Origin of the sequence: Kribbella sp. NPDC048915 (assembly GCF_040649595.1) — a bacterium.
GTDB lineage: Bacteria > Actinomycetota > Actinomycetes > Propionibacteriales > Kribbellaceae > Kribbella.
The window spans coordinates 77,559-132,170 of the sequence record NZ_JBEZFT010000010.1; the positions used below are offsets into that span (position 1 = coordinate 77,559).

57 protein-coding genes, 2 tRNA genes and 4 pseudogenes (1 of these 63 cut by a window edge) are annotated in these 54,612 nt (G+C 69.1%); 27 read left to right on the forward strand and 36 right to left on the reverse strand.

Features of this window, described 5'->3' with window-relative positions; all coding sequences use genetic code 11:
* Positions 1-523: 523 nt before the first annotated feature.
* The 8 genes from AB0B82_RS08320 to AB0B82_RS08355 form a co-directional block, all read right to left on the reverse strand.
* Entirely contained in the window at positions 524-1,504 is a 981-nt protein-coding gene (locus AB0B82_RS08320) for a type IV toxin-antitoxin system AbiEi family antitoxin domain-containing protein (RefSeq protein WP_360164036.1), read from the reverse strand.
* A 206-nt stretch (positions 1,505-1,710) separates the two neighbouring features.
* Positions 1,711-3,054: an 8-oxoguanine deaminase gene (locus AB0B82_RS08325; protein ID WP_360164038.1), complete on the reverse strand. Its 1,344-nt coding sequence runs from the start codon at positions 3,052-3,054 to the stop codon at positions 1,711-1,713.
* Between the two features lie 2 nt (positions 3,055-3,056).
* Positions 3,057-3,962: a factor-independent urate hydroxylase gene (gene pucL, locus AB0B82_RS08330; protein WP_360164040.1), complete on the reverse strand. Its 906-nt coding sequence runs from the start codon at positions 3,960-3,962 to the stop codon at positions 3,057-3,059.
* Positions 3,963-3,968: 6 nt separating this feature from the next.
* The gene (uraH, locus tag AB0B82_RS08335) at positions 3,969-4,286 is read right to left on the reverse strand and encodes a hydroxyisourate hydrolase (protein WP_360164042.1); all 318 of its coding nucleotides are present in this window, start codon (positions 4,284-4,286) and stop codon (positions 3,969-3,971) included.
* Positions 4,283-4,777: a 2-oxo-4-hydroxy-4-carboxy-5-ureidoimidazoline decarboxylase gene (uraD, locus tag AB0B82_RS08340; protein ID WP_360164044.1), complete on the reverse strand. Its 495-nt coding sequence runs from the start codon at positions 4,775-4,777 to the stop codon at positions 4,283-4,285. The genes uraH and uraD overlap by 4 nt, the downstream gene beginning before the upstream one ends.
* Positions 4,778-4,950: 173 nt before the next feature.
* Entirely contained in the window at positions 4,951-5,310 is a 360-nt protein-coding gene (locus tag AB0B82_RS08345; RefSeq protein WP_360164046.1) for a helix-turn-helix domain-containing protein, read from the reverse strand.
* Positions 5,303-5,542: a thiamine-binding protein gene (locus tag AB0B82_RS08350; protein ID WP_360164048.1), complete on the reverse strand. Its 240-nt coding sequence runs from the start codon at positions 5,540-5,542 to the stop codon at positions 5,303-5,305. The genes AB0B82_RS08345 and AB0B82_RS08350 overlap by 8 nt, the downstream gene beginning before the upstream one ends.
* A gap of 9 nt (positions 5,543-5,551) precedes the next feature.
* Positions 5,552-6,745, reverse strand: a complete 1,194-nt coding sequence (locus AB0B82_RS08355; RefSeq protein ID WP_360164050.1) for an aldolase/citrate lyase family protein — start codon at positions 6,743-6,745, stop codon at positions 5,552-5,554.
* Positions 6,746-6,849: 104 nt separating this feature from the next.
* Between AB0B82_RS08355 and AB0B82_RS08360 the strand changes: the two genes are divergently transcribed.
* Positions 6,850-7,611: an IclR family transcriptional regulator gene (locus AB0B82_RS08360; RefSeq protein ID WP_360164052.1), complete on the forward strand. Its 762-nt coding sequence runs from the start codon at positions 6,850-6,852 to the stop codon at positions 7,609-7,611.
* Here the strand turns inward: AB0B82_RS08360 and AB0B82_RS08365 are convergent.
* The 3 genes from AB0B82_RS08365 to fgd are packed head-to-tail and all read right to left on the reverse strand — an operon-like array spanning position 7,608 to position 9,584.
* On the reverse strand, positions 7,608-7,985 hold the full coding sequence (locus AB0B82_RS08365; RefSeq protein ID WP_360164054.1) for a VOC family protein: 378 nt from the start codon (positions 7,983-7,985) through the stop codon (positions 7,608-7,610). The two genes, AB0B82_RS08360 and AB0B82_RS08365, sit on opposite strands and share 4 nt — an antisense overlap.
* A gap of 8 nt (positions 7,986-7,993) precedes the next feature.
* Entirely contained in the window at positions 7,994-8,569 is a 576-nt protein-coding gene (locus AB0B82_RS08370; RefSeq protein WP_360164056.1) for a GNAT family N-acetyltransferase, read from the reverse strand.
* A gap of 10 nt (positions 8,570-8,579) precedes the next feature.
* Positions 8,580-9,584 carry a glucose-6-phosphate dehydrogenase (coenzyme-F420) gene (gene fgd, locus AB0B82_RS08375; RefSeq protein ID WP_360164058.1) on the reverse strand — a complete coding sequence of 335 codons (1,005 nt, stop codon included), beginning with the start codon at positions 9,582-9,584 and terminating at the stop codon, positions 8,580-8,582.
* A gap of 293 nt (positions 9,585-9,877) precedes the next feature.
* Between fgd and AB0B82_RS08380 the strand changes: the two genes are divergently transcribed.
* Complete coding sequence (locus tag AB0B82_RS08380; RefSeq protein ID WP_360164060.1) at positions 9,878-10,825, forward strand: carbon-nitrogen hydrolase family protein; 948 nt, start codon at positions 9,878-9,880, stop codon at positions 10,823-10,825.
* Between the two features lie 36 nt (positions 10,826-10,861).
* The gene (locus AB0B82_RS08385; RefSeq protein ID WP_360164062.1) at positions 10,862-11,029 is read left to right on the forward strand and encodes a hypothetical protein; all 168 of its coding nucleotides are present in this window, start codon (positions 10,862-10,864) and stop codon (positions 11,027-11,029) included.
* 110 nt (positions 11,030-11,139) lie between these two features.
* On the opposite strand, the gene AB0B82_RS08390 is transcribed toward AB0B82_RS08385, so the two are convergent.
* Complete coding sequence (locus AB0B82_RS08390) at positions 11,140-11,979, reverse strand: DUF72 domain-containing protein (protein WP_360164064.1); 840 nt, start codon at positions 11,977-11,979, stop codon at positions 11,140-11,142.
* Positions 11,980-11,999: 20 nt separating this feature from the next.
* Here AB0B82_RS08390 and AB0B82_RS08395 point away from each other — a divergent pair, with 20 nt between their 5' ends.
* On the forward strand, positions 12,000-12,935 hold the full coding sequence (locus AB0B82_RS08395) for a phosphotransferase (RefSeq protein ID WP_360164066.1): 936 nt from the start codon (positions 12,000-12,002) through the stop codon (positions 12,933-12,935).
* A gap of 30 nt (positions 12,936-12,965) precedes the next feature.
* Here the strand turns inward: AB0B82_RS08395 and AB0B82_RS08400 are convergent, their stop codons facing one another.
* Together AB0B82_RS08400 and AB0B82_RS08405 are read right to left on the reverse strand one after the other, a co-directional pair.
* A complete protein-coding gene (locus tag AB0B82_RS08400) occupies positions 12,966-13,340 on the reverse strand; it encodes a hypothetical protein (RefSeq protein WP_360164068.1) in 375 nt (124 codons plus the stop codon).
* Positions 13,341-13,389: 49 nt separating this feature from the next.
* Positions 13,390-13,806 (reverse strand): hypothetical protein, encoded by a 417-nt coding sequence (locus tag AB0B82_RS08405; RefSeq protein ID WP_360164070.1) that lies wholly within the window; start codon positions 13,804-13,806, stop codon positions 13,390-13,392.
* A gap of 92 nt (positions 13,807-13,898) precedes the next feature.
* Between AB0B82_RS08405 and AB0B82_RS08410 the strand changes: the two are divergent.
* A pseudogene (locus tag AB0B82_RS08410) lies at positions 13,899-14,024 on the forward strand (ClpX C4-type zinc finger protein); the annotation flags it as partial.
* Positions 14,025-14,283: 259 nt separating this feature from the next.
* On the opposite strand, the gene AB0B82_RS08415 reads toward AB0B82_RS08410, so the two are convergent.
* The 3 genes from AB0B82_RS08415 to AB0B82_RS08425 form a co-directional block, all read right to left on the reverse strand.
* Positions 14,284-14,445, reverse strand: a complete 162-nt coding sequence (locus AB0B82_RS08415; protein WP_360164072.1) for a hypothetical protein — start codon at positions 14,443-14,445, stop codon at positions 14,284-14,286.
* A 61-nt stretch (positions 14,446-14,506) separates the two neighbouring features.
* Positions 14,507-15,283, reverse strand: a complete 777-nt coding sequence (locus tag AB0B82_RS08420) for a phosphotransferase (protein WP_360164074.1) — start codon at positions 15,281-15,283, stop codon at positions 14,507-14,509.
* Between the two features lie 55 nt (positions 15,284-15,338).
* Positions 15,339-15,773 (reverse strand): VOC family protein, encoded by a 435-nt coding sequence (locus tag AB0B82_RS08425; protein WP_360164076.1) that lies wholly within the window; start codon positions 15,771-15,773, stop codon positions 15,339-15,341.
* Positions 15,774-16,091: 318 nt separating this feature from the next.
* Between AB0B82_RS08425 and AB0B82_RS08430 the strand changes: the two genes are divergently transcribed.
* Positions 16,092-17,198, forward strand: a complete 1,107-nt coding sequence (locus AB0B82_RS08430) for a class I SAM-dependent methyltransferase (protein WP_360164078.1) — start codon at positions 16,092-16,094, stop codon at positions 17,196-17,198.
* Positions 17,199-17,258: 60 nt separating this feature from the next.
* Positions 17,259-18,359 carry a hypothetical protein gene (locus AB0B82_RS08435; protein WP_360164080.1) on the forward strand — a complete coding sequence of 367 codons (1,101 nt, stop codon included), beginning with the start codon at positions 17,259-17,261 and terminating at the stop codon, positions 18,357-18,359.
* A 38-nt stretch (positions 18,360-18,397) separates the two neighbouring features.
* Here the strand turns inward: AB0B82_RS08435 and AB0B82_RS08440 are convergent, their stop codons facing one another.
* From AB0B82_RS08440 to AB0B82_RS08450, 3 genes and pseudogenes are all read right to left on the reverse strand, one after another.
* Entirely contained in the window at positions 18,398-19,051 is a 654-nt protein-coding gene (locus AB0B82_RS08440) for a 3-oxoacid CoA-transferase subunit B (protein ID WP_360164082.1), read from the reverse strand.
* A pseudogene (locus AB0B82_RS08445) lies at positions 19,048-19,733 on the reverse strand (3-oxoacid CoA-transferase subunit A). The gene AB0B82_RS08440 and the pseudogene AB0B82_RS08445 overlap by 4 nt, the downstream one beginning before the upstream one ends.
* Positions 19,730-20,938, reverse strand: a complete 1,209-nt coding sequence (locus AB0B82_RS08450; RefSeq protein ID WP_360164084.1) for a thiolase family protein — start codon at positions 20,936-20,938, stop codon at positions 19,730-19,732. The pseudogene AB0B82_RS08445 and the gene AB0B82_RS08450 overlap by 4 nt, the downstream one beginning before the upstream one ends.
* A gap of 84 nt (positions 20,939-21,022) precedes the next feature.
* Here AB0B82_RS08450 and AB0B82_RS08455 point away from each other — a divergent pair, with 84 nt between their 5' ends.
* Positions 21,023-21,922, forward strand: coding sequence for a LysR substrate-binding domain-containing protein (locus tag AB0B82_RS08455; RefSeq protein WP_360164086.1), 900 nt, complete (start codon positions 21,023-21,025; stop codon positions 21,920-21,922).
* Positions 21,923-21,979: 57 nt separating this feature from the next.
* On the opposite strand, the gene AB0B82_RS08460 is transcribed toward AB0B82_RS08455, so the two are convergent.
* The 3 genes from AB0B82_RS08460 to AB0B82_RS08470 are packed head-to-tail and all read right to left on the reverse strand — an operon-like array spanning position 21,980 to position 24,661.
* The gene (locus AB0B82_RS08460; protein ID WP_360164088.1) at positions 21,980-22,609 is read right to left on the reverse strand and encodes an MSMEG_1061 family FMN-dependent PPOX-type flavoprotein; all 630 of its coding nucleotides are present in this window, start codon (positions 22,607-22,609) and stop codon (positions 21,980-21,982) included.
* A 49-nt stretch (positions 22,610-22,658) separates the two neighbouring features.
* Positions 22,659-23,645 carry a PDR/VanB family oxidoreductase gene (locus AB0B82_RS08465; protein ID WP_360164090.1) on the reverse strand — a complete coding sequence of 329 codons (987 nt, stop codon included), beginning with the start codon at positions 23,643-23,645 and terminating at the stop codon, positions 22,659-22,661.
* The gene (locus AB0B82_RS08470; RefSeq protein ID WP_360164092.1) at positions 23,642-24,661 is read right to left on the reverse strand and encodes an alkene reductase; all 1,020 of its coding nucleotides are present in this window, start codon (positions 24,659-24,661) and stop codon (positions 23,642-23,644) included. Before AB0B82_RS08470 ends, AB0B82_RS08465 begins: the two co-directional genes overlap by 4 nt.
* Between AB0B82_RS08470 and AB0B82_RS08475 the strand changes: the two are divergent.
* Both AB0B82_RS08475 and AB0B82_RS08480 read left to right on the forward strand, forming a co-directional pair.
* Positions 24,558-24,893 (forward strand): annotated as a pseudogene (locus AB0B82_RS08475) (dihydrofolate reductase family protein); the annotation flags it as partial. The gene AB0B82_RS08470 and the pseudogene AB0B82_RS08475 overlap by 104 nt on opposite strands.
* A gap of 246 nt (positions 24,894-25,139) precedes the next feature.
* Entirely contained in the window at positions 25,140-25,532 is a 393-nt protein-coding gene (locus tag AB0B82_RS08480) for an NUDIX domain-containing protein (protein WP_360164094.1), read from the forward strand.
* A gap of 122 nt (positions 25,533-25,654) precedes the next feature.
* Here the strand turns inward: AB0B82_RS08480 and AB0B82_RS08485 are convergent.
* Positions 25,655-25,727, reverse strand: a tRNA-Arg gene (locus tag AB0B82_RS08485).
* Between the two features lie 341 nt (positions 25,728-26,068).
* On the opposite strand from AB0B82_RS08485, the gene AB0B82_RS08490 reads away from it, so the two are divergent.
* The 4 genes from AB0B82_RS08490 to AB0B82_RS08505 all read left to right on the forward strand — a co-directional run bounded on the left by AB0B82_RS08490 (position 26,069) and on the right by AB0B82_RS08505 (position 32,121).
* Positions 26,069-26,623, forward strand: a complete 555-nt coding sequence (locus AB0B82_RS08490) for a hypothetical protein (protein ID WP_360164096.1) — start codon at positions 26,069-26,071, stop codon at positions 26,621-26,623.
* A gap of 1,284 nt (positions 26,624-27,907) precedes the next feature.
* Entirely contained in the window at positions 27,908-28,498 is a 591-nt protein-coding gene (locus tag AB0B82_RS08495) for a hypothetical protein (RefSeq protein WP_360164098.1), read from the forward strand.
* Positions 28,495-29,928: a hypothetical protein gene (locus AB0B82_RS08500; protein WP_360164100.1), complete on the forward strand. Its 1,434-nt coding sequence runs from the start codon at positions 28,495-28,497 to the stop codon at positions 29,926-29,928. The genes AB0B82_RS08495 and AB0B82_RS08500 overlap by 4 nt, the downstream gene beginning before the upstream one ends.
* A gap of 324 nt (positions 29,929-30,252) precedes the next feature.
* The gene (locus tag AB0B82_RS08505; RefSeq protein ID WP_360164102.1) at positions 30,253-32,121 is read left to right on the forward strand and encodes a phosphoenolpyruvate carboxykinase (GTP); all 1,869 of its coding nucleotides are present in this window, start codon (positions 30,253-30,255) and stop codon (positions 32,119-32,121) included.
* A gap of 84 nt (positions 32,122-32,205) precedes the next feature.
* Here AB0B82_RS08505 and AB0B82_RS08510 read toward each other — a convergent pair whose 3' ends face one another.
* A complete protein-coding gene (locus AB0B82_RS08510) occupies positions 32,206-32,886 on the reverse strand; it encodes a phosphoribosyltransferase family protein (protein WP_360164104.1) in 681 nt (226 codons plus the stop codon).
* A 29-nt stretch (positions 32,887-32,915) separates the two neighbouring features.
* Between AB0B82_RS08510 and AB0B82_RS08515 the strand changes: the two genes are divergently transcribed.
* The 6 genes from AB0B82_RS08515 (at position 32,916) to AB0B82_RS08540 (ending at position 38,560) form a co-directional block, all read left to right on the forward strand.
* Positions 32,916-33,806, forward strand: a complete 891-nt coding sequence (locus AB0B82_RS08515) for an LLM class flavin-dependent oxidoreductase (RefSeq protein ID WP_360164105.1) — start codon at positions 32,916-32,918, stop codon at positions 33,804-33,806.
* An 82-nt stretch (positions 33,807-33,888) separates the two neighbouring features.
* Positions 33,889-33,978, forward strand: a tRNA-Ser gene (locus tag AB0B82_RS08520).
* Between the two features lie 454 nt (positions 33,979-34,432).
* On the forward strand, positions 34,433-36,043 hold the full coding sequence (locus AB0B82_RS08525) for an LCP family protein (RefSeq protein ID WP_360164107.1): 1,611 nt from the start codon (positions 34,433-34,435) through the stop codon (positions 36,041-36,043).
* Positions 36,044-36,137: 94 nt separating this feature from the next.
* Positions 36,138-37,103 carry a hypothetical protein gene (locus AB0B82_RS08530; protein WP_360164109.1) on the forward strand — a complete coding sequence of 322 codons (966 nt, stop codon included), beginning with the start codon at positions 36,138-36,140 and terminating at the stop codon, positions 37,101-37,103.
* Between the two features lie 34 nt (positions 37,104-37,137).
* Positions 37,138-37,596, forward strand: a complete 459-nt coding sequence (locus tag AB0B82_RS08535; protein WP_360164111.1) for a hypothetical protein — start codon at positions 37,138-37,140, stop codon at positions 37,594-37,596.
* Between the two features lie 4 nt (positions 37,597-37,600).
* Positions 37,601-38,560, forward strand: a complete 960-nt coding sequence (locus AB0B82_RS08540) for an alpha/beta fold hydrolase (RefSeq protein WP_360164112.1) — start codon at positions 37,601-37,603, stop codon at positions 38,558-38,560.
* Between the two features lie 6 nt (positions 38,561-38,566).
* Here the strand turns inward: AB0B82_RS08540 and AB0B82_RS08545 are convergent, their stop codons facing one another.
* The 4 genes from AB0B82_RS08545 to AB0B82_RS08560 all read right to left on the reverse strand — a co-directional run bounded on the left by AB0B82_RS08545 (position 38,567) and on the right by AB0B82_RS08560 (position 40,674).
* On the reverse strand, positions 38,567-38,971 hold the full coding sequence (locus AB0B82_RS08545; RefSeq protein ID WP_360164114.1) for a GNAT family N-acetyltransferase: 405 nt from the start codon (positions 38,969-38,971) through the stop codon (positions 38,567-38,569).
* On the reverse strand, positions 38,968-39,435 hold the full coding sequence (locus tag AB0B82_RS08550; RefSeq protein ID WP_360164116.1) for a class I SAM-dependent methyltransferase: 468 nt from the start codon (positions 39,433-39,435) through the stop codon (positions 38,968-38,970). The genes AB0B82_RS08545 and AB0B82_RS08550 overlap by 4 nt, the downstream gene beginning before the upstream one ends.
* 10 nt (positions 39,436-39,445) lie before the next feature.
* Positions 39,446-39,634 carry a hypothetical protein gene (locus tag AB0B82_RS08555; RefSeq protein ID WP_360164118.1) on the reverse strand — a complete coding sequence of 63 codons (189 nt, stop codon included), beginning with the start codon at positions 39,632-39,634 and terminating at the stop codon, positions 39,446-39,448.
* 176 nt (positions 39,635-39,810) lie between these two features.
* Complete coding sequence (locus AB0B82_RS08560) at positions 39,811-40,674, reverse strand: HIRAN domain-containing protein (RefSeq protein ID WP_360164120.1); 864 nt, start codon at positions 40,672-40,674, stop codon at positions 39,811-39,813.
* Positions 40,675-40,903: 229 nt separating this feature from the next.
* On the opposite strand from AB0B82_RS08560, the gene ilvA reads away from it, so the two are divergent.
* Positions 40,904-42,175, forward strand: coding sequence for a threonine ammonia-lyase IlvA (ilvA, locus tag AB0B82_RS08565; protein ID WP_360164122.1), 1,272 nt, complete (start codon positions 40,904-40,906; stop codon positions 42,173-42,175).
* Between the two features lie 5 nt (positions 42,176-42,180).
* On the opposite strand, the gene AB0B82_RS08570 is transcribed toward ilvA, so the two are convergent.
* The 6 genes from AB0B82_RS08570 to AB0B82_RS08595 form a co-directional block, all read right to left on the reverse strand.
* On the reverse strand, positions 42,181-42,828 hold the full coding sequence (locus AB0B82_RS08570) for a hypothetical protein (protein ID WP_360164123.1): 648 nt from the start codon (positions 42,826-42,828) through the stop codon (positions 42,181-42,183).
* Positions 42,829-42,928: 100 nt separating this feature from the next.
* Positions 42,929-43,171, reverse strand: coding sequence for a helix-turn-helix domain-containing protein (locus AB0B82_RS08575; RefSeq protein ID WP_360164125.1), 243 nt, complete (start codon positions 43,169-43,171; stop codon positions 42,929-42,931).
* 5 nt (positions 43,172-43,176) lie between these two features.
* On the reverse strand, positions 43,177-44,601 hold the full coding sequence (locus tag AB0B82_RS08580) for a rhamnulokinase family protein (RefSeq protein WP_360164127.1): 1,425 nt from the start codon (positions 44,599-44,601) through the stop codon (positions 43,177-43,179).
* 8 nt (positions 44,602-44,609) lie between these two features.
* Entirely contained in the window at positions 44,610-46,649 is a 2,040-nt protein-coding gene (locus AB0B82_RS08585) for a bifunctional aldolase/short-chain dehydrogenase (protein WP_360164129.1), read from the reverse strand.
* On the reverse strand, positions 46,646-47,809 hold the full coding sequence (gene rhaI, locus AB0B82_RS08590; RefSeq protein ID WP_360164131.1) for an L-rhamnose isomerase: 1,164 nt from the start codon (positions 47,807-47,809) through the stop codon (positions 46,646-46,648). The genes AB0B82_RS08585 and rhaI overlap by 4 nt, the downstream gene beginning before the upstream one ends.
* Positions 47,806-48,153 carry an L-rhamnose mutarotase gene (locus AB0B82_RS08595; RefSeq protein WP_360164133.1) on the reverse strand — a complete coding sequence of 116 codons (348 nt, stop codon included), beginning with the start codon at positions 48,151-48,153 and terminating at the stop codon, positions 47,806-47,808. Before AB0B82_RS08595 ends, rhaI begins: the two co-directional genes overlap by 4 nt.
* A gap of 320 nt (positions 48,154-48,473) precedes the next feature.
* Here AB0B82_RS08595 and AB0B82_RS08600 point away from each other — a divergent pair, with 320 nt between their 5' ends.
* Positions 48,474-49,547, forward strand: coding sequence for a LacI family DNA-binding transcriptional regulator (locus AB0B82_RS08600; RefSeq protein WP_360164135.1), 1,074 nt, complete (start codon positions 48,474-48,476; stop codon positions 49,545-49,547).
* A 29-nt stretch (positions 49,548-49,576) separates the two neighbouring features.
* Here AB0B82_RS08600 and AB0B82_RS08605 read toward each other — a convergent pair whose 3' ends face one another.
* The gene (locus AB0B82_RS08605) at positions 49,577-50,221 is read right to left on the reverse strand and encodes a TetR/AcrR family transcriptional regulator (protein ID WP_360164137.1); all 645 of its coding nucleotides are present in this window, start codon (positions 50,219-50,221) and stop codon (positions 49,577-49,579) included.
* Positions 50,222-50,294: 73 nt separating this feature from the next.
* On the opposite strand from AB0B82_RS08605, the gene AB0B82_RS08610 reads away from it, so the two are divergent.
* The 5 genes and pseudogenes from AB0B82_RS08610 to AB0B82_RS08630 all read left to right on the forward strand — a co-directional run.
* Positions 50,295-51,113 (forward strand): alpha/beta hydrolase, encoded by an 819-nt coding sequence (locus tag AB0B82_RS08610; protein WP_360164139.1) that lies wholly within the window; start codon positions 50,295-50,297, stop codon positions 51,111-51,113.
* Between the two features lie 8 nt (positions 51,114-51,121).
* Positions 51,122-52,066 (forward strand): aldo/keto reductase, encoded by a 945-nt coding sequence (locus AB0B82_RS08615; RefSeq protein WP_360164141.1) that lies wholly within the window; start codon positions 51,122-51,124, stop codon positions 52,064-52,066.
* Positions 52,067-52,193: 127 nt separating this feature from the next.
* Positions 52,194-53,717, forward strand: coding sequence for a hypothetical protein (locus AB0B82_RS08620; protein WP_360164143.1), 1,524 nt, complete (start codon positions 52,194-52,196; stop codon positions 53,715-53,717).
* Between the two features lie 55 nt (positions 53,718-53,772).
* A complete protein-coding gene (locus tag AB0B82_RS08625; protein WP_360164145.1) occupies positions 53,773-54,324 on the forward strand; it encodes a DUF4240 domain-containing protein in 552 nt (183 codons plus the stop codon).
* Positions 54,325-54,523: 199 nt separating this feature from the next.
* Positions 54,524-54,612 (forward strand): annotated as a pseudogene (locus AB0B82_RS08630) (integrase core domain-containing protein) (its annotated part continues 132 nt past the right edge of the window); the annotation flags it as partial.

The following is a 54,612-nucleotide window of genomic DNA, read 5'->3' on the forward strand; positions in this document are numbered from 1 at the left end:
GCCTGCCCTGGCTGCCCTCGCTGCGGTCGCGGGCGGTGGCTGTCGGTGCGCGTAGCGTTCCCGCCGGGCACCTTCCACACGCATAGGTGACCCTGCACAAGCTGCTGGGACCTTGCACAGGCAATACCGTGTGGATGGTCGCCGCCGGTTGTGGAGAATCGCCGTCGATTGTCGACGATTGTTGGCAGTCGGCGACGATTGTTGGCAGTCGGCGACGGTTGTCGACGGTCGACGGCGGTCGACGTCTGCCGCTTACGGCGCACGCCGCGTTCCCGCCGGCCTCCTTCGACACGCTCGGGCAATCGTCCAACGGCCACCTTCCACACTCTCGAGTGACCTCTACCAGGCTCGGTGGACCATCCACACGCAATACCGTGTCGATGGTCCCGGTGAGGTGTGCGGGGTCGCGGCGGGGTGGGTGGCTGGAGTGGGCGGCGCGCAGTTATCGGAACGTTGAACGGCTCGTTGCGAAGGGGACCGGGAAGACCGCCGCGTGGGCGGGTGCGGGATGCGCGTTCTCAGGTCAGGTCTGGCGCAGGTGGAGGGCGTTCGATGATCTGTGGGCGATTGTCAGCTCGTGTTGCCGGAGGTTCTTGTGGAGGTGACGGGCTGTCTGCTGGGGGTGGTCGAGGTCCGTCCAGTCGACGCGGGCTAGGCCGTACCCGGCTGCTCGGAGACGGTCCTCGCGCCGCTTCTCGGCCAGTACGGCGGGTGTGCCTTCGCCGTACTTGATGGCGCCGTCGAACTCCACGATCGAGTGGCGTCGTAGCAGGAAGTCGACGCGCCCGATCAGGTCGCCGTCGTCGTCGCGGATCTCGACCTGGAGCTCCGGCGGGGGGAGTTCGTGGTTCGCCATCAGGACCCGGAGACGAGACTCCCCGACCGACTCGCTCAGCCCGTCTGCGAACTGTACGGCGGCCCGTGCAGCGGGTGATCCGGGCCAGTGGCGATGACGTTCGACACAAGCTGCGAGCTGTTCTCGAGTTGTTGACCCGAGGCGCAGTGCGGCGTCGCTCAGCACCACACCGACCTCGTACGACGTCGTGCATGTCGTCTCGAGGATCGCGCGCTCGACGCTTGTCACCGGCAGACCGTCCACCACGACGACCTCGTCGTCTTCCACCGGCGAACGATGGATGCGGAGGGTTCGCCCCGTGCGATCGCGCCCGGTCACGCTGCGGGTGAAGTGCACTTTGCTCAGATCTGTTCCCCAGAGCGGGAGGCCGTGCAATGCGGCCGCGGACTGGTGGCTGACGACGACATCGGCGAGCCGTTCGAAGGCCATCCGGATGCTCAGCCGATACAACCTGAGCGCCCGATCCCACGGCGTCTCGTCGGTCGGGTCGCTGCTTGGTTCGACGTAGGCGTTGTAGCTCATCCGGCGCCATTGGCCGCTGCGCACCCGGCGCTGCACCTCGGAGGCGCTGTAGCCGGCCGCGGACGCATCCCGCCGCGTGAACCAGCCGCCCCGACGTGCCACGATCACTTCCAATCTTCTGTTCACACCCGAGAAGGTGCACCTCTCACGACCGTTCTTGGCCACCCATCTCCAACCTGTGGACAACCGCCGACAAACGATCCACATCTGCACGCGACCTTGCACACGGTATTGCTTGTCCAAGGTCCCACGCCGCTGTGGCCGGATCGCCGAGGCCCACCTCAGCAGGCGGCCACACCTGACCAGTTAGGCCTCACTTCGGCGGTGAGGCCTCAGCTCAGGAAGTGGGCCGCGACGCGGCGTGTTTCGGCGGCGAGGGCCCGCTCGTCGACGGTCAGCACGGTGTCGTGTTCCACGACCGGGCGGCCGTTGATCAGGAGCAGTTCCAGGGGTGGCGGCGTACCGAGGACCAGCGCGGCGACCGGATCGGCGATACCGGCGTGCGGGGGCGTGGTGAGGTTCCAGACGGCCAGGTCGGCGAGTTTGCCGGACTCGAGCGAGCCGAGGTCGTCGGAGCGACCCAGGATGCGGGCGCCGTCGAGGGTGGCCATTTCGAGGGTGTCGCGGACCGTCAGCGCCTGCGGACCGCCGCGCCCCCGGGCGAACAGCAATGCGTGCCGCAGTTCCTCCACCAGGCTGCCCGCTTCGTTGCTCGCGGCACCGTCCACCCCCAGGCCGACCGGGCTCCCGGCGGCGCGGAGGTCGGCGACCCTTGCGATTCCAGCACCGAGGCGCGCGTTCGAGCTCGGGCAGTGCGCGACGCCGGTCCCCGCCGTACCCAACCGGGTGATCTCGACGTCCGAGAAGTGGATGCCGTGGGCAAACCACACGTCAGGTCCGGTCCAGCCGAGCCCGGCGACGTACTCCAACGGCCTGGAGCCGAAGTGTTCACGGCAGTAGTCGGTCTCGTCAGCGGTCTCGGCGAGATGGGTGTGCAGCCGTACGCCGCGCCGCCGCGCCAACTCGGCCGACTCGCGCATCAGCTCGCCGCTCACGCTGAACGGCGAACACGGTGCGACCACGAGTTGGAGCATCGAGTCCGGGGCCGCGTCGTGCCAGCGGTCGATCGCCGCCTCGGTCGCGGTGAGGATCTCGTCGCGGTCCTCGACCACGGAGTCCGGCGGCAGTCCGCCGTCCTTCTGACCGAGATCCATCGACCCACGGGCGGGATGGAACCGTACGCCGACATCCGCCGCCGCGGTGATCTCGGCCGCAAGCACGTCCCCGCCGTCCCGCGGGAACACATAGTGATGATCCGCAACCGTCGTACAGCCGGTGCGCGCGAGTTGCGCCAGCGCCGCCCGAGCAGCGACGTACACGGTCTCCTCGGTGATCCGCGCCCACACCGGGTACAACGTGGTCAGCCACTCGAAGAGCGTCGCGTCGACGGCGAGGCCGCGCGTCACCCATTGGTACAGGTGCTGATGCGTGTTGACGAACCCGGGCGTGACGAGGCAGCCACGCCCGTCGACGACGCGGGCATCGTCGTACGACGGCGCGCTGCCGGGGCCGACGGACGCGAGGCGGTTGCCCTCGACAACGACATGTCCGACGAACTCGCGGCGCGCCGGATCGAGGGTCGCCACGTGGGCGCCCTCGATCACGATCCTGGACATGATCAGCAGAAGCCCGGGGTGGCGTGCCAGGCCGACCCGGCGTCGCGCGCGTCGTCGCGGGTAACGGTGGCCTCGATCAGGCCGTACGGGCGGTCGGCGGCGATGAAGACCTCACCAGGGTTCTCCACACCGAACGGCGAGAGGTCGACCAGGAAGTGGTGCTTGTTCGGCGCCGAGAACTTGATCTCGGCCACTTCCGGGTGCTGCTCGAGCACGGCCGCACCCATCCCGTACAGCGTCTGCTGCAGCGCGAGGCTGTGGATCGTCGCGAACCGCGACAGCAGCAGCGCCTTGATCTGGTCGTACGCCTTGTCCCAGTCGACGTCGGTGTGGTCGTACCGCCAACGCGCGACCAGCGACGTCGCGAGGATGCGGTCATCGGTCTCCTGCAGCGTCGTGTACTTGTCCTTGAGGAACCCGTGGAACTCCGACCCGGTCGACTTGAGTACGACCAGATCGCTGATCCCGGACACGACGTACGCCCTCCGCTCGGCGCCGCGGCCCTCGACGTTGACGACCGTCGTACGGACCCCGCTGCCGCTGCGGACGAACGAGTGGTCGTGGCCCTCGCCGTCGACCTGGATCCGCTCCCAGGCGTACTCCTCGACCGCGATCCGCGCGCCCTCGGCGGCCGGCGACGCGTCCAGGAAGTGCGCGCCGAGCGTCAGCGCGTAGTCCTCGATCGCCCCGACACCCTTCTCCTTGGCGAACGCAAACGCGGTGTTCTTCTGCGTGTCGGTCGGCAGGACGTCGCTCTGATCGCCGGTGGTGTGCGCGGCCTCGAAGTGACCGCGGAGCGCGGTCGAGACGTTCAGGTCGCGGATCTGGTGGCGGGGTGTGTCGCGGTAGACACGGACGACGCGGTTCTCGGCTTTGCCGTACTGGTTGGCGCCCAGGTGGATGGCCATCGGAGGTCAGCTCCCTCGGTAGGTGGAAAACGCGAACGGGCTGAGCAGCAACGGGACGTGGTAGTGCCGCTCGTCGGCGACCGTGAAGGTCACGGCGACCTCGGGAAAGAAGACGTCCTGGCCGGTGGCCTGTGCGTACGACGCGACGTCGAACCGGAGCCGGTACGTTCCGAACTCGAGTCGTGGCGCGAGCTCGGCGATCCGGCCGTCCGCGTCCGTTGTACCGCTGGCCTCGAGGACGTCGCCGCGGTAGAGCTCGACCTGGATGCCTTGTGCGGGCCGGCCGAGCGCCGTGTCGAGGACGTGCGTGCTGAGCGAGCTCATCCCGCCACCACCTTGCTCAAGCGGAGCAGCGCGATCTTGCGCAGCTCCTCGTGGATCACGGCCGCCTCGGTCACGTCGTCGTGGTTGAGCCTGGTCCGCAGGCTGTCCAGCAGCTGCCCGGCGGACAGTCCGGTCGCGCAGATCAGGAACACCCGGCCGAACCGCTCCTCGTACCGACGGTTGCCTTCGGCAAGCTCTTGTCGAACGTCCGGGTCGGTCCCGACACCGGACTGCTCGCTGCGTGACCAGTTCGCCTCGGTACTCGCGCCCTGCGGCCGGTCACCGATCCGCGGATGGGCCTGGAGCGCGCGATCGACCTCGTTGTCGTCGAGCCCCCGCAACGTCTCGTCCGCGACCGCGGTCAGCGCGGCGAGGTCGCCGTACGGCCGCTTGGCCAGCACCGCGTCGACCCACCGGGGCACGTCACAGCAGGCCGCCAGCGCCGGCCGAAGCCGGTCAGCCGGTGTGGAGTTGAACTCCTCCAGGTCCACAGGTCACACCTTCTCGAATCCCGAAATCGACTTTCCGTATGACGAGAGTGGCACCGGTTCGCGCCGCCGTCAACAGTTTGTTGAATTTTCGGATGCTGTCACTCCAGGTATGCAGAACCCGCTCCTTGGCCTCGAAAACACCCACTTCAGCGGGGTTCTGCATACCTGGAGGTTCAGCGGGAGCGGTTCAGGTAGTTGTAGACGGTGAAACGCGTGACACCGAGCGCCTCGGCGACGGTCTCGGCCGACTTGCGGTACTCGAACGCGCCGCGCTCCTCGAGCAGCAGCACCGCGCGCTGCTTGTCGTGCCGCGACAGGTCCCGCAGCGGACCACCCAGCTCGGCCGCGACCTCGGCCAGCAGGCTCTGTACGCCGCCGTCCGCCGGCTTGGACGGCAGCCGTACGGCGACCACCGGCGCGCCCTCCCACGCCAGCGTCACGTCGTCCGGCCGAGCGTCCGCCGGATCCACGAGTTCGGCGTCCAACCGCTCGACGAGGGGTGCGAGCGCCCGCACCAGCGGATGCTCAGGCATCGCGCCGTACCTGCAGCGTCACCTGGCTCGCGCCACCGGCGAACGCGGCCTCAAGGACCTTCGGGAGCGCCGGCAGCAGGAGTTCCTGCTCGCCGCTGACCTGGGTCCCAAGCGGACCGAACTCGCAGTCGAGCCCCGCCGCTTCCGCCGCCCGCAACGCCTCGGTGGCGTGCGCGGGCGGTGATCCCTCCACGTCGAAGGGTTCCGTGGTGAACTCCGCAACCAGTCGCATGCAGCGAGGCTAGTCCTTGGGCAGCGCCCGGCGAGCAAGCTTGGCGAGGTCCGTGGTGTTGAACTCGGTCGTCTCCAACGCACCGCACTCGATTCCGCGCAGCACGAACCCGGCCAGCGCCGCCGCGGTCGCGGGCTCGTCCAGGTACCCGGACTCGCCGCGGCCGAGGTAAGCGCGCAGTCGTTGCGCGGCCTGGTCGAAGCCCTCCCGATAGAAGAGGTACGTCGCCGCGAACCGGGTCGGGAGCTGCGTCGGATGCATGTCCCAGCCCTGGTAGATGCCGCGCGCGAGCGAGCGCCGCACCAGCCGGAAGTGCAGGCGCCACGCGTCGTGCACCGCGTCCCCGACCGGGAGAACGTTGGTCGATCCATCGGATACGAAGACGCCCGTGCCGGCCGCGGCCAGCTGCATCACATCCTTCGCGTGGTCGGCGACCGGGTGCTCCATGCTCTGGTACGCCGCCGCGACGCCGAGCGAAGCGGAGTAGTCGTAGGTGCCGTAATGCAGCCCGGTGACGCGCTCGCCGCCGGCCTTGAGCATCCGGGCGATCAGCGCTGTTCCGTCCGCGCCGAGGATCGCCTGCGGCGTCTCCACCTGGATCTCGAACGGCAGCCGCGGTACGCCGTACTGCTGCTCGAACGTCTCGCACACGAGGACCATCGCCTGGACCTGCTCGACCGACGTCACCTTGGGCAGCGTGATGACGAAGCCGTCACCGGGCGGGCCGAGGTGCTCGAGGAAGAGCCCGAGGGTGCGCACACCGCGGCGTCGTGTGGGCGCTTCGAGCGACTTGATCCGGAGACCGCGGTACGGCGTGCGCGGGTTCGCCGCGAGCGCCTGGGCAGCGGCGATCGTCGCGGCGTCCTCCTCGTCGTCCGGCCGGTTGCCGTACCCGTCCTCGAAGTCGATGCGGAGGTCCTCGATCGGTTCGCGGTCGAGTTTCGCCCGGACGCGCTCGTACAGCTCGTCGGTGATGTCGGCCGCGAGGATCTTCGCGAGGTCGGCGGCGGATCCGGCGTACTCGTCCAGCGCCGCGCGCGCCTGGGCACCCCAGTCGTCGACGGTGTGTACGTCGTACCGGTCGGCGGGCACATACACGGTGTGGACCGGCTGCCGGACGCCGCGGTCGCCGCGGTAGTCGGCCGCCAGCGCCGCGTCGGCGTCCGCGAGTCGTCGGTCGAGCTCGGCCATCAGGTCGTCCACTGCAGCCTCCTTTTCCGTATTGTGGAGACTAATATCTACAGTGCGGAAGCGACAAGCCTTCCGGCATCTGACGCTAAACTTCCGTGATCCGGAAAGGTGGGCGTATGGCGGAGACGAACGGCAAGGGCCGGACCGGCAGCGTGCAGTCGATCGAGCGGGCCTTCGGGCTGCTCGAGACGATGGCCGACGCGGGCGGGATGATGGGCCTGTCGCAGCTGGCGACGGCGTCCGGACTGCCGCTGCCGACGATCCACCGGCTGGTCCGCACGCTGGTCGACCTCGGCTATCTGCGGCAGGAGCCGTCGCGGCAGTACGTGCTCGGGCCGAAACTGATCCGGCTCGGGGAGAGTTCGTCGCACATGCTGAGTGTGTTCGCCCGGCCGCATCTGGCCCGGCTCGTCGACGAGCTCGGCGAGTCGGCGAACATGGCGATGCTCGACGGCGACCAGATCGTGTACCTCGCGCAGGTACCGTCGCGGCACTCGATGCGGATGTTCACCGAGGTCGGCCGGCGGGTGCTGCCGCACTGCACCGCGGTCGGCAAGGCGATCCTCGCCCAGTTCCCCGAGGCCGAGGTCCGCGAGCTGCTGCGCCGGACCGGGATGCCGAAGCACACCGACAACACCATCACCGACCCCGACGCGTTCACCGACCAGCTGCACCAGGCCGCCGGCACCGGCTACGCGATCGACGAGGGCGAGCAGGAGGTCGGAGTCCGCTGCGTCGCGGTCGCCGTCCCCGACGCCCCCTCCCACCTGGCCATCTCGATCTCCGGCCCCGCCGGCCGCATGTCCGAACCTCTGGTCGAACGAGCCGTCCCCCTCCTCACCCAAGCCGCGAAGTCCCTCTCTGCGGATCTGCACTAGGCCGGGGGCTGCAACACACAGAACTCGTTGCCGTCCGGGTCGGCCAGCACATGCCAGGACCAGCCGGCTTCGGCCACGGGCTCGTCGGTCAGGACCCGCGCGCCGAGCTCCCGGACCCGGGCGACCTCGGCCTCCAGGTCGCTCGTGCGCAGGTCGAGGTGCACCCGGTTCTTCCCGGCTTTCCGGTCACCGACCTTCTGCAGCAGGACCTCGACGCCGACGCCGTCCCGCGGCACCAGCGCTTGGTAGACGCCAGGATCGCCGTCGCGTTCGTAGCCGAGCACCTGCGTCCAGAACGTGGCGGACCGGTCCAGATCCGCCACGTCGACCACCACAACCAGCTCTCCGTTCAGGTACCGCTGTGGCTCGCGCATCGTCTCCCTCAGGGTGCGTAGGTTCGCCAGTGTTCGGTGAGCTCGTACCCCAGAGATTGGTTGGCTTGCAGGCTGGCCTGATTGGTGGCGGCTCCGCCGGTGCTGAAGCGGGTGATGCCGATGTCGAGGAAGGCGAGGATCGAGGCGGCCTTCACCGCTTGCGCCACGCCGCGCCGGCGGTGCGTGGCCAGTACCGAGGTGAACCGCGTGTCGCCGTACCCGTCCCGAGCGCTGATGACGGTCGCGCCGACCAGCCGGTGCCCGTCGAACGCACCGAAGACGCGATGCTCCGGCCAGAGCGCCCGGATGTCGTCCAGGCTGCCGACCTCGTGATGCGTCGCGGGCGTGTCCGGGTAGTCCGACTCGTTGGACTTCTCCAGCGCGTACAGGTCCGCCGCCGACTCCACGCCGAGCTCCCGGATCGTCAGCCCGCCCGAGGTGGCCCGCAGTACGGCGGACTCCAGCAGCTCACGATCCGGGTCGAACAGCCGCACCGCCCACGACTCGGCGACCACGCGGTACCCGGCTGCCTCGAGCTCGGCGCACCGCGGGTCGCTGTCCTGGACGATCTCGTACTGGTCCACGGCCCGATTGTCAGCCCAGTTTGCGCAGCAGGGGAAGGACGTCTTGGGTGAACTGGGCGAGGAATCGCTCCTGATCGTGCCCCGGACCGTGCACGACGAAGTGGTTGAAGCCGGCCTCGAGGTACGGCTGGAACTGCTTCACGACCTCCTCGGGATCCGACGCCACGATCCATCGCTTCGCGACCTGCTCGATCGGCAGCTCGTCGGCCAGCCGCTCCATCTCGGTCGCGCTGGTCACGCTGTGCTTCTGCTCCGCGGTCAGCGACAGCGGCGCCCAGAACCGGGTGTTCTCCAGCGCGAGCTTCGGGTCGCGGTCGTAGGAGACCTTGACCTCGAGCATCCGGTCGATGTCGTCGAACGTCTTCCCGGCCTTCTCCGCGCCCTCCTTGACGGCGGGGATCAGTTGCTCGGTGTACAGCTCCATGCCCTTGCCCGAGGTCGCGATGAACCCGTCACCGGCGCGTCCGGCGTACCGCGCGACCATCGGCCCGCCCGCGGCGACGTAGATCTTCAGCGGGGTCTCCGGACGGTCGTAGATGAACGCGTCCTTGGTCTTGTAGTACGGCCCGTCGGAGCTGACACCGTCCTTCGTCCACAGGTCGCGGATCAGCTGCACGGCCTCCCGCAGCCGGGCGAACCGCTCCTTGAACTCAGGCCACTCCATCCCCGACACCGCGATCTCGTTCAGCGCCTCGCCGGAGCCGACACCCAGCATCACCCGGCCGGGGTACAGCACGCCAAGGGTCGCGAACGCCTGCGCGATCACCGCCGGGTTGTACCGGAACGTCGGCGTGAGCACCGACGTACCGAGCAGCACCCGGTTCGTCCGCTCACCCACCGCGGCCAGCCAAGCCAGCGCGAACGGCGCGTGACCGCCCTCGTGCCGCCACGGCAGGAAGTGGTCCGACACGGTCACACTGTCCAGACCCAGCTCCTCGGCCCGTACGGAGTACTCCACCAGCTCCCGCGGTCCGAACTGCTCCGCCGAAGCCTTGTACCCGACCCGAATGCTCACCCTCTGCTCCCTAACCTCGTCTGCGCGTCCTATCCCGACAACCGCGCCCAGGTCCGACTTTATGCCGCCCCGGGTGGCCGGCATCGTCGGCGTGGGCGGCGAGTTCGGTTGACGATTCGTCGCATGGTCGGTGAGGATGTGAATCCGGCGCGGCCCGCGCCACACCTTCGTCGACCGGCCCCAGCCCGGTCACCTCGAGAAGGCAAAGGGACTTCCTGTCTCGGGTCGCTCGTCCTGGTCAGCCGCCTCGACGGGATCGCTGGGGGATCGCGTGCGAGTGCGTGGAAGGCCAGATGACAGCGCACAGGAACTTCAAGCAACGGGTCCGCGCCCGCGCCGCCAAGACCGGCGAGTCCTACACGGCTGCCCTCCGGCACTTCCGTCCGACTCCGACAGGAGAACCAGACATGCCGGAAAACCTACGCATCGCCGTCACGCAGTCGACGGTGCGGGAAGACCCGACCGACGCCGCGCTGCTGCGCACGAGTGGCGACGAGGTCCGTCGCCTGATGCGGGAGGCGGCCGCGGCCGGCGCCCGCTTGGTGCACTTCACCGAGGGAGCGATCTGCTTCCCGAGCAAGCGCGTGATGTCGTCGCTCGGCCCGGACCAGATCGGTCCGTCCGACTGGACCAAGGCCGACTGGGCCGCGCTGCAGGCCGAGCTGGACCAGATCGCCGCGCTGTCCCGCGAGCTCGGTCTGTGGACCGTGATCCCCTCGGTGCACCGGGTGGCGGACGGGCGCCCGTACAACAGCATGTACGTCGTGTCCGACCGGGGTCGCGTGGTCGCTCGGTACGACGAGCGCGCGCTCTCGACCACCAAGGCGACCTGGATGTATGCCGCGGGCAACGAACCGGTGACGTTCGAGGTGGACGGGGTGCGGTTCGGCCTCGCGTTGGGGCTGGACGTGCTGTTCCCCGAGTTCTTCACCGAGTACGACCGGCTCGGCGCGGACGTCGTCCTGGTGTCGTACGCCAGCAACGGCGTCGGCCGGAACGAGAACATCGGCGTCCAGGTCCGGGGAGCCTCCGCCAACAACACGTCCTGGGTCAGCCTCGCCGCCTCCGCGAACCCGGAGGCCGCGCTGCTCTCCGGGGTCAGCGATCCGGGTGGGCAGTGGTTGGTGCAGTGTGCCCCCGACGCCACCCCGTCGGTCGCGGTCGCCGAGCTGACGGCTCTGGAGCTGACCACGATCGGGCGGGACTTCCGACGCCGGACGCGGGAGCGGATCGGCTCGTAGCCCTCACACGATCCGGGGCCGGCGCGTTCTGCTTGTATGAACAGGCATGCGGTGGTCGGTACCCGGATCGGTGAGCTCACCCTGGTGGTCGCGGACGACGCGCTGGTCGGCGTCTACTTCCCGCACCATTGGGTGAAGCCGTCGGCGGAGTCGCTGGGTGAGCGGGTCGAGGCGTCCGACCCGCTCATCGCCAGGCTCTTCTGAGACGCGGACGCCCGCCACTCACTAACCTTCACTCGCGGCCCTCGCCCGGCCCACGCTGAGCGTGCGGCAGTGTGGCGCGGGGTGGTTAGTGAGTGGTGGGCGTCCGCCTCTCACTCCTCCTCGGCCGCGGCGATGCCCAAGCGGGCCGCGAGGTTTTCGGCGTCGAAGGGCGCGTGGACCTTGGCGTCGTTGTCGAAGTACACGTAGGTGTCGCACTCCCAGGAGCGGATCGTGCGGGCCCAGCGGGCGAGCGACTTGTCGTCGTAGCCGCTGACGTACAACTCCTCGGCGCCGTGCAGCCGGACGTACGCGAAATCCGCCGTGACCTCGGTGAACCTCGGCCACTTGCCGGCCGTGTCCGCACAGACCAGCGCGATGTCGTGCGCCTTGCAAAGCTCGACGAACTCGTTGGTCTTGAAGCTGTCGTGCCGTACTTCGATCGCGTACCGCAGCGGTTTGTCCACAGCGGCTTCGAGCAGCGCGCGGCCTTCCATCCGCTCGTCGTGTCCCTTCGCGACCTCGACCGCCTGCGTTGTCGTCCGCGGCAGTTGGTCGAAGAAGTTCGCCAACCGCTCGGCCTCGAACCGGAAGTTCGGCGGCAACTGCCACAGCACCGGTCCAAGCTTGTTGCCCAACGCAAGCACACCGGACGCGAAGAAGTTCGCCAGCGGCGCGTCCACATCGGCCAGCCGCTTCAGATGCGTGACGAAGCGCGGCCCCTTGACCGCGAACACGAAGCCTTCGGGCGTCTCGTCGTACCAGCGCTGGTAGGACGACGGCCGCTGCAGCGAGTAGAACGAGCCGTTGAGCTCGATCGTGTTGAGCCGCGAGGACGCGTACTCGAGTTCGGCCCGCTGCGGCAGTCCGTCGGGGTAGTAGACCTTGCGCCAGGGCGGGTAGCGCCAGCCCGAAATCCCCACTCGGTACGGCGAGTCCGGCCAGCGCGTCATCTCTCGATTATGGTCGCGCCATGCAGATCGACCGCGGCGCGTACCCGAACGCCCAGACGCCCTGGGACGATCCGGCCTGGCGATCCGACGCGCTCGACTGGCTGGACGCGCGACTCAAGGAGGCCGGAATCCGCGAGACCGGTCCGCGGCGAGTGCGCGTCCGACCGTGGTCGATCATCGTGCGAGTCGAGGCGGCCGAGCCGCTGTGGTTCAAGGCCGCCTCGCCCGGCAGCGCGTTCGAGGCCGGGCTGGGCGAGGCCCTGGCGCGGTGGGCGCCTTCGCACGTGCTCACGCCGTACGCCGTCGACGCCACCCGCGGGTGGTCGTTGCTCCCGTCCGGCGGACCGCTGTTGCGGAGCCTGGACGCCGGTCCGCGCGAGTGGGAGGAGGCATTGACGCAGTACGCCGACCTGCAGCGGAGCGTCGTACCGCGGGTGGATGCGATGTTGCGTCTCGGCGTACCTGATGCTCGGGTGGCGGCGCTGGCGGGGATCTTCGATGCGGCCATCGCCTCGGTCCCATTGGATGCCGCGGACCGGGCCCGGTTGGAGGCGTTTCGGCCGCGGCTCGAGGCGTGGTGCTCGGAGTTGGCAGCGATCGGGGTGCCGGATTCGCTGGATCACGCGGATCTGCACGATGGGCAGGTCCTGGTGGCGGGGCCGGGGCGGTACACGTTCTTCGACTGGGGTGACGCGAATGTCGGGCAGCCGTTCTGCAGTTTGCTGATCGCGCTGGAGCGGGCGACGGACGAGCGGACGGCCGCCCGGTGGGAGGACGCCTATCTCGAGGCGTGGACGGACGACTTCACGTTGGCCGAGTTACGGCGGGCGGCCTTGTTGGCTCGGCGGTTGAGTCAGTTGACACGGGTCGGCTCGTGGACGCGACTGTTTCCGACGGCTGCCCAGATCGGGAAGCCCGAGCAGGCGGCAGCGCTGCTTCGGCTCACGGATTCCTGACGGCCCAGGTAGGCCTTGCTTCTGGCGGGCTCAGGTGGGGATCCAGGCAGGCCACCACGGCGGGACGTTGCCGGGGCAGATACCTGGTGAGGCGGCCGGGGTGCCCTGCCACGAGAACAGCGCGAGGTCGGCGATCGCGATCGCGATGGCGGCGGCCACCAGCGAGAACAAGAAAGCTTTCCCCGCGTACCGGAAGACGATCGTGAACAGCACCAAATTGACGATCAGCGCGATCGGCAGCCCGAGGAACAGCAACGTCATCCCGTTCGGCACGCTGCCGGCGACGTCGACCTGACACGCCTTCCACGCACGCGACGTGATCACGACCAGCCCGAACGCCGCCCCACCTCCGACCACAACCGCAAGAAACGACTCCCCCTTGCTCCCCTTGCCCGCGAACCCCATGCCCTCACGGTAAGTGATCCACCGGTTCCCGCGCGCCTCGGCACGGTGCCTACCGCGGTTTGGGTGGGAGCCACATCATCGCGGTGACGGCGTCGTCCGTCGCGTCGGGTACGACGACCACCTGGTGCGCATCCTCGTACAGCACCCGCCCGGGCACGGCCGACTCGTACCGCTCACACGGCAGATTGTGCGCCGCGAGAATCGCCAGGTACCCCGAGATGGGCTCCTCCAAGTACGCCGCCGCCGGTTTGAACCACGCCGCCGCGGTCGGGTTCTCAGCGTACACGGTGGGATCGACGTCCGACGGATTTGTGTACGCCGCGTCGTACCAATCGTTCGTCGTCCGCCGGAACGCTTCCTCCCGCGCGCTCAGCATCCCGCGCTGGGCCAGCATGTTGACCAGCCCGAAAACCCCGATCCGCCGCCCGCGCCGATCCGGCACCGGACTCTGATACCTGACGAACACCCCGCACATCCTGCCACCCATTGACGCTTCCACTTTGTCAGGGCTAGCCTGACAAACCTGTCAGGGTGGCCCTGACAACTGTGGAGGGTGTCATGTCCGGAAATGTGCTGCAGTGCTCGTTCTGCGGGAAGTCGACCGACGAGGTCGACCAGATGATCGCCGGCCCGGGCGTGTACATCTGCAACGAGTGCGTCGACCTGTGTGTGCAGGTGTTCGACGACAAGGCGTTGTCCTTCCCACCGCTGGACGGGAAGACCGACGAGGAACTGCTCGCCGACCTGGCCCGCCTCGACAGGTCCCGCGACCAGGTGGAAGCCGCCGTCCAAGACCGAGCCCGCCGCCTCCGCGCCCGCTCCGTCACCTGGTCCCGCATCGGCGAAGCCCTGGGCATCACCCGCCAATCAGCCTGGGAACGCTTCTCCGGCGAGAAGTAACCCAGACCTCAGCGATCGCCACGCGCCGGGGCACATGCGGCGGCTAGACGCTCTGGGGTTTGTGCGGCCACACGGCGAGCGCGACCGCGAACAGCGCCACGGCGACGACCAGATCGAACAGTTGCCCCTGATGCACCGCGGTGACGGTCTTCCCCAACCCACCCACGATGAACATCGCCGCAATCAAGGTGCGCAGTACAACCATCTCCCCCACCCCCTACCCACTCAATCGATCGTTGGGCACGAGGCGTTACGCCGGGCGGAGGTCAGAGCAGAGCCGCGAGCCAGGTGTTGTGGTGTTCGGCGATGTAGTCGGCGGCGGGGCCCCAGACGTCGGCGTGGCCTTCGGCGTAGTGGGTGGCCCAGGGTTGTTCGCCGGTTCGGTGGCCGTGGACGATGAGTTCATAGACGCCGCGAGTGCGGTCGGCGACGATCGCGGGGAAAGCGCGGCGCTGGTCGGCATCAAGACCGTACGCGTCCACGAACGCGCGCAGCCGCGCAGCGTCCACCGCAGGGTCGCCGCCCGCATAGAGCTGTACGAACGATTGTGCGGCGTACCCGAGGTCCCACAGCCGCGTGGTCGGGCTCGCGTTGTCCCAGTCGATGAAGACCCAGCGCTCGTCGTTGCACACCAGGTTCCACGGAGCCAGGTCACCGTGACAGATCAGTTCCCCACCGGCCGGGTCCGGGACGGCAGGGTTCCAGGTGGCGTTCGGTGGCGGTTCGAAGTCCTCCATCGCGTCGTGGAGTCGGCGGATCATCCGTCCGACGCGGCGCAGGTCGTCGAGTTCGAACGGCGGCAGCGTGTCGGCCAGCACACCGGGGATGTACTCGAGCACGTGGCGGTCCTGCTCGTCCCGCCCCAACGTCCGCGGTGCCCCGTCGAACTGCGCTGCCGCCAGGTGTTCCAGCACGGCCTCGACCCCGGCGGTGTGTTCCAGCGCCGGCTTCCGCACGGTCGCGCCGACCCGCACCACCCGGTCCGCAACGTTCCCACCGGTCAGAACCTCTTCGCCGACGCCCGGATCTCGCGAGCCGCTCATCAGCAGCCCTCCTCTGGATGCCCGTACGCCCGGGGTAGCAGCGGCCGGCGCGCCGTCAATCGAGGCAGAATTCGTTGCCCTCGACATCTTGCATGTTCTGGCACGACTCGTTCACGCCGTCCGCGATCAGTAGCTGCCCACGCTTGGCCCCGAGCGCCTCCAGCCGGACGCACTCGGCCTCGAGCGCCTTGAGCCGCTCATCGCCGCGCAACCCGGTCCCGACCCGGACGTCGAGATGCACCCGGTTCTTCACGACCTTGCCCTCGGGTACTCGCTGGAAGAACAACCGCGGCCCGACGCCCTCGGGATCGACACACGCGAACGCGGATCCTTGGTCCTCGGGCGGCAACGACTTGTTGAACTCGTCCCACGACGCGAACCCCGGAGGCGGCGGCGGTACGACGTATCCGAGCACCTCGCACCAGAACCGCGCCACGCGCTCAGGATCCGCACAGTCGAAAGTCACCTGGAACTGTTTCACCGAAGCCATCCGCCCACCCTAAACGCGCCCCCCGCCTCGGTCACCTCATTTGCGCCGCGACCCATTCCTCCGCGGTCACCCGCGCTCGACCTTGAGCTCCGCCACAATCCACCGTTGATGTGCTCCACACCCGCCACCCTCAAGCATGGCTGAGGCGATCTCGCGAACTCGTGATGACCATCCACCGAGCTGCGGACGTCCAGGTATGCAGAAGTAGTCCGGCGAGCGGTTTCCGTGCCCTGAAACCGGACTTCTGCATACCTGGGCGTCCGCATCCACCGGGATAAAGGGCAGGCGATGCAGGCCGGCAGCCGCAATGATGGGGCGATGGTCGAGCGACACACACGCCCTGTCCCCGGCGGTCGAGCCGTCTACCTGACCGAGCGCCTCTGGGAGTTGGCGGAGGGGCTCCCGGTCGAATCAGTACCGATCGACTCGATCAAGGCGTTCGACGAGGACTGCTGGTTCGGGGGCGCGGCGGTCACCTGCCGGATGGTTGCCCGGCACGCCGCCCTTATCCAGAAGGCCGACCTCAGCTTTCCGGTGATCCTCTCGGCGGACGGCAGGCTGATGGACGGCGGGCACCGGATCTCGAAGGCCTGGATCAGCGGAGCGACGACGATCGACGCCGTCCGATTCGTCGTCGACCCCGAACCCGACTACATCGAGCCGGACCCGCCCGGCGTCGTCCAGAACAACCGGCAGTACTGGGAGGCCCTCGCCCCGGCGCGCCCGGGCGAGCCGATCGAGGTCCTGGAAACTGGCCGGAACGTACTCAACGAGCACGAACGTGCCGCCATCGGTGACATCCGCGGCCGCCGCGTACTGCAACTGGCCTGCTCGGTCGGCGACGAGGCCCTGGTCTTCGCGCGACTGGGCGCCGACGTCACCGCCGTCGACCTCGCCCCCAGCCATCTCGCCACGGGCCGAGCGAAGGCGGAAAAGCTTGATCTGACAGTGGATTTCCGCGAGCAGGACATGATGAGCCTGTCCGAGGACCTCACCGGCTACGACCTGATCTTCATCTCGTGGGGCGGGCTGTGCTGGGTCCCCGACCTCGACGCCTGGACCCGCCTGGTCGCCGACCGCCTCAACCCTGGCGGAAAGCTGATCGTCAGCGAACACCACCCACTCTGGGAGGTCCTGACCGTCGCGGACGAGGACCGTCTGCGCATCACCGGCGACTACTTCACCCCGGACCGCCAGGGCTACGCCGACCCGCTGAAGGCACCCCAAATCACCAGGACCATCGGCACGCCGGACATCCCGCACCAAAGCTTCGTGTGGAGCATCGGCAATCTCATCAGCGCCGTACTCGCGGCCGGCCTGACGCTCAATTCCTTCCAGGAGTTCCCGGTACCGGACATGTACGACGGCCTCGCCGGCACCGCCACTCGCATCCCAGCTACCTACCTACTGACGGCCATCCGCTAACCCGAAGCGCATCGCACGGCGGTAGCGGTCGTTTGTCGGTGGCGGCGTTAACGTCGGGCGATGCCTCACTATCCACCGCCCGCCCGGCCGCTGGGCCCGGACGCCGAAGGACAGTGGGTAGGCCACTGGCTTTCGCCCGAGTGGACACAGGAGGTCGACGCGTGGGTCGCTGAGCGGTTGGCGGAGCACGGCCGCCACGTCAGTGGCGTACCCGTGACGTACCGCCCGCGTTTCTGGTCCGTCGTGCGCTCGTACGTCACGGTCGAAGGTCTCGTGTGGTTGAAGGAGAACAACCCCGGCCACCGCCACGAGGCCGCCCTCGCCACAACGCTCGCGAGCCTCGCGCCGGACGACGTGATCGTGCCGCTCGCCGTCGACCGCGAACGCAGCCGGCTGTTGACCGACGACCAAGGCCCGACCCTCACGCACGCCGACGTCGCCGACCGACCCACGCGCCGTACCGTCGTCCGCGCACTCGCCCGCCTGCAGTGCTCGCTGCTCGGCCGCGTCACTCCAACCGACCACGACGGTCTGATCGTGCTGCCGCCAACCTCCGCGGGCGATCGCGTACGTGCCGTGCTCAACGAATGGGCGACGTTTCCGAAAGCACACCCGCTGCACCACGATCCCGCCGTACTGGCGCGCGTCAGGCGAGCCGCCGACGTACTCGATCAGCAGACCGCAACCCTCGGCGACGCCGTACCGCTCGACCTCGAGATCAACGACGTCTACCCCGCGAACATCTTCGCCGACCGTTCCACCGGCGTACTCCGCCCGCGGTTCTTCGACTTCGGCAACGCGCTCTGGGCCCACCCGTTCGTCACGCTGCACGGCTTCCTCGACTCGGTCGTCGAGTGGACCCGCGCGCCGCTGTCCGTCGAGGATCGCCGCGAACTGTACGACGCGTACGTCGAGATCTGGAGCGACCGTCTCGACGCCGATCCGCGCGTACTGCGCCACGACCTCGAGACCACCGAATGTCTGGTAGGCGTCCACCGTCTCGTCTCCTGGCTCCGCCTGATCCCGTACGCCGACCCACTCGAGCTGGAGGCCCGCGCCGAGATCCCGCGCAAGTACCTGGCCGAGGTCGCCGCGCTGGCGAGCCCAGTTCCGCGACTGCCCCGGCACGCCGCCGCACCGCCGGGCCAGGTGGAGCTCTGACGGGCGCGGAACCCCCGAGCAGTCGGCCGTGCCCGGCTTCAGTCCCGGAGCGGGACAGCGCCGAGTAGTTGGGCGAGCGCAGCGGAGGTGGTGCCGTGCAGGTCGCGCATTCGGACGCCGTCGGCGGTGATGTCGAAGGTGGCCAGGTCGGTGTACACGCGGTCGATGCAACCGACTCCGGTCAGCGGGTAGGTGCACTCCGGGACCAGCTTGGGACGGCCTTGTTTGTCGAGCAGGGTCATCACGACCCAGACCCGCTTGGCGCCCAGCGCGAGATCCATGGCGCCGCCCACGGCAGGGATGGCGTCTGCTGCGCCGGTGTGCCAGTTGGCGAGGTCCCCGGTGGCGGAGACCTGGAAGGCGCCGAGGACGCAGATGTCGAGGTGGCCGCCGCGCATCATGGCGAACGACGCAGCGGAATCGAAGTACGACGAGCCGGGCAGCTCGGTGACCGGCATCTTGCCGGCGTTGACGAGGTCGAGGTCAACCTCGTCCGGACGAGCAGTAGGCCCCATGTTGAGCATGCCGTTCTCGGTGTGCAGCACAGCACCGGATCCGCTGGACAAGTGGTCCGCCACCGAGGTCGGCTGACCGATGCCGAGGTTCACGTACGCACCGTCCGGGTGCTCGGCAACGATGTCGCGCGCGACCGCCGCGGCCACCTCGTCCTTACCCCGAGGGGTACTGGTCATCGGGCTGCCTCCTCGCTGCGCAGGTCGGCGGGCACGATGCGATCGACGTAGATCGCCGGAGTCACCACCCACTCCGGGTCGAGCTCGCCGACACCCACGACACGGTCGATCTGCACCACGACCGTCGTCGCGGCGGTGGCCATCACCGGGCCGAAGTTGCGCGCGGTCTTCCGGTAGACGGTGTTACCGAGCCGGTCGGCAAGGTGTGCCTTGACGAGCGCGACGTCTCCGCGGATCGGGTGCTCCAGGACGTAGGTGCGACCATCGATCTCACGGGTCTCCTTGCCTCGGCCAGAATCGTTCCGACGCCGGTCGGGGAGTAAAAGGCGCCGATGCCCGCCCCGGCTGCACGGATCCGCTCCGCGAGATTGCCCTGGGCAACGAGTTCGAGTTCGAGGTCACCGGCACGGTAGAGGCCGTCGAAGACCCATGAGTCGGCCTGCCGGGGAAAGGAACAGATCATCTTGCGTACCCGGCCGGCCGCGAGCAGCGCCGCCAGGCCGGTATCACCGTTGCCGGCGTTGTTGGACACCACCGTCAGACCAGTGGCCCCCTGCCGGATCAGAGCATCGATGAGCTCGACCGGCGAGCCGGCCGTCCCGAACCCGCCGACCAGCACGGTCGCGCCATCGGGGGTGTCGGCGACGGCCTCGTCGTAGGAGCCGCAGACCCGCGCGCTCATGCGGCCGACCCGGTGCCGGCATTCTCCAGCACAACGGCGAGCGCCTGCCCCACCCCGATGCAGATCGCGGCCACGCCCCAGCGTTCACCGCTCGCACGCAGGCGGGCAGCGAGCGTGCCCAGCAGGCGACCACCCGAGGCTCCCAACGGGTGCCCGACAGCGATGGCGCCGCCCTTGGCGTTGACCAGCTCCGCGTCGCTCAGCCCCTCGTCCAGCCAGGCGTCGACGCAGGCCAGCGCCTGGACTGCGAACGCCTCGTTGAGCTCTACCGCGCCCACCTCGCCCCAGCCGATCCCGGCGCGTCGCAGCGCGCTGTTCGCCGCCTCGACCGGAGCGAAGCCGAAGTCCCGTGGATCCAGGGCGCAGGCGCCGCGGCCCGCGATCCGAGCGAGCGGGTCCCGGCCGATGCGGTCCGCGGCAGCGGCGGATCCGAGCAGTACGGCGGATGCTCCGTCGTTGAGCGGGCTGGCGTTGCCGGCGGTGATGGTCCCGTCCGGGCGGAAGGACGGCTTGAGACCCGCCAGCTTCTCGGGGGTCGATTCGTCCCGGATGCTCTCGTCGCGCGGGAGGTCCACGCCGTCGAGCGGGACCACGAGGTCGTCGTAGAAGCCGTCGGCCCAGGCCTGCGCCGCCCGCTGGTGCGAGCGGGCGGCGAAGTGGTCCTGACGCTCGCGCGAAATGCCGAACCGCTCCCGAAGCTGTTCGTTGCACTCTCCCAGCGAAACCGCCCACTCCGCGCGCATCCGGTCGTTGACCAGGCGCCACCCCAGGGTCGTCGAGACGGCCACGACGTCCCCCGGCGGGAAAGCGCGTTCGGGCTTGGGCAGCACCCAGGGCGCCCGGCTCATCGACTCCACGCCGCCGACGGCCACGACCTCGGCGTCGCCGGTCTCGATCGCACGGGACCCCAGCATGGCCGCGTCCAGCGACGAGCCGCACAGCCGGTTGACCGTGGTCGCCGGGATCGATGTGGGCAGTCCGGACAGCAGCACGGCCATCCGGCCGACGTTGCGGTTGTCCTCTCCGGCTTGGTTGGCGCAGCCCCACACCACTTCGTCCACCGCAGCGGCATCGAGGTCGGGCACCTTCGAGAGCAAGCCGGTCAGGACCGTGGCAGCCAGGTCGTCAGGTCGCACCGTCGCCAGCGCACCGCCGAAGCGGCCGAACGGCGTGCGCGCTGCCGCATACAGGAAGGATTCGGTCACGGATTCGACCCTAGGGTAGCCAGCTTGATCACATCCAATACTTCTTCGCCCCGCATTGATAAGCAGAAGGCATAAACTCATCCCGTGGAGCTACGCCACCTCCGGTCGTTCGTCGCTCTCGCCGAGGAGCGGCACTTCGGGCGCGCCGCCGCACGCCTGCACATCGCTCAGCCCGCCCTGTCCCAGCAGCTGAAAGTCCTCGAGCGGCAGATCGGCACCACTTTGCTGGACAGGTCGACGCGGCGTGTCGAGCTCACCGAGGCCGGCCGGCTGCTGCTGGGCCGAGCCCGGGAGATCCTGGCGGCGACCGGTCGAACCGTGGCCGACCTCGATCTGCTGGCACAGGGCCGAGCGGGCCGGGTGCGGGTCGGCTTCGTCGGGACTGCGACGTACGACGTGTTACCCCAGGTGGCGCAACGCGTCCGCGCTGAGCTCCCCGACCTCGAACTGGAGCTGCACGGCGAGTTGCTCGGGCCCGCGCTCCTCGACCGGCTCCGTGACGGCGACCTCGATGTTGCGCTGCTCCGGCCGGGTCCGGTGGACGGCATCGATCTTCACCGCGACGACCTGGTGGTGCAGGAGTTGCGTCGCGAGCCGCTGGTCGTGGTGCTGCCCAGCGGGCACCCACGTTCCCAGGACAAGGCGGTGGACCTGCTCGGGCTGGCGGACGAGGTGATCATCACCCATCCCTCCGGCCGCCGGTCCACGATGCAACCCCGAGTGCTCGAAGCATGCCGGGCCGCCGGGTTCGTGCCGGAGCTGCTCGAGGTCGGTGAAACCGGCACCCTGGTGGTCTTCGTCGCAGCCGGGCTGGGAGTGGGGCTGGTGCCGGAGTCGGTCCGCGCGCTGCGGCTCGAGGGCGTCGTGTACGTGCCTCTCACCGCCGCCGTCGAGGTCCCACTCGCGGTCGCCTACCGCCGGGACGCCGGCGCGGGCGTACTCCGGGTCGTCGATGTCGTGCGTGGCGTAGCAGGCCGTCCCTGACCCAGCCGGTCAGGCGCCGCTCGTACGACCAGACAGCTGGGCCGATGCACGATGCGGTCAGAGATCTTGCTGGTACCCCTCCGCCAGCAACCGCTGGATCTCGACCGGCGACAGCGTCTGGTCCGGTCGCTCGATGTTGTCCATCGTGAACACATTGGTGCCGGGAGCAACGGCGTACGCTGAGTCCAGGTCCGGCTCCCACAACGACGAACGGATGACGGCCTTTCCGCAGTGGAAGAAGACCTCCTCGACCTGCACGACGAGCGCGAGACGGACCGGTCGGGTCCCGGCTTCGAACCGGCACAGCACTTCGGGGTCGTCGGTGACGAATCCGTACCCGTTCACCCGCAGGGTCTCGGTGAGCCCGGGTACGAAGAACAGCATCCCGACCCGGGGATCGCGGACGACGTTGCGGAAGGAGTCGGCGAGGTTGTTGCCGGAACGGTCGGGCACCGCGAGCAGCCGCGAGTCGAGGACTCGAACGAAACCGGGCTCGTCTCCCCGGGGCGAGGAGTCTGCTCCGTCGGCCGACACGGTCGCCAGCACCACAAAGGGCGAGTGCGCGATGAAGCGATGTGCGACGAGGCCCACGTCCGGCCGCTTCTTGTTCCTCGCGGCCTCCTCCGCCGGCGGGAACGCCGCGTCGATCCCCGCAGCGTCGAGCCGCCGGTACCGGTGTCGTTGCACCGGTTGCTCCGCCGCAGCTCGTACGTCGGGGTGAACCCGAGTCCCGGGATCAGACATCGAGCACCAACTCCCCACCTGCCGAGCGGCTCACGCACGGCAGCATCACGCGTCCACCGGCACGTTGCCCTGCGGTCAGGACATCGTCGCGGTGCTCGATCTCACCCGCCAGCACAGTCACCTGGCAGGCGCCGCACAGGCCCGTGCGGCAGCCCGACGGCACGCGCACACCGCGCTGCTCGAGCATCTGCAGGGCGCTGCGGTCCGAAGGGACGGACACCGTCAACGCACTCCGCTGGGCGACCAGCGTGAACGGCTGGGGATCCGGCAACTCGAGATCGCGTGGCCGGAATCGCTCGGCATGGAACACGAGGTCAGGTCGACGGGCGCAGCTCGTCTCACAATCGTCGAGCAGGCTCTGCGGACCGCACGCGTAGATGCCGGCACCGGACGGCAGCTCCGCAATGAGCTGATCCACCGTCGGGCGCGGAGCAACAGAGGTGTCGTGGACGTGGATCTCTTGATCGGCGCCGAGCGCCTTGCCGAGGCGCTCCAGCCCGCGCAGATGGGCCATCCGATCGCGAGCGCGGCCGACGTAGTGCAACCGCCAGGGGGTCGCGGTGCCGGACGCTTCCTCGACAAGGGGCAGGAAGGGGGTGATGCCCACGCCGCCGGCGAGGAACAGCCACGCCGATTCCGTGTGGCTCAAGGCGAAGTGGTTGCGCGGGCGGCCGACCCGCACGCGCTGACCGGGACGCAGGAAGAGGTGAACGTACTCGGACCCACCTCGCGTGTCCTGGACCCGGTCGACCGTCACCTGGTACGTACGGCGATCACCGGGCGAGCCGCACAACGAGTACTGACGTCGCATGCCGTTGGGGAGTACCAGGTCGATGTGGGCGCCTGCGGTCCACGCGGGGAGCACAGCATCGTCGGGGGAGGTGAGAGTGACCGATACCAGGCCATGCCCCTCCCACGTCAGCGCTGTGACGATGACGGGCAGGTCGTCAGCCGCCTCACTCACGGCGTCGGCGGTCAACTCCCGCTCCCGTGCTCGGCCGGGACGTACGGTGGGTAGTCGGTGAACCCGCGTTCGTCCCCGCCGTACCAGGTGGCGCGCTCGCTCTCGGCCAGTGGCCAGCCGTTGCGGAGCCGCTCGACCAGATCCGGGTTGGCGATGTACGGGCGGCCGAAGGCGACCGCGTCGGCAAGCCCGGCGGCGAGGACGACGTCCGCACGCCGGCGGTCGTAGTCGCTGGCGACGATGATGCCGCCGCGGAAGGCTGTCCGTAAGGCGACCCGGAAGGCGTCGTCGACGACGGCGGTGCTCCGGCCTGCCGCGAGGTAGTTGGAGTTGTTGGACTCGACCAGGTGGAGGTACGCGATGCCGAGGGCATCCGCCGCGCGAGCGGCAAGGAGCGTCGTCTCGCAGATCTCCGGATCGTCGGTGTCGCCGTAGTCGACATCTGGCGACAGCCGCAGCCCCACCCGGTCGGGTCCCACCTCTCCGGCCACCACGGCCGCCAACTCCGTGACGAATCGTGCTCTGGCCGACGGTGAGCCGCCGTACCCGTCCGTGCGGTGATTGGTCGTGGACCGCAGGAACTGATCGGGCAGGTAGCCGTTCGCGGCGTGGATCTCGACACCGTCCGTCCCCGCGTCGACGGCCCGGCGAGCGGCGCGGCGGTAGTCGGCCAGGACGTCCGTGATGTCGGCCGCCGTCATCTCCCGAGGCACCGCAGCGGGCAGGTGCAGCGGCTCGCGACCGATCGGATCGAGGTACCACAGCCGCGCGGTCGGTGACCCGACCGGGGACGGCCCGAGCGGCTGGTCGCCGGCGATCAGCGGGTGCGAAATCCGGCCCACGTGCCACAGTTGGGTGAAGATCCGCGCTCCCGGGCGGCTGTGGACGGCGGCGGCGACGGTCGCCCAGGCGTCCTGCTGCGCGTCCGCGCGGAACTGGCGGGATACGCCGAAAGTTGTGTTCTCCTCGACGACCGACAAGGTCGACCGGAACGCCCGTCTGGTGTCCGGCGACGCCGTCGCGGAGATCACCCGGCTCAAGGCCGGCGACGGCGCGCCACTGCGGATCGGCGGCGCAACACTCGCCGCGACGGCGCTGCGGGCCGGGCTGGTGGACGACTACGAGATCGTCACGCATCCGGTCCTGGTGGGCGGCGGCTTGCCGTTCTTCACCGCCCTGGACAGCTGGGTACGGCTCAACCTGGTCGAGACGCGGACGTTCCCCGGCGGCGCCGTCCTGACCAGGTACGAGACGACAGGTTGAGCGCACTCAAGGCGGGGGCGCCCGGGCGATCTGCGGAGTGGGACGTCGGCGTCTTCCAGTACGGCGACGAGGTCCAGACCGCTCTGATCACGTTGGAGCGCAATCGCCGTACGTTCGCCTGGGAGTGCTGGGACGTGAACTCCGCCGGACTCCAGCCGACGGCTCCACCGGCGAGGGGCACTTCCCCGTCCCTAGCTCTTTGAGGAAAGCGCGAGTCTTGTCGGATGCGGGTGCTTTGATGCCGGGATGTACAAGGTCGTTCTCGGGGCGCTGGTTCGTGACGGTCGAGTCCTGCTGGCGCATCGGAGGGTAGACAAGCGGGCGTACCCGAACGTGTGGGATCTGCCCGGTGGAGTCATGGAACCCGGTGAATCAGAACTGGAGGCGTTGGTACGCGAACTGCACGAAGAACTGGGTGTGCAGGTAGCACCGGGGTCGGCCTCTCATTTGTGCCGGCTGACCGTACGGCCCGCTGACGCGCCGGCGGTCCTCAGTGCCTGGCTGGTGCGCGAGTGGGAGGGGTCGCCGACGAACGTCGCCCCCGAAGAACACGACGACATCGGATGGTTCGGCGTCGACGAACTTCCTCCGCCAGTCCACGTACCCGTCCGCACAGCTCTGCTGGAGGCGATGCGGTGAGAGTCACTGACCCGTGTTCGCAGCCACCAGTCGAGGGTCGCAGTTCCAGCCTCCCTCACAGGCACACCCCCGAACACACAAAAGCCCAGGTCAGAGAAGCTCTGCCTGGGCCTTCAAGTTTGCGCGCTCGGAGGGATTCGAACCCCCAACCTTCTGATCCGTAGTCAGATGCTCTATCCGTTGAGCTACGAGCGCTGGACAACGTCGAGTAACGATACATGGAGGTGGCGGGTGGAAGCCAATCGGGTCCGGGAGGGCGGGGTTGGAGCGGATCCGCGCCAGGTTCGGGTCTGTTCGTGGCCGCGTTGGAGGTTGGATCCGGGCAGAGTTTGGGGTGGGGTCCAGGCCGAGTTCAAGGCCGGGTCCGAGGGCTTGGCTTCCGGCCGAGTTCGGGAGCGGGGCGTTGGCGGCGGGGTGGAACCGGGGCGATGCGTGGTTGCGGCGTGATGCGGGCGGGAGCGGGCGAGCGGCGGAGTGGCTCGGTGTTCGGTGCGGCGTGCTGGGGTGGTGCGGGTCGGGGCTCTACGATCCGCGGCATGGGAATTGAGGACTTGCTGGGTGGGCGGGATCTGGGGGACGTGAAGAAGGCGGTCGGGTTCGTGATGGAGAACTCGGACGACTTCCAGAAGGTGCTCGAGCTGGTGCGGGAGTTGCCGGATGGCGCGGTCGGGTTCATCGGGAAGCTGCCGGAGCTGCTCAAGACGATCGGGTCGGGGCTGGCGGAGGCCGGGGAGCAGGCAGCGAAGGCGGCCGGTGCGCTCGTCGGGGACGACGGCGAGGGCGGGGCGCGGAAGGCGCTGACCGGGAGCGCCGGCACGATGAATGCGGCCAAGGACCGGCTGCACGACGCCGCCGGGATGCTCGCCGGGCTCGCGGGCGAGCTCGACAAGATCCCCGGCATCGGCGACGCGGCGGCGAAGAAGCTCAACGCCGGAAGCGGACAGATCGGCGGCGTCGCGACCGAGCTCGAGAGCCTCGCCGGGAACCTGCAGGACCTGTCCGGCATCCTCGCCACCGTCGGCGACGCGCTCAACGGCCTCGGCACGAAGCTGACCGAGTCCGGCGGCTCGGTCAAAACCTTACTGAGCTGACACAGCAGGAATCTCCGGTATCCCGCGACGCCGCCGCGAAGCACCTCGCACCACCACGCCATACGCCCCACGCACCACGCCGTACGCACCACGCCGTACGCACCATGCACCTTTTCGCACCGGCCAACGGCGTACGAGCCTCCTGCCACCCGGGGTTTGGACGGTTGGTCGGGGGCGTGAACACGTTATTGCCTGTCCACAGCCCCCACAGCCTGTCCACAGCCCCCACAGCCTGTTCACAGCCCCCGCAGGTGGTACCGGTCACCGGGGTCGGGCAGGGCGAGACGGGCGGGTGATGGACGGTGTGCAGGTCCGGTGGCGCGGGATGAAGTGACGGGGGTTTAGACAGGTTGTCGGGGGTTTGGACACGTTATTGCCTGTTCACAGCCACCACATGCGGCGGCAACCGCGGACGGCGGGACGGGACGCGGGCGGTGTCCGGGCCGACGGCGCACGGTCAGGTATCGGGGGTTCTACCGGCACTCGCGGGTTCGACCCAGTAGCCGGGGGCTTGGACCGGTAGGCGGGGGCTTGGACCGGTAGGCGGGGGTTCGGACCGGCAGTCGGGGGTTTGGACACGTTATTGCTTGTTCACAGGCACCACAGCTTGTTCACAGGCACCACACGCGGCGGCAACCGCGGGCCGCAGGACGGGACGCGGGCGGTGTCCGAGCCGGCGGCGCGCGATCAGGTATCGGGGGCTCTACCGGAACTCGGAGGTTCGAACCAGTAGCCGGGGTTCGGACCCGTCGTCGGGGGTTTGGACACGTTATTGCCTGTTCACAGCCACCACAGCTTGTTCACAGGCACCACAGGCGGCAGCAACCGCGGGCCGCGGGACGGGACGCGGGCGGTGTCCGGGCCGACGGCGCACGGTCAGGTATCGGGGGTTCTACCGGAACTCGTGGGTTCGAACCGGTAGCCGGGGGCTTGAACCGGTAGGCGGGGGTTCGGATCGGTAGGCGGGGGTTCGGACGGGTCGTCGGGGGTTCGGACCGGTCGTCGGGGGTTCGGATCGGTAGTCGGGGGCTTGGACACGTTATTGCTTGTTCACCGCCACCACAGCTTGTTCACGGCCACCTCGGCTTGTGCGCAGGTCTGTTGCCAGGTCACAGCCTCCACAGCTGGTTCACGGGGTCCGCGAGGTGTTCGCGGGCTCCGTGGGGTGTTCGCAGGCTCCGTGGGGTGTTCGCAGGCTCCGTGGGGTGTTCGCGGGCTCCGTGGGGTGTTCGCGGGCAGCGGGTTGGGGGGTGGTTCGGACCTTTGCGTGGTTAGGGTCGCGGTATGGGTAGTCGGCTGGTGCGGGGGACTGCGATCGGGTGTGGCGTGGCTGCGTTGGTGGGGGGTGTGGTCGGGTACGCGGTCGGGGAGCCGGTGACGCCGGAGGATCTGGCGCCGGCGCGGGCGATGCCGGGGGATCTGTGTGAGCGGATCGGAGACGTGGCGAACCTGTTGCCGAAGGCATCGGATGGGCCGGTCTTGATGGCGCAGGGCGGGTCGTCGACGATCACGTGTACGGCGGGGGTCGCGCGGGCGAAGGTCCGGGCGTACACGTCGGCGCGGGTGGTGGTGACGATCACGGCGTACGGCGGGAAGGACGCCGGTGCGGGGCAGGCGCCGTTCACGCCGTCGCAGGTGGCGAGCCGGACGTTCCAGCGGTCGCCGATGAAGGCGTACGAGGGGGATCGCCCGTACCCGACGAAGGTCAGCCGGACCTCGAGTGGACGCGCCGGTGACACCTGGAGCGTGCACGCGCTGGTGCAGCGCGCCGACGTCGTCGTTCAGGTGGACTACTCGGCCAACCCGGTTGAGGCGGACGCGGCGCAGCAGGCGGCGCTGGCGCTGGCGGACCGAGCGATCTGGGAGAGCAAGTGAGCAACAGTACGCCGGAGATCCCGGGCTACCAGTTCGATCAGCGGATCCTGCTGCACCCGCTCGCGGAGCTGTGGCACGGCCGCACGTTCACCGGGACCGACGTCATCGCGCTCGTCCTCAGCGACGAGGGCGCCCGCAACGAAGTCGTCGTCGACCGGCTGGCCCGCGACGCCGCGATCGAACTCGGGCGGACGGACGCCGCGCTCTGGGCGGTGAACTTCAACGCGCCGCGCCCGTACGCGATCACGCAACTCGTCCACGGCCGGACCGGCGCCGAACGCCTGGTCGATCCGCTCGACGGCGTGCTCGGCAACGATGAGGAGTCGCTCGCGGCGGTCCGCGCGCAGCTCATCGGGTACGGCGCGACGCCGCCCACGCTGCTCCCTGGCGACGCCGGGCATCAAAGCATCCCCACGTACGCCGCCCCGCCGCACAGCACCGCGCCGCAGGAAGACAACCCACTCGAAAGCGCCCAGCGCCCAAGCACCGGCCAGCAGCCCACCCAGCAACCCAGCCAGCAGCCCACCCAGCAACCCACCCAGCAACCCACCCAGCAACCCACCCAGCAGCTCACCCAGCAGCTCACCCAGCAACCAACCCAGCCGTACGCCGACCTCCCGACGTACACCGACCACCCCGAACCACCGCAAGCGCCCCAACCCGACCCACACAGAGCCGAAACCCAGCAGCAGCAACTCTCGAAGCTGGAGATCGCCCGCCAGTACCGCCACAAGATCGGCGCCTGGGTGTACGCCGTCGTCGCGGTCGTCGTGGTGCTCGTGTTCACGATCGCGTACTCGATCGGTACCGCGATCGGCGGCGCCGTGAAGCAGGAGGAGCCCGAGGCCGCGCCGCCCGCCGCTGTGAGCCCGGAACCGATCGCCTCGCCGGTGCTGCTCCAGCCGATCGAGCGCGTCACGACCGCGCCGTACAAGCGCCCCGACGGGTCGGCCGGTGTCTTCGGCGCGTCGTACGCGGCCAACGCCGACGTTCAGGTGGTCGCGAATGCCGAGCTGCCGTTCGCCGTGGGCTGGCCGCGGCCGCCGGAGGTCGGATTCCTGGGTGAGTCGTCGCAGGTGATCCTGCGCCGGATCGCCACCAAGAACGACTACGCCCCGGGCGGCCTGAAGAACTCGATGCGGGCGCAGATCGCGCTGCACCCGTGCGCCGGCCTGGCCCAGTGCGTCGCCGATCGGCCGGCCTTCGACCAGCTGTGGACGAAGATCTTCAAGGCGCCGCGACCCGCGACCGCGAAGGACTCCCGGACTTGGTTGACGGTGTCGGCGAAGGCGCCGTACACGATCACGATGACGCGCGCGTTCTTCAGCGGCGGGCAGTGGTGGCTGGTCGGCGCGATGGTGCACGGCCAGCCGGCCGAGGCGCCGGACATCCAGCGGGTCGTGAACGACATCTGGCGGCAGACCAGTTGATCTGCCGAAAAATCTCCTGAAGGGCCCGCGCGAACCGCGCGGGCCCTTCTCTTTTTCACAAGCGGCACCGGAAAGCGATTGTCGCCGAAACTTTGTGACCGGGTTCACATGCTACCGGTTCCCAGACCCCGGCTGGGTCGGTTAACGTTAGTACCACTTGCACACTGGTATGTATCCACTGGTACCACTGGTCTGCGAGACATCACTACCGCCAGCCAGCCGTGTCGCACCGCCGGAGACCCCGGCGGCCGGCCGTCGTACCGCCCTCAGCGTCGAGGGGACGGGCGGCGCCGGACCCGACAGCCGAGAGGGAATGAGCCGCGAATGACGACCACCGCCAGCCCGACCCATGCCGAGAACCCGGACCCCCTCACTGCCGAGGACCACACCTACGACCTGACCGGCGCCCCGACGCAGCACGCCGGCCTGCTGGCCTGGGTGGCCGAGGTCGCCGCGCTCACGACGCCGGACCGGATCCACTGGGTCGACGGATCCGACGCCGAGTACGCGAAACTCACCGACGAACTGGTCGCGGCCGGGACGATGGTCCGGCTGAACGACCAGAAGAAGCCGAACTCGTTCTGGGTCCGCACCGACCCGTCCGATGTCGCGCGCGTCGAGCAGCGCACGTTCATCTGCTCGGTCCAGGAGAAGGACGCGGGTCCGACCAACAACTGGATGGACCCGGCGCAGATGAAGGCGCTGATGACCGAGCTGTACCGCGGCAGCATGCGCGGCCGGACGATGTACGTCGTCCCGTTCTGCATGGGGCCGCTGACCGCCGAGAAGCCGATGTTCGGCGTCGAGATCACCGACTCGGCGTACGTCGTCGCCTCGATGCGGATCATGTGCCGCACCGGCGCCGAAGTGCTCGAGAAGATGGGCACCGACGCCCCGTACGTGCCGTGCCTGCACTCGGTCGGCGCGCCGCTCGAGCCGGGGCAGCAGGACGTGCCGTGGCCGTGCAACGACGAGAAGTACATCGTCCAGTTCCCGGAGGAGCGGACGATCTGGTCGTACGGCTCCGGGTACGGCGGCAACTCGCTGCTCGGCAAGAAGTGCTACTCGCTGCGGATCGCGAGCGTCATGGCGCGTGACGAGGGCTGGCTCGCCGAGCACATGCTGATCCTCAAGCTGATCTCGCCCGAGAAGAAGGTGCACTACATCGCGGCCGCCTTCCCGAGCGCCTGCGGCAAGACCAACCTGGCGATGCTCGACCCGACCCTGGAGGGCTGGGAGGTCGAGACACTCGGCGACGACATCGCCTGGATGCGGTTCGGGAAGGACGGCCGGCTGTACGCCGTGAACCCGGAGTTCGGCCTGTTCGGCGTCGCGCCGGGCACCGGCTGGAAGACCAACCCGAACGCGATGCGCACCATCGAGAAGGGCAACTCGGTCTTCACCAACGTCGCGCTCACCGACGACGGCGACGTCTGGTGGGAGGGCTACTCGCCGACCCCTCCGGACCACCTCACCGACTGGAAGGGCCGCGAATGGACGCCGGACTCGGGCGAGCTGTCCAGCCACCCGAACAGCCGGTTCTGTACGCCGATCAAGCAGTGCCCGATCATCGCCGACGAGTACGACGACCCGAACGGCGTGCCGATCTCCGCGATCATCTTCGGCGGCCGCCGCGCGACCACGGTGCCGCTGGTGACCGAGTCGCGGGACTGGGCGCACGGCGTGTTCATGGGCGCGACGCTGTCCTCGGAGACGACGGCCGCGGCCGTCGGCGAGGTCGGCGTGGTCCGGCGCGACCCGATGGCGATGCTGCCGTTCCTCGGGTACGACGCCGGGCAGTACTTCGACCACTGGCTGACCGTCGGCAAGCAGCACGACGCCGCGCAACTGCCGCGGATCTTCTACGTGAACTGGTTCCGCAAGGACGAGAACGGCAAGTTCGTCTGGCCGGGCTTCGGTGAGAACAGCCGCGTGCTCAAGTGGGTCATCGAGCGGATCGAAGGCACAGCGGAGGCGGTCGAGACGCCGATCGGCCGGGTGCCGGCGCCAGGTGCGCTCGACGTCACCGGGCTCGACCTGACCGAGCACGACCTGCAGATCGCCCTCGACGTCGACGCCGAGCAGTGGAAGGCCGAGATCCCGCTGATCGAGGAGTGGTTCGCCAAACTCGGCGACACCGTCCCGACCGAACTCAAGGTCGAACTCGACCACCTCAAGGCCCGCCTCGGCTGAGCCGGCCTCAAAAGGCTCAGCCGGAGAAACGGCCGGCCGCCGAATCGGAAGCCGGCGGCCGGACCGGCAGCGCGGCGCCCCGGATCATCCGCCGGGGCGTCGCGCTGTCCTTTCCGCGAGCACCGCCCGGACCTCGTCGTCGGTCACCGGTGAGAAGTCCCGGTACGCCTGCCCGACCGCGGTGAAGTACTGCGGGATCCACGCGCACACCACCTGATCCGCCACCCGCGACAGCCGCCGGCAGCTCTCCACGCCGCCCACCGGCACCGCGACGATCACCCGCGCCGGCTGCTTCCGCCGTACCGCCTCCACCGCCGCGCGCATCGTCGCGCCGGTCGCGAGCCCGTCGTCGACCAGGACCACCACCCGGTCCCGGACGTCGATCGGCGGCCGATCGCCGCGGTAGGCGTGTTCCCGGCGGCGTAGCTCGCGCTCCTCGTCCCGCCGTACCGCGTCCAGCGTCGCCGGCGAGACTTCCGCCGCGATCGGCTCGTTGCGGACCAGCTGCAACTCGTCGCCGACACCGGCGATCGCGCCCATCGCCAGCTCCGGCTGGCCGGGCAGACCGAGTTTGCGGACGATCAGCACGTCGAGATCCGCGTCCAGGGCGTCCGCCACCGGGCCCGCGACAGGTACGCCGCCGCGCGCCAGCCCGAGGACCAGAGCGGTACCGCCGGCCGATCGCAGCTCGCCGGACAACTCGTTCGGCAACTCCTCGGCCAGTGCGCGGCCCGCGGCCGCCCGGTCCGGGTACGGCCTCCTCATAGCGCCCATGATCCACGTACGTTGAGCACATGCGAACCGTCGACACGAAGATCGGTGTGATGCTTCCGCTCGGAGCCGGGGACGGACCGGGTGGCGGCATGCCCGGTTGGAAGGACGTCCGGGCCGTCGCCGAGGCGACCGAACGAAACGGCCTGGACTCCGTCTGGCTGGCCGATCACTTCCTCTACCGGGACCCGCGGGGGCAGGTCTACGGGATGCACGAGAGCTGGACACTGCTCAGCGCGGTCGCCGCGGTCACGTCGCGGGTCGAGCTCGGCAACATGGTGCTCTGCGCATCGTTCCGTGATCCGGGCCTGACCGCGAAGATGGCCGCGACCCTCGACGAGGTCTCCGGCGGGCGGCTCACGCTCGGCGTCGGCGCCGGCTGGCACGACCCGGAGTACGAGGCATTCGGGCTGCCGACCGACCACCGGGTCGGGCGCTTCGCCGAATGGCTCGAGATCGTCGCGCGACTGATCCGCGGCGAGACGGTGACCTACGACGGCACGTATTACACCGTTCGCGACGCCAACCTCGATCCCGCGCCGCCGCACCGGATCCCGCTGCTCGTCGCCGGGCACCGGCCGCGGATGATGCAACTGATCGCGCAGTGGGCCGACGCCTGGAACACCGCGTGGTACGGCGCACCGGATCTGAAGGTCGAGGAGCGGCTGGAAACGTTGCGCCAAGCCGTGGAGACCGCGGGGAAGCCGGCCGGGTCGGTGAGTGCCACCGCGGGCATCGTCGTGCGCGATCCTGATCAGTCCGTGGCAGATCCGAGCCCGTCGGGGATCGTCGTCGGCGAGTTGGCTCAGGCGGTCTCGGCGTACCAGAAGCTCGGCGTGGAACACCTGATCATCTCGCCGGAGCCGATGACGCCGCGGACGGTCGAGCGGATCGCGGACGCGACCGGACGCTGACTTCCCGACCCCGCTTTTGCCGCCGCCCGGGTCGACCGGATAGTCTTGGCCGTCGTCGTGTCCCCACCCGGGGAACGTCGGAGGAGGCGTCGCCTAGTCCGGTCGATGGCGCCCGCCTGCTAAGCGGGTTGAGGGTAACCCCCTCTCGCGGGTTCAAATCCCGCCGCCTCCGCTCCTGGGAGCTCCCTGTCTGCAGAAAGCGCAGACTTGGGAGCTCCGGGTGTTTCCGGGGGTGCAACCCCCGGACGCCGCCCGGCGGGGCTTCGCCCCCCGGACCCCCCACGCCGGGCTGGGCGCATGGTTGCCTCGGCCTTGCGAGTCGCCTGTTCGTGAATTGCTTGGGCTTCGAGTCGTTTCCGCTGGTGGGACAGGACTCGCCTTTGTTCCGTGGGAGGGAACGGGCCGGGCCGGTCTCGGGACCGCGTGTTGTCTCAGGGTGTGGATTTGGGGTGGGGTGGGGCGGACTGTTCGGGGGTGTTGACCTGGGGCTGTGTACGCTGGCGAGCATCGACGGGGGTCGTCTGCTTCACGTCAACCAAAGTGCGGGCGTGGGCGTCTGAAGTACCGTGGGCCGCTGCGTGTGGCCGGCGGAGGGGTCGTCACGTCGTCGATCAGGGAACGGAGCCATGTCGCGGAGCACTCGCGCAGCCGGTCGCAGGGCGGCGCCCCGGGCCGTCCGGTCCCGGGCTCGTACGCACCGCGCCCGGACGGCATCGAAGGCGATCGGGCTGACACTGCTGAGCGCACTGGTCCCCGGGTCGGGGCTGATGATGGGCGGGCGCAAGAAGCTGGGCGCCTTCGTCCTGACGCTCAGCATCGGTCTGCTGGTGATCGCTGCGTACGTCGGACTCACCCAGCGGGACTCCGTGCTCGCGCTCGCTGTCTCCCCGCGCCAACTGCTGATCGCGACCGGCGCCGTCGTGCTGCTCGGCATCGGCTGGATCTGGACCGTGGTCGCGTCGCACAAACTGCTCCGCCCGGTCAGCATGACCTACACCGGCCGGCTCGCCGGATCGATGGTCGTCGGGCTGCTCTGCTTCGCGATCGCCGTACCGACGACTGTTGCGGCCCAGACCGTGATGGCGCAGCGCGACCTGGTCGGCAGCGTGTTCCAGAGCGAGGGCAACTCCAAGAGCGCGACCCGGCCGAAGGTCGACAACGCCAAGGACCCGTGGGCGAACACCCCCCGGCTGAACCTGCTGCTGCTCGGCGCCGACGACGGCGTCGGCCGGACCGGTGTCCGCACCGATACCGTGATCGTGGCCAGCATCGACACCAAGACCGGTGACACCGCGCTGATCTCGCTCAGCCGGAACTGGATGCGGATGCCGTTCCCGAAGGACTCGCCGCTGCACGAGGCCTACCCGGACGGTTTCTGGGACCCGAAGCAGGGCAACGTCGAACAGCCCGAGTACTACCTCGACGCGATGTACGAGAACGTCCCGAAGGCGCACCCGGGCATCCTCGGACAGACCGACAACGAGGGCGCGGACGTGGTCAAGCTGGCCGTCGGCGCCGCGCTCGGCCTGAAGATCGACTACTACATGCAGGTCAACCTGGCCGGCTTCCGGCAGATGATCGACGCGCTCGGCGGCATCACCGTCAACGTCAACTACCGGGTGCCGATCGGTGGCGACTACGGCGCCGGCCCCGGGTCGAACAGCGAGAAGAAGCCCAGCGGCTACATCGAGCCCGGCCCGAACCAGAAGCTCGACGGCTACCACGCGCTGTGGTTCGCCCGCGGCCGCTACGGCCTCAGCGACCCGTCCCGGCAGGAGCGGCAGCGCTGCACGATCCACGCCCTGGTGAACAGCGCCAACCCGCAGACCCTGGTGACGTCGTACCAGCAGATCGCCAACGCCGGCAAGGAACTGCTGCGCACCGACATCCCGCTCGACATCCTGCCCGCGTTCACGCAACTCGGCCTCAAGGTGAAGGGTGCCAAGGTCAGCAACATCGACCTGGACAAGAGCAAGAACTTCCCCAGCGGCAAGAACCCGAACTACGAGGCGATGCGCGAGATCGTCCAGAAGGCGCTCGCCCCGAAGCCCGGGAAGGCGCCGAGCAAGAAGCCGACCGACCCGTCGACCAATTCCCCGACCAAGTCGCCGACCTCGAGTACGACGACCAAGCGGCCGAACACGTCGACGTCGCCGAAGAGCACGCCCACCCCGGGCGAGGAGCAGAACCTCGCCGACGCCTGCGCCTACAACCCCAAGCAGACCGGCAACAACTGACCCACAACTGCCCCAGGCCGCCGACGGGGGTTCGGTGAACCCCTCGCAGGGAAGTATTGGACCGCGATGAAACTGGTCACACCTGGGGGTGACTGTGAGGCCTTCCTTGGCGGTCGCGGCCGCACTCGCCGTTCTGGCCTGCGCCGGTTGCAGCGGCGAGCCGGACGATGCGGACGGCCCCGCGGCGTCCCGCGCGACCGCGTCCAGCGCAGCACCACCACCTTCCTCGACCGCACCCAAGCCGAAGCCCAAGCCGAGTCCCGTCGCGCTGTCGGTGCCGATGTACCAGCGAGCGCTGACCAACGTCGAGAAGGTTCTCAAGCCGTACGCCCTGCGCGTGATGAACGCGCGGACCATCCCGGCCTTCGACGCCGCCCGCGCCCAGCTCGCCGCGGCCGTCGTTCTCGAGCGGACCGAGCTCGCGAAGATCACGCCGCCGCGCGGGCTGGTGTCGGCTCATCCCCAGGTCCTCGACGCGTTCGACGCCTACGCGGGCGACGTGAGTACGCAACTGGCCAAGGCCGGTGAGACCAAGACCGGTTGCGGTCTGCCGAAGGCGCCCGACGTCCGGCTGTACGAGGCGAAGACCGGCGTCCGGTCCGCGTTCGCCGGGCTGGCGCAGGACGTGCAGAAGTCGATCGGCCGCGGGGTGAAGTTCGGCGCGCTGGCGGTGCCCGCGCAACCGGCCAAGCCGGCGGTGATCGGCGGCCGTGGCAGCAACGGCGACGTGTTCCAGCGGTCCGGGCCGCGCGGCTCCGGGACGCTGCGGGTGACGAACTCTGGCGACGACATCGTGATCGTGGTCACCTCGAGCAGCCCGCGCAAACCGATGGCCTCGATGTACGTCCGCGCGAACAAGTCGGCCACGCTGAGCGGGATCCGCGGCGACTACTGGGTCTACTACAAGTCCGGGACGAACTGGGACGAGAAGAACCACCGGTTCACCGACGACTGCTCGTACGCCAAGCTCGAGCGCCGCCTGGACGGCGGGTACATCTGGTCGCTGACGCTGCGATCCATCGCCGGCAACACCACGGAGACCGAGACCGACCCGTTCTGATCCGCGCGCCCCGGCCGGATGAGATCCTGGGACGATGCGGACGACGTACCGGATGCGGGCGGGGCGGTTCCTCGGGATCCTGGCCGCCGGGCTGATCATTCTCGGAGTGGCCGCGGTGGTCTGGGCGCTCGGGCTGCCGGGTGCCGTGGTGTCGGTGTTCGGCACGCTCGGCGGGCTGATCGTGCTGGCCGGGCTGTGGATCCTGGCCCGCCCGCCGCTGGTCGCGCGGCTGCGGGACCGGGAGCTGGAGGTCCGCGGCGTCCGCACTCCGTGGACCGACATCACCGAGGTCGGCCGGGTCGAGACCACGCACGGCGAGGCGGTCGTGCTGCGCACCAAGTACCCGGATCAGCCGGTGCTGGTGCCGATCTCGTGGCTCGCGCCGGGCCGGGCGACCGAACTGGAGACCGCGCTGCGGGACAAGCTGAACGCCGTCCACGGGTACACGATCTGGGACGGGACTGCCCCGGACGACAACGGCAGCGCAGAATGATCCGGTGCTCTCCTTCGACCTGTCGTACGACGAACTCCTGACGTACCAAGGCACCAACCCGCGGCCCGACGACTTCGACGAGTTCTGGGACAAGGCGTTGCTGTCACTCGACGAGGTGCCGGCCGAGTCCGAGTTCGTCGACGCGACCGACTTCCCGCTGACCACCGCGACCGCCCAGCACCTGTACTTCACCGGCACCGGCGGGTACCGCGTGCACGCCAAGGTGATCCGGCCCGCAGAGCCGACCGGCCCGGCCGTGCTGGTGTTCCACGGGTACGGCGGTGAGCAGCCGAAGTGGGTCGACCTGCTGCCGTATGCGGCACGCGGATTCACGGTCGCGGCGCTGGACGTGCGGGAGCAGGTCGGGTTCCGTACGGCGTCACAGGAGCCGAACAGCTTCTCGTTGCACAACCACTTGGTGCACGGGCTGGACGACGGCCCGGACGGGCTGCTCTACAAGCACGTCTACCTGGACACGCGGCGACTGGCCGACCTCATCGGCGGTTTGCCCGAGGTCGACGCGAGCCGGATCGCGACGACGGGCTGGAGCCAGGGCGGGGGGCTGTCGCTGGTGGCGGCCGCGCTGACACCGACGATCAAGTACACGACGAGCGTGTACCCGTTCCTGTGCGACTTCCAGCGGACGTGGGACCTCAACCTCGACACCGCGCCGTACGACGAGATCGTCATCTGGTTCCGCAAGCGCGACCCGCGGCACCTGCGTCAGGACGAGGTGTTCAGGACCCTCGGCTACATCGACGTGCAGCATCTGGCGCCGCGGATCCGGGCCGAGGTCACCTTGTTCACCGGCCTCGAGGACCAGATCTGCCCGCCGTCCACCCAGTTCGCGGCGTACAACAAGATCACATCGCCGAAGGACGTCCGCACCTACCCCGACTTCGGCCACGACGACCTGCCCGGCGCGCACGACGACATCTACCAACTGATCGGCGCCAAGCTCTGAATCTGTCTAGAGCAGGAACCAGTAGTTGACGGTCGGGCCCTGCATCGCGAGTCCGCCGCCGAGGGAGTCGTAGAGGGCGCGGGCCGAGGCGTTCCCCTCGCCGGTGGTGAGGAACATCTTGTTCGCGCCGGCGGCGCGGCCGGCGTCCATGAACGCGACCAGCAGGGACCGGCCGATCCCCTTGCGGCGGTGGGATGCGCTGACCTCCAGTTGGTGGACGTACAGCATCGACTCGCCGTCGGGCCGGGCGAGGTGGTGGCCCCAGCACCAGCCAGCGATGTCATCGCCCGCGGTGGCCACGAAGGCCAGCGCGCTCGGGGCGTCGAGGTATTCCGGACCGGCCTCCACCTCCATGAAGGTGTGGACAGCACGCGCGAGCAGGTCCGCATCCGGGACCTGGACGATCGTCATTTCCGCCACGTGATCGAGTAGCGGAACAGGAGATGGCGGCGGAACGTCGCGCCCGGCAGCAGAGTCATGGTGTGGTCGCGCATCTCCTCGTAGGTGACCGGTGGCGGCCACACGGTCGGTGACGGATGCTCCCAGCACCCCTTCGTCAGTCGGTGAACCCGATGGACGGCGGCACCGGCGACGACCTGCGGCAGATCGCGCGGGAGCCACTCGCGGGCCAGGCCGATCACCACGAGCACCCCGCCCGGGCGCAGCAACTCCCGCATCCGCAGCAGGCCCTCACGGGCGTCGACGTGGTGCAGCGTGGCGATCGAGCCGATGACGTCGTACGACTCCGGCTCGAGCGGGTACTCGAGGAAGTCCCCGAGGACGTACTCGATGTCGAGTGCGCGCTCAGCGCCCGCCGGAACGGCCCGCAGCACCTGCGGGTGATAGTGGATGTTGTGGTTCCACGGCTGTTTCATCCGCCGTGGGTCACCGGCGGCCGAGCGCCGCGTCGATCGCGTCCGCGAGCGCCTGGTCGTCGTCCGCCCGCCACGCATGACCCTGCGAACAGGTCCAGTTGTCGGGCTCCGGCGGGATCACGCAGCCGTACAGGCGAACCTTTCCGGCGGCGGCTGCCGCACGTGCGACCGGCGTCGGCAGTCCGTAGAGAATCGGCACACCCCGTTCCCCACACACCGGACACGCTGGACCCTTCGCCATACCCCCACGGTACGGCACCGGAGGCCACTCGGCCCGCAGACAGCTGCGGGCCGAGTGGGTGTGCGGGTGGTCAAGTAGCTCCGCGGTACCGGCCTGGTGAGGCATGGTCAGTACTGCGCAGCCGCCTAGTTGGCCTAGTTGGCCTCTTTGGCCCAGTAGTGCCATTGCGGGGACACGACCGGGGAGCGGGTCAGGCCGTCCGGCCAGGTGGCCGGCAGGTCGTGACTGCGCGCCGCGTAGAGAATCACCTCCGATGCGTTCCGGTCACCTCGGACGGTGACCCGCGCGGCGGTCTCGGCCCGCATGTCGGCGAGGTAATGGATCGCCGGCAGGAACTCGGCGCTCAGTCGCGCGCTGAGCCGGCCGACGGGTTCGTCGTCGAGCCTGATCTCGACCACGATCCGGTGCCGATCCTGGATGCAGTCCTCCTCCTCGATCGCATGCATGGTGGCGTACGCCCAGCACTCGCCCTCCGGACGGAAGAACGGTGCCAGCACCTCCGGATGAACCTCGCTGCCCGGCACCACGATGCCGCTGCCGGGCGGAAGTAGGTGAAAGCTGCCTGGCGGGGGCAGGTTCACCGGGACCAGCATGTGCGGCTGCCCGAGGGCGACCGCGACGCTGGCGTGGAACGCGGTGCCCTGGGTGCCGTTGCCGTCCCAGTCCGCCGGTTCCCATTCGCTGACCCACAGGTGGCAGGGGACCCGCGGTTGCAGGCCTTGCGCCACCAGCTCTGACAGCACCGGGTGGTACCGGTGCGCGTCGTCCCTCGGCAGATAGCCGACAACCTTGCCCTGCACCCGAACGGCGATCGACCGCGGGTCGAAACGGTTGTGCGGTTCCGGGACGAGGTCCGCCTCGGTGTCCAGATCTGCGCCGCGCGCCGGGATGGGGTCGGGGAACAGGCTACGGATCGCCTGCTCGTGCGGGGCCTCCCGCACGACTTCCTGACCGCACCACAAAGCGTCGCCCCACAGACTGAACGGAATCAGTTCCATGTGCCCTCCAGTCCTCACTGACCGGCTTTACCCGGCTCATCTCTCCCAGGGGCCTGGTCGTTACAGCGGGTGAGCGTGTGAAAACTAAGATGCCCAGTGAAGTGCCGTTTCACGCATGGTGCAAGAGTCTGATACGCAAAGGTATCCGTCGGTCCGGACTGTGGACGCGAATCGTCTTGTGCAGCGAGCGAATCGGCGAAGATCGTGCAAATGCACGGGAAGGAACTCCATGCAGGGCAGTGGTTCAGTCGCTCGATCGACGGTTGACGCGGCAACGATCGAGGCGGCCGTCAAGCGTTTGGACGGCGTCGCCGTCCGTACTCCGTTGCAGCGCAACCTGCGGCTCTCCGAGCGCACCGGCGCGCAGGTCTGGCTCAAGCGGGAGGACCTGCAGATCGGTCGCTCCTACAAGTTGCGCGGGGCGTACAACCTGATCGCGCAACTCGACGACACGGCCAAAGCCGCGGGTGTGGTCTGCGCTAGCGCGGGCAACCACGGCCAGGGACTGGCGTATTCCTGCCACATTCTCGGTGTGCACGGCAAGGTCTACGTACCGCGGACGACGCCGCGGCAGAAACGTGACCGGATCAAGGCGCTCGGCGGCAAGCAGATCCAGGTCGTCGTCACCGGCGACACCTACGACGACGCGGCCGCGGCGGCGTACGCCGAGGCGTCGGCGACCGGCGCGACGATGGTGCCGGCGTTTGACGACCCGAGAACCGTTGCGGGACAAGGGACCGTGGCGATCGAACTGGTCGAGCAACTCGGCCACGCGCCCGACGTCCTGGTGGTGCCGGTCGGCGGCGGCGGGCTGGTCGCCGGGGTGTCGACGTGGATCAGACAACGGCATCCCGGCGTGCGCATCGTCGGCGTCGAGCCGGCCGGTGCGGCGAGTATGGCCGCCGCTGTGGAGGCGGGAAAGCCGGTGACGTTGCCGCAGCTGGACAGTTTCGTCGACGGTGCCGCCGTACGCCGGGTCGGTGACGTGACGCTTCCGCTGGTGCGGCAAGGCGGTGTGGAGTTGATGTCCGTGCCCGAGGGTCTGGTCTGCTCGGAGATGCTGGAGCTGTACCAGACCGACGGCCTGATCGCCGAGCCGGCCGGGGCGCTGTCGACCAGTGCCTTGGGCAACGGTCTCGACGTACGCCCGGGTGAGACCGTCGTCTGCCTGCTGTCCGGCGGGAACAACGATGTCAGCCGGTACGGCGAGATTCTCGAGCGCTCGTTGGTTTACGAAGGACTCAAGCACTACTTCCTGGTCACGTTCCCACAGGAGCCCGGAGCGCTCCGGGCGTTCCTGGACGAGGCGCTCGGACCGGACGACGACATCACACTGTTCGAATACGTGAAGCGGAACAACCGCGAGACCGGGGTCGCGCTGGTCGGCATCGAGATCAGTACGCGGGACGACCTCCCACTGCTGCTTTCGCGGATGGAGGCCGCCCCGCTGGACATCGAGCGGATCAACCCGAACTCCCCCGAGTTCCGGTACCTGATCTGAGCGGATCAGCCCTTGGTGTGCTTCGCGTGCCGCGGGTCGTTCGGATGCGTTCCGTCGTCCCAGTTCGGCGGATGCACGGGCTGCTCGTCGGTCGCGCCGCCCATCGGCTGACCGGTCGCTTCCGGCCCCACACCGTTGGGAGCACCCACACCGTCACGCCCGTCCGGAGCCCGATGGTGCCCCTGGACTGCCCGGTCGTCGCGGGCCATCCCGTCGTCGCGCGTCATCGCGTCGTCGCGGGTCATACGGCTTTCGCGCGCCATCCCGTCGTCCCGTGTCTTCCCGTTGTCGTAGTCCTTGTCGGGCCACAGGTTCTGGGCTTGGCCGCGATGTTCCTCGGCTTCCGCGCGGGCGCCGTCGGCGGCTTCGCGCCGTTCGTTCGCACCGGCGGCGAGGCGGCGTGCCTCGGCGGCCTTCTCGTCGGCGATCGCCTGCGCCTTCCGGGCGCGGGCGTCGACCTCGTCGGCAGCGGCCTGCTGCTTCTCGGCCTGCAGCGCGCTCGCCTGCGCCTGCTGCTCATGTTCGTACGCCTGCTCACGGTCCCGCTCGGCCCGCCGCTTCGACGACCGTGACATCGCGCCGGCGATCAGCGCGATCACGATCACCAGTACGGCGACCGCGACGACGATCCAGACAATGGTCATTCCGTCCATCGGTCCTCCTCGGCTCGATGATCAGAACCACCGGTACCCGCCGTCGTCGCGGTCTAACGCCGTACCCGCGGGAACACGCGCAGTTCGGCCCGGCCCCGGCTCAGACCAGCCCGCGCCGGGCCGCCCAGACGATCGCCTCGATCGCCGTACTGAACCCGAGCCGGTCGCAGATCACCCGGGTGCGCCGGCGGACCGTGCGCTCGGACAAGTCGAGGCGGCGTGCGACACCGTCGACGGGCAGGCCGGTGGCGAGCAATCGGAGCAACTGCAAGTCGTCGTGACTGATCTCGCGCGGTGGCACCCGGCGTGCCATCGGGCGGATTTCCTGGGAGAGGACGGTCATGCTGATCACCTGGTTCCGAAGACCCGGGACTCGGCGGCGTCCCAGTCGGCCGGTTTGCCCTGCGGGTCGTAGCGCCGCAGAGAATGGGTGGACCGGACCAGCGCGCGCATCGCGCCCAGGTCCGGGAAGGGCTCGCCGAGGGCGCGAGCCTGGACGAGGACGTTGCCGAGCGCGGAGGCCTCGACCGGCCCGGCGAGCACCGGTACGCCGCACGCGTCGGCGGTCAACTGACACAGCAACTCGTTCTGCGAGCCGCCGCCGATGACGTGCAGTACGTCGACGTCGCGATCGGCGATCGTCTGCGCGGCCCGGAGGGTACGGCGGTACGCGAGCGCGAGGCTTTCCAGAATGCAGCGGACAAAGGCTCCTCGCGACCGCGGCACGTCCTGCCCGGTGTCCCGGCACTGCGCCTCGATCAGCGCCGGCATGTTGCCCGGGGCAAGGAACTCGGAAGCGTCCGGGTCGATCAGCACGGCGAACGGCGGCGCGTCCGCCGCCCGCCGCAACAGGCCGGCCAGATCGTCGTCACCCCAGATCCGCTGGCATTCCTGCAGAATCCACAGCCCCATCACATTGCGCAGGAACCGAATCCGCCCGTCGACTCCGCCTTCGTTGGTGAAGTTCTCGGCCCGCGCCTCGGCGCTGAGCACCGGTGCGTCGAGTTCGAGGCCGACGAGCGACCAGGTCCCCGACGAGATGTACGCGAACCGGTCGTCGACGGCCGGTACGGCGACCACGGCCGAGGCGGTGTCGTGCGATCCGACCGCGATCACCGGGATACCGGGTTCCAGCCCGGTCTCGTCCGGCAGCGCGGTGCCGATCACGTCGCCCGGCTCGCGCAGCGCGGGAAGAATCCGTCGCGGCAGCCCGGCGCGCGAGAGCAGCTCGTCACTCCACTCTCGTGCGCGGACGTCGTACAACTGGGTGGTCGAGGCGTTGGTTCGCTCGACGCCGATCGCTCCGGTCAGCCAGTAGCTCAGCAGGTCCGGGATCATCAGCAGCGTCGCGGCGTCGGCCGGCAACTCCTCGGCGGCGAGCTGGTAGATGGTGTTGAACGGCAACTGCTGCAGTCCGGTGACGGCGTACAGGTCGGCGGCCGGGATCGTCGACAGGACTCGTTCCATCACGCCGTCGGTCCGTGAGTCGCGATAGTGCACCGGGTTGCCGAGGAGACGGCCGTCGCGGTCCAGCAGGCCGTAGTCGACCGCCCACGAGTCGATGCCGATACCGTCCAGCTCTCCCGCGCCCTGGAGGCCTTCGAGGATCGACCGGTAGAGGTGGATGACATCCCAGTGCAGGCGGCCGCGCACCCGCACCGGGCCGTTCCAGAAGCGGTTCAGCTCGCGCAACCGCAGGACGTCCGGGCCGACCTCGCCGAGCATGACGCGCCCGCTCGAGGCCCCCAGGTCCACTGCCGCGACACGCTTCATCGGCTCACCTAACGCAGGAAGGCGGCGGCCACGCCGGCGTCGACAGGCACGTGCAGGCCGGTCGTGTGCGTCAGGTCGCCGCCGGTCAGCGCAAACACCGCGGCCGCGACGTTCTCCGGCAGCACCTCCCGCTTCAGCAGGGTCCGCTGCGCGTAGTACGCACCCAGTTCTTCCTCGGGTACGCCGTAGACCGCGGCCCGCTGAGCGCCCCATCCACCGGCGAAGATCCCGGAGCCGCGGACGACGCCGTCCGGGTTCACGCCGTTCACGCGGATGCCGTACTCGCCGAGCTCGGCCGCGAGCAGCCGGACCTGGTGCGCCTGGTCGGCCTTCGCCGCGCCGTACGCGACGTTGTTGGGACCGGCGAACACCGAGTTCTTGCTGGAGATGTAGACGATGTCTCCGCCGAGGCCCTGGTCGATCAGCACCTTCGCGGCCGCCCGCGAGACCAGGAACGAGCCCTTCGCCATAACGTCGTGCTGCAGGTCCCAGTCGCGTTCGGTGGTGTCGAGCAACGACTTCGAGATCGAGAGGCCGGCGTTGTTGACAATCAGATCGACGCCGCCGAACGCCAGCACCGCCTCGCGCAGCGCCGCCTCGACCGCGTCCGCCGACGACACGTCCGCGCCGACCGCGACGGCCACGTCGGACGAGCCGATCTCCTTCGCCACAGCCTCGGCGGCCGCGAGGTCGAGGTCCGCGACAACGACACAGGCCCCCTCGGCGGCGAGCCGCATCGCGATCGCCTTGCCGATCCCGGAGCCACCGCCGGTCACGAACGCGACCCGGGTGGCCAGCGGCTTCGGCTTCGGCATCCGCTGCAGCTTCGCCTCCTCGAGCGCCCAATACTCGATCCGGAACTTCTCCCGCTCGTCGATCGGCGCGTACGTCGACACCGCCTCGGCACCGCGCATCACGTTGATCGCGTTGACGTAGAACTCGCCGGCCACGCGCGCGGTCTGCTTGTCCTTGCCGAAGCTGAACATGCCGACGCCGGGCACCAGCACGATGGCCGGGTCCGCGCCGCGCATGGCCGGGCTGTCGGGCTCGGCGTACCGCTCGTAGTAGGCCGCATAGTCCGCGCGGTACTGCGCGTGCAGCTCCTTGAGCCGGGCGATCGACTCCTCGATCGACGCGGACGCCGGCAGGTCGAGGACGAGCGGCCGGACCTTTGTGCGGAGGAAGTGGTCGGGGCAGGACGTGCCGAGTTGGGCCAGCGGCTGCAGCTTCTCGCGGGACAGAAACTCGAGCACGACGTCGGAGTCGTTGAAGTGCCCGATCTGAGGTTTGTCGGTCGACGTCAGGCCGCGGACGACCGGCGCGAGCGCGGCGGCCTTGGCGCGACGTTCGTCGACCGGCAGGGCCTCGAAACCGTCGACGACCGCGCCGAACGGCTCCGCGACACCACGCTCGGCCAGGAACCGTTCCGCCGTGCGGATGATGTCCAGCGAGTTCGCCTCGCACTCCGCGGACGTGGCGCCCCACGCGGTGATGCCGTGCCCGCCGAGGATGCAGCCGATGGCCTGCGGGTTGTCACGTTTCACTGCGGCGATGTCGAGGCCGAGCTGGAAGCCGGGACGACGCCACGGCACCCAGACGACGCGGTCACCGAAGCACTCGGCGGTCAGCTTCTCGCCGTCTGCCGCCGTCGCCAGCGCGATCCCGGAGTCCGGGTGCAGGTGGTCGACATGAGGGGCGTCGACCAGCCCGTGCATCGCCGTGTCGATCGACGGTGCGGCGCCGCCCTTGCCGTGCAGGCAGTAGTCGAACGCGGCGACCATCTCGTCCTCACGGTCGACGCCCGGGTAGCTGTCGACGAGGGCGTTCAGCCGGTCGAGGCGCAGTACGGCCAGGCCCTTCTCGGTCAGCGTCCCGAGGTCACCGCCGGAGCCCTTCACCCACAGCAGCTCCACCGGCGTACGAGTCACCGGGTCGGTCGCCGTACCCTTCGCGGACGTGTTGCCGCCCGCATAATTGGTGTTGCGCGGATCGGCGCCCAACCGGTTGCTTCGCGCAACGAGATCGGCAGCGGTGTCGCTCACGTTCATGCTCCCCATCCGGCCTGCTGACCGCCGACGCGGTCCTTGGTGATCTGCTCGAAGTAGCCGCTGCGCTTGTACGCCGCGACCGGGTCCGGGTCCAGGCCCTGCGACTCGCGCAGCTCCGCGAGCAGCGGGCGGACGTCGGTGTTGTAGGCGTCCATCAGCGCCGCGTTCGCACCGAGGACGTCGCCGCTCTGCTGCGCCGCGCGGAGTGCGTCACGGTCGACCAGCAGCGCCTTCGCGGTGGCCTCCTGCACGTTCATCACCGAGCGGATGATCGCGGGAATCTTCTCCTCGATGTTGTGGCACTGGTCGAGCATGAACGCGATCCCGCGGTCCGGGTCGAGCGCGTCGCCGCGGACGATCTCGTTCATGATCCGGAACAGCTGGAACGGGTCCGCCGCGCCCACCATCAGGTCGTCGTCGGCGTAGAACCGGCTGTTGAAGTCGAACGCGCCGAGCTTCTTGGTGCGCAGCAGGAACGCCACGATGAACTCGATGTTCGTCCCCGGCGCGTGGTGCCCGGTGTCGATGCAGACCGTCGCCTTTGGCCCCAGTTCGATGCAGTGCGCGTACGACGTACCCCAGTCCGGCACGTCCGTGGTGTAGAAGGCCGGCTCGAACAGCTTGTACTCCAGCAGCATCCGCTGGTTCTCACCGAGCCGGTCGTAGACCTCCTTGAGCGCCGCCGCCAGCCGCTCCTGCCGGTCCTGGATGTCGTCCTGACCGGGGTAGTTGGTGCCGTCGGAGAACCACAGCTTCAGGTCGCGCGAGCCGGTCTGGTCCATGATGTCGACACACTCGAGCAGATGATCGGTCGCCTTCCGCCGGACGGCCGAGTCCGGGTTGGTGACGCTGCCGAGCTTGTAGTCGTCGTCCTGGAACACGTTGCTGTTGATCGCGCCGATCCGGACGCCCTGCTCCTTCGCGTACGCCGACAGCGCCGCGTAGTCGTCCACCTTGTCCCAGGGGATGTGCAGCGCGACGCTCGGCGCGACGCCGGTGTACTTGTGCACCATCGCGGCGTCGGCGATCTTCTCCTCCGGGGACCGCGGGACGCCCGGCTGGGTGAAGACCTTGAACCGGGTCCCCGAGTTGCCGAACGCCCACGAGGGCAGCTCGATCTCCTGGCGGCTCAGCGCGGCCTGCACGGCATCGGTCGTCATGGTCGGTCCCCTTCAGGATTGGAATCAGTCAGGTGGAAGATCTCGGGGAGCAGCTGGAAGGACTCGTCCGGCGGCCGGCCGTCGGTCCCGGTGAAGAACTCGGTCATCTGGGCCTGCCAGCGGGCGTTCACCTCGGTCGCCGCCATCGCCTGCTGCGCCGCGTCCAGGTCGTCGGACTCGACGTACCCGATCAGTAGGCCGTCGGCGCGCAGGAACAGCGAGTAGTTGTGCCAGCCGGAGTCCCGCAGCGCCGCCTGCATCTCGGGCCAGACGTCGCGGTGCCGCTCGACGTACTCGTCGAGCCGGTCGGGCCGGACCTGCAGGCAGAAGCAGTAACGATTCACGGCGGCACCTGTCTGTGGGCGGACGGGGACTGCGCTGTTCTGACGCTGTGGATGAAAGGTTTCAAGAGCGTTCCCCGACGCTAAGCGTGGTCGGGGGCGGGCGTCAAGGGTCTGCCCAGCATTACCGGCCGTCCCGGACGGATGACGCGGCGATCCGTGCGAGGAGCGGGTATTCTGCGGCAGCCAGGACATTTCGTAAGACGTTTCAAGTCAGCTGCGGCGTTTCGAGTGGTGCGGGTTCGAGTGATGCCGATTCGAGTGGTGCTGATTCGAGTGGTGCTGATTCGAGTGATGCAGTTCGAGTGATGCAGGGAGGTTTCGTGTCCGTGGACGATGAGGCCCTGCCCGAGCGCTCCCGTCGCCGGCGCCCGCCGAAACCTCACGCCGCCGGCGTGAAGGCGGTGGCCGCGGCCGCCGGCGTCTCACTGGGGACCGTCTCCAACGTGCTGAACCGGCCCGAGGTGGTCAGCCCGCTGACCCGCGCGAAGGTCGAGGCGGCGATGGCCTCGCTCGGCTTCGTTCGCAACGAATCGGCCCGGCAACTGCGCGCCGGGTCGTCGCGGATCCTGGCGTACCTGATGCTCGACGCCGGCAACCCGTTCTTCACCGACGTCGCGAAGGGCGTCGAGGAGGCGGCGCAAGCGGCCGGCCTGTCGGTGTTCCTCTGCAACAGCAGCGAGGACGTCGACCGCGAGGCGGCGTACCTCGACCTGCTCGAGCAGCAGCGCGTCCAGGGCATCCTGATCACCCCCATCGACCAGAACTCCGCCCGCCTGCGCAAGCTGCCGTCGCGCGGTACGCCGGTGGTCGTGGTCGACCGCGCGATCGACGACGCGGAGCACTGCTCGGTCGCCGTGAACGACGTGCTCGGCGGCGAACTCGCGATCTCCCATCTGCTCGAGCTCGGCCACGAGCGGATCGCCTACGTCGGCGGCCCGAACACGATCGGTCAGGTCATCGACCGTCGCGACGGCGCGCGGCGCGCACTGCAGACCGCCGGGAAACCGCTGACGAACCTGATCGAGCTGACCACCGGCGCACTCACCGTCGCCGAAGGTCGTGGTGCCGGTCAGCGCCTGGCGGGGCTGCCTGCGGATCGCCGGCCGACCGCTGCGTTCTGCGCGAACGATCTGCTGGCTTTGGGATTGCTGCAGCAGTGCGTGAGCCTGGGGCTACGCGTCCCGGAGGATCTCGCGATCGTCGGGTACGACGACATCGAGTTCGCCGAGGCAGCCGCCGTGCCGCTGACCTCGGTGCGCCAGCCCCGGCAGTTGCTCGGGCGGACGGCCGCGGAGTTGCTGCTGGACGAGTCGTCGAACCCGGATCACGAGCACCAGCGGGTGACCTTCACGCCGGAACTGGTGGTCCGCACGTCGACGCGCGGAACGCTCTGACGCTTCCTGCGCTTTGCGGTTCCTTGGCTTTACGCTTCCTTCGGGCCGTAGGCGGCGAGGAAGACGTCGACCGCACGGTCGGCTAGGCCGTCGAGTTCGCCCGGCTTCGGTCGCTGCCGGGTGCCCGCGAACATCGCGCGGTTCATCGGCTTGTACATGACCAGCCCGGCGAACTGGTACGCCACTAGGGTCGGATCGTCGAACTCGCGCAGCAGACCGCGCTCGCTCAGCCGCTGCAGCGCCTCCCCCAGCGCTTCGAGTGACTTCTCGAAACCGCTGGTGAACCACGCGCCGCAGACCTCCGGGAAGCGGTCCGCCTCCGCGATCACGAGCCGGCGGAGTTGCAGCACGCTGTCCGCGGTGAGGCTCTGGAGCAGGCGATGGGCCAGTGCGCGGAGCGCGTCGCGCGTGTCGGTGGCTTCCTCGAGCGTCTCGGCGTACGCCTGAAGCAGCCCGTCCATCAGCTGATCGCTGGTGCCGAGGACGATCTCGGCGAACAGGCGTTCCTTGTTCTCGAACTGCTTGTAGACGGTCTGTTTGGAGACGCCGGCCTTGGCCGCGACCTCGTCCATGCTCGCGCCGAGGTACCCGTGGGTGAGGAACACCTCGGTCGCGGCGGCCAGGATCGCGCGGCGTTTGCGGGGGGTGCGGCCTTCGATCTCCGGTGGTTCCATGACGAAATCATACTGGACAGTCCAGTTCTGCGGCGGGTACTGTACGGTCTAGTTCTTGATGAGAGGGATGACCATGAGCACCGTGACATCGGCCGACGGCACCACGATCGCCTTCGACGCGTACGGCGAAGGCGCAGCACTGATCGTGGTCGACGGCGCCACGGCGCACCGGGCCGTGAACCCGGTCAACGCCGAGCTCGGCGCACTGCTGAGCGACGACTTCCGGACGTACGCGTACGACCGGCGCGGGCGGGGCGAGAGCGGCGACACCGCGCCGTACGCGATCCAGCGGGAGATCGAGGACATCGCCGCGCTGATCGAGGACGCCGGCCGCCCGGCGATCATTTCCGCCTGGTCCTCCGGCTGCCTGCTGGCGCTCGACGCCGCCGGGGCCGGGCTGCCGATCGCCGGGCTGGTGCTGTTCGAGCCGCCGGTCATCGTGAGCGACGCATTCCACGTGCTGCCGTCGGACTACGTGGAGCAACTCGACGCGTTCATCGCCGAGGGACGCCGCGACAAGGCCGCCGAGCTGTTCATGACCGCAGCCGTCGGCCTGCCTCCCGAGGCGGTTGCCGGCATCAAGCAGAGCCCGATGTGGGCACCGGTCGAGGAGGTCGCACACACGATCGCGTACGACGGCCGCATCATGGGCACGACGATGTCCGGGAAGCCGCTGCCGACCGACCGATGGGCCGGCGTGACGGTCCCCGTGCTCGTGCTGCACGGCGACAAGACCTGGCCGATGCTGGCGGCCGGAGCCGAGGCCGTGGCGGCGCATCTGCCGACGGCGGCGCTGCGGGTGATTCCAGGTGCCGATCACAGCACCGAGGCGGCGACACTCGCGCCGATCCTGCGAGAGTGCTTGACCTGGAGCGCGCTCCAGGCGCTTTGATCCGGCGCATGACGAACCTTGCGCTGGGAGCGATGGAGTACGGAACGCGGATCGACGAGCAGACCTCGTTCCGGCTGCTGGACGCCTTTGTGGACGCCGGCGGTGAGTGGATCGACACGGCGAACTGCTATTCGTTCTGGCAGGACCCGAGCGGTCACGGCGGCCAGAGTGAAGAACTGCTCGGTCGATGGTTCGCCCGGCGGCCCGGTGTCCGTGACCGGGTCAAGCTGGCGACCAAGGTGGGCTGCGAACCGCTGTTCCCGGGCGGTTGGCCGGAGCACGTGGAAGGCCTCGGCACGAAGGCGATCGACGCGGGGATCGAGACCTCGCTACGCCGGCTCGGCGTCGACCACATCGACCTGTACTGGGCGCACCGTGACGACCGGTCCACCCCGCTGGAGGAGACCGTCGCCGCGTTCGGCAAGCACGCCGCCGCCGGCACCATCGGGCGGCTCGGCCTGTCGAACTACGCGCTGTGGCGAGTGGAGCGGATGCGCGGCCTGGCCGCCGAGCTCGGCGTGATGGCCCCGAGCGCGCTGCAGCTGCGGTACTCGTACCTGCAGCCGCGCCCGTTCGTCCGCGACAACGCCCACGACCACCGCTTCGGCTGGATCACCGACGAGGTCCTCGACTACGCCGATAACAACCCCGAGCAGCAGCTCTTCGCCTACAACCCGCTGCTGTCCGGCGCGTACGAGAACCGCGCCGACCGCACCATCCACCAGGCCTTCGACCACCCCGGTACGACGCGCCGCCTGGAGGTGCTGGCCGACCTCGCCACCACCCTCGGCACCACCCGCTCCGCCGTCGTCCTCGCCTGGCTCGCCGGCGGCACCCCCGCCGTCACCCCGATCGTCGGCATCAGCACCCCCGCCTACCTGGAAACCGCCCTCAAGGGCGCCCGCCTCGAACTCACCCCCACCCAAAGAACCCAACTCGACGAGGTGTGGTAAAGACCAGAATTCGCGGCCAGGCCTTCACGTTCCGTGACGAGTGGCGTAGGGTGCGGTGCTCAAACGGATGATCTCGGTGATTCGGACCTGTGGGGGGTCTGCCGGGGCGAGCCGTGGGGGATGAGACATGGCAGCGGAAAGCTGGCATCAGGCACGCCTGATTCCGACCTCGGGAATCAACGGCGCCGATGAGCAGGAGCGTCGGGCGACATCGGCCTTGCTGGCCGTGATGTCCTCGGTGCGGGAGTTCGGCCGGGTACTGACACAACCGTTGGGCGCACCCGCGGGACAGCTGGAAACCTACATAGAGGTGCCGTTCCACCTGGGTGAACGGCGCCTCTACCCGGACGGCTTGCTGCGCGCTCGCCGCGGCAAGAAGGAGTGGACGGCGCTGGTCGAGGTCAAGACCGGGGTCAACACGCTGGACGCCGAACAGCTCGAGGCCTACCTCGAGATCGCCCGCGAGCAGGGCTTCGACGCAGTGGTGACGATCTCCAACGAGATCCCGGCGATCGCCGGACTCCATCCGACAAAGGTCGACAAGCGCAAGCTCAAGCGAGTGGCGCTGCACCACTGGTCCTGGTCGATGGTCTTGGCCGAGGCCGTGCTGCAGAAGGAGCACCGCGGAGTCGCGGATCCCGACCAGGCGTGGATCCTCGGCGAATTGATCCGCTATCTGGAGCACCCGCGATCGGGTGCACTGCAGTTCGACGACATGGGGCCGTCGTGGGTGACGACCCGTGAAGCTGTCGCCGCCGGGACGCTTCGACCAGGCGACAAATGCGCGCCCGAGGTCGCCGCCAGATTCGATGCACTGCTCAGATACGTCAGCTTGCAACTGGGCCGGCAGCTCGGCGATGACGTCACCCCGGCCTTGTCCCGGAAGGAACTGGCCGACCCGGCGCAGCGCACCCAGGCGCTCGTCGAATCCATGAGCAGCCAGGGGACGTTGCAGGGCGCGATCAACATTCCGAACGCCGTCGGGCCGTTGACCGTCACCGCCGACCTCCGCGCCGGCGTCGTCACCTGCCATGTCGACCTCGCCGCGCCACGCGACGGTCGGGCCACCACCCGCGTGAACTGGCTTCTCCGCCAACTCAGAAATGCCCCGGACTCCACGAGGATCGAGGCATTCGTCATGCACGGTCGCGGCGCCGGAACAGCTGAGCTGCTCCGGGCTGTCCGCGACAACCCGGCGGCGCTGATCGAGGACCCGAAAAAGGAGCTGCGCTCGTTCCGCGTGGCTCTCGGGGCTCCACTCGGCAGCAAGCGGGGGCGTGGCCGCGGGTCGTTCATCGACTCCGTGGAGAACGCGATTGCCGGCTTCTACGGGGACGTCGTGCAGAACCTCCGAGCCTGGACGGCTGCACCGCCGCGGCTCCGGGAGCTGCCGGACCAGCCTGACGAACGGCCGTCCTTGACCTCGACGGCACTGTCCTCCCAGGACGGCATCGAGCCCGAGGCACAACCTGGAACCGAACAACTCGGAGAGCGGTTCCAGGCCGACGATACTCAGCCCGACTCGCATCAGCCCGACTCGCATCAGCCCGACTCGCCTCACCCCGCTGGGCCGCGGCCCGCCGGGGTGGTCGAACAGCGCCCGCCAAGCCTGGCCACGGGCTGGCCCGGCCCCACGGAGTCCTCAATCTGAGATCACCCCGAATCAGCGCTCCCGTTCGACCCGGGGTCGGTGAGATGGTTTGAGGGTGAACAGGGATGGGTTCTGGGGTCTGATCGAGGATGCGCGTGCCTCGGTGGACGACACCGTGGCTGATCCGGACGCGGTTGCGGACGCGCTGACCAAGGTGCTGGGTACGTCGGAGGCCGACGAGATCGTGGAGTTCGGGACCGAGCTCGCACGCTTGCAGGTCGAGTCGTACCGGTGGGACCTGTGGGCAGCCGCGTACCTGATCAACTCCGGCGCTTCGGAGGACGGGTTCGACTCGTTCCGGGGCTGGCTGCTCGCCCAGGGACGCGAGGTGTGGGAGGCCGCGCTGGCCGACCCGGACTCGCTCGCGGACGTCGTGGACGAGGACCGGCCGGAAGGGTTCGAGGGCTTCGACGGCGAAGGCATGCTGCACGTCGCCAGTCACGCGTACAAGAACCTGACCGGCGACGAGGCGGCGTACTGGAAGGCCGTGGACGCCGAGGCGCCGGACACCCCCGACGTTCCGGCCGGCCCGGAGATCGACTTCGACGACGAGGACGATCTGCAAACGCACTTGCCGCGACTCGCTGCACTGTATCTCGACGCCTGACACTGCCCCGGTCGCCGCCGTTGCGCATGGCAACTATGCGCGTAGCTTCCTTGTTGCTAAGGGTTTGCGCGCGGTCGATGCCTGCTCTGGAATGTCTGCGCGCCGACGAACAAGCCTGTTGATCCCCGTATCGTCTCGCGATGAACCAGTGGCTGCCCGATGCGCCCCCGTACGACGACCCGTCGCTGCGCGGGCTCCTGGGCAGCTCGTCGTCCAGGTGCTGGCCTTGGGCGTCATCACCGGCAAGCCCTGCAAGCCGACCGCCCAGGGCAGGAACGAACGCTTTCA

Bases quoted from the DNA above. Each gene is read 5' to 3' on its own strand.
- AB0B82_RS08350 (WP_360164048.1), bottom strand. From the start codon at position 5,542: ATGCGACTGGTTGCGGAGTTCACCACGGAACCCTTCGACGTGGAGGGA.
- AB0B82_RS08400 (WP_360164068.1), bottom strand. From the start codon at position 13,340: ATGGGGTTCGCGGGCAAGGGGAGCAAGGGGGAGTCGTTTCTTGCGGTT.
- AB0B82_RS08615 (WP_360164141.1), top strand. From the start codon at position 51,122: ATGACGAACCTTGCGCTGGGAGCGATGGAGTACGGAACGCGGATCGAC.
- AB0B82_RS08365 (WP_360164054.1), bottom strand. From the start codon at position 7,985: ATGCGCGAGCCACAGCGGTACCTGAACGGAGAGCTGGTTGTGGTGGTC.
- AB0B82_RS08420 (WP_360164074.1), bottom strand. From the start codon at position 15,283: ATGAGCGGCTCGCGAGATCCGGGCGTCGGCGAAGAGGTTCTGACCGGT.
- AB0B82_RS08510 (WP_360164104.1), bottom strand. From the start codon at position 32,886: ATGAGGAGGCCGTACCCGGACCGGGCGGCCGCGGGCCGCGCACTGGCC.
- rhaI (WP_360164131.1), bottom strand. From the start codon at position 47,809: ATGACGACCGATGCCGTGCAGGCCGCGCTGAGCCGCCAGGAGATCGAG.
- AB0B82_RS08580 (WP_360164127.1), bottom strand. From the start codon at position 44,601: ATGAAGCGTGTCGCGGCAGTGGACCTGGGGGCCTCGAGCGGGCGCGTC.
- AB0B82_RS08610 (WP_360164139.1), top strand. From the start codon at position 50,295: ATGAGCACCGTGACATCGGCCGACGGCACCACGATCGCCTTCGACGCG.
- AB0B82_RS08325 (WP_360164038.1), bottom strand. From the start codon at position 3,054: ATGTCCAGGATCGTGATCGAGGGCGCCCACGTGGCGACCCTCGATCCG.
- AB0B82_RS08495 (WP_360164098.1), top strand. From the start codon at position 27,908: ATGGGTAGTCGGCTGGTGCGGGGGACTGCGATCGGGTGTGGCGTGGCT.
- AB0B82_RS08385 (WP_360164062.1), top strand. From the start codon at position 10,862: ATGAACAGGCATGCGGTGGTCGGTACCCGGATCGGTGAGCTCACCCTG.
- AB0B82_RS08575 (WP_360164125.1), bottom strand. From the start codon at position 43,171: ATGACCGTCCTCTCCCAGGAAATCCGCCCGATGGCACGCCGGGTGCCA.
- AB0B82_RS08415 (WP_360164072.1), bottom strand. From the start codon at position 14,445: ATGGTTGTACTGCGCACCTTGATTGCGGCGATGTTCATCGTGGGTGGG.
- uraH (WP_360164042.1), bottom strand. From the start codon at position 4,286: ATGAGCTCGCTCAGCACGCACGTCCTCGACACGGCGCTCGGCCGGCCC.
- AB0B82_RS08515 (WP_360164105.1), top strand. From the start codon at position 32,916: ATGCGAACCGTCGACACGAAGATCGGTGTGATGCTTCCGCTCGGAGCC.
- AB0B82_RS08395 (WP_360164066.1), top strand. From the start codon at position 12,000: ATGCAGATCGACCGCGGCGCGTACCCGAACGCCCAGACGCCCTGGGAC.
- AB0B82_RS08545 (WP_360164114.1), bottom strand. From the start codon at position 38,971: ATGACGATCGTCCAGGTCCCGGATGCGGACCTGCTCGCGCGTGCTGTC.
- AB0B82_RS08505 (WP_360164102.1), top strand. From the start codon at position 30,253: ATGACGACCACCGCCAGCCCGACCCATGCCGAGAACCCGGACCCCCTC.
- AB0B82_RS08345 (WP_360164046.1), bottom strand. From the start codon at position 5,310: ATGCCTGAGCATCCGCTGGTGCGGGCGCTCGCACCCCTCGTCGAGCGG.
- AB0B82_RS08585 (WP_360164129.1), bottom strand. From the start codon at position 46,649: ATGAACGTGAGCGACACCGCTGCCGATCTCGTTGCGCGAAGCAACCGG.
- AB0B82_RS08570 (WP_360164123.1), bottom strand. From the start codon at position 42,828: ATGGACGGAATGACCATTGTCTGGATCGTCGTCGCGGTCGCCGTACTG.
- AB0B82_RS08620 (WP_360164143.1), top strand. From the start codon at position 52,194: ATGGCAGCGGAAAGCTGGCATCAGGCACGCCTGATTCCGACCTCGGGA.
- AB0B82_RS08380 (WP_360164060.1), top strand. From the start codon at position 9,878: ATGACAGCGCACAGGAACTTCAAGCAACGGGTCCGCGCCCGCGCCGCC.
- AB0B82_RS08435 (WP_360164080.1), top strand. From the start codon at position 17,259: ATGCCTCACTATCCACCGCCCGCCCGGCCGCTGGGCCCGGACGCCGAA.
- AB0B82_RS08535 (WP_360164111.1), top strand. From the start codon at position 37,138: ATGCGGACGACGTACCGGATGCGGGCGGGGCGGTTCCTCGGGATCCTG.
- AB0B82_RS08490 (WP_360164096.1), top strand. From the start codon at position 26,069: ATGGGAATTGAGGACTTGCTGGGTGGGCGGGATCTGGGGGACGTGAAG.
- AB0B82_RS08560 (WP_360164120.1), bottom strand. From the start codon at position 40,674: ATGGAACTGATTCCGTTCAGTCTGTGGGGCGACGCTTTGTGGTGCGGT.
- AB0B82_RS08425 (WP_360164076.1), bottom strand. From the start codon at position 15,773: ATGGCTTCGGTGAAACAGTTCCAGGTGACTTTCGACTGTGCGGATCCT.
- AB0B82_RS08390 (WP_360164064.1), bottom strand. From the start codon at position 11,979: ATGACGCGCTGGCCGGACTCGCCGTACCGAGTGGGGATTTCGGGCTGG.
- AB0B82_RS08480 (WP_360164094.1), top strand. From the start codon at position 25,140: ATGTACAAGGTCGTTCTCGGGGCGCTGGTTCGTGACGGTCGAGTCCTG.
- pucL (WP_360164040.1), bottom strand. From the start codon at position 3,962: ATGGCCATCCACCTGGGCGCCAACCAGTACGGCAAAGCCGAGAACCGC.
- AB0B82_RS08360 (WP_360164052.1), top strand. From the start codon at position 6,850: ATGGCGGAGACGAACGGCAAGGGCCGGACCGGCAGCGTGCAGTCGATC.
- AB0B82_RS08440 (WP_360164082.1), bottom strand. From the start codon at position 19,051: ATGACCAGTACCCCTCGGGGTAAGGACGAGGTGGCCGCGGCGGTCGCG.
- AB0B82_RS08525 (WP_360164107.1), top strand. From the start codon at position 34,433: ATGTCGCGGAGCACTCGCGCAGCCGGTCGCAGGGCGGCGCCCCGGGCC.
- AB0B82_RS08430 (WP_360164078.1), top strand. From the start codon at position 16,092: ATGGTCGAGCGACACACACGCCCTGTCCCCGGCGGTCGAGCCGTCTAC.
- AB0B82_RS08550 (WP_360164116.1), bottom strand. From the start codon at position 39,435: ATGAAACAGCCGTGGAACCACAACATCCACTATCACCCGCAGGTGCTG.
- ilvA (WP_360164122.1), top strand. From the start codon at position 40,904: ATGCAGGGCAGTGGTTCAGTCGCTCGATCGACGGTTGACGCGGCAACG.
- AB0B82_RS08605 (WP_360164137.1), bottom strand. From the start codon at position 50,221: ATGGAACCACCGGAGATCGAAGGCCGCACCCCCCGCAAACGCCGCGCG.